Source organism: Dyadobacter sp. UC 10, assembly GCF_008369915.1.
Classification (GTDB): domain Bacteria; phylum Bacteroidota; class Bacteroidia; order Cytophagales; family Spirosomataceae; genus Dyadobacter.
In genome coordinates this window covers 3,123,872-3,181,542 of sequence record NZ_VSRN01000001.1, presented here as the reverse complement: position 1 = coordinate 3,181,542, position 57,671 = coordinate 3,123,872, and the positions used below count along the sequence as shown (strand labels likewise).

The window sequence follows — 57,671 nt, the reverse complement described above, 5'->3', positions numbered from 1 at the left end:
TGCCGATAAAGTTTTTTGCCAACCAAAACTCTGAAAAAGCCTTCATTTTCATTTCGACATAATACCCGTTGTCGTAAGGGACAATTGCTAATTCGGAGGCGGGATGAAAGGACCACCCTAGCTCGGTACTGTTTACCAGACTTCCGTCTTCCTTTGATTTATCTGCACCACGGTACTTTGAAATCCCCAACTCGAATGCATTGGCAGGTTTACCGCATGAATTACAGCCGGTCGCTGCCAGAAGTGCTTCAACTTCCGTTTCCAGGAAATACATGCGCACAGTTACAAAGTCGGCAGTACTGATATTGGCCGGTTTAACAGTAAAATTTCGGTTGAGGTAATATTGCAGATTAGCACTCCTTACCGCGCCGGAATGCAAATATGTCTGCACTGCCGTACTTCCCAGGTTCTGCCCGTTTGGGTTAACAGAGGCCACCAGCTTTCCGTTTTGCGTAAAATGGATCCAGTCGTTTCCTCCGTTCACAGTTTTTACAATGGGAGATGCCAGCGCGCCTTCGTCATAAATATTGCTGGCCTTATCGAAAATATGAATATCGTCCAGCGCAATCCCCTCGCGGTGTGTAAAACCGTCAGAGACCATCACAAACCTGATTTTAAGATCCTGAAATCCTGTGGGCAAAGGAATGGAAGCCACATGCCAGCGGATGTAGTCCTGGATACTCCATGCCCCTTTCGAGGAGTACGTTTTATTATACCAGTTAGTACCCTGCCCCGGGCTGCCCAATCTTGTCCAGGCACCCCCGTTTCCTGAATATTCGAGAGATACATAGTCGCATGGGTTCGGATCGCACACTTCGAAATCGAGGATCACGCTGAAACTCAGCATGGGTGAAGCAAGTCCCCCAACCTGGAAGCATGGCGAGTAGAGGTAAGATTCTTCTTTATCATTGTGGGTGCCCGACAGGTTTGTTTTCCAGATTTTACTGCCGCTCGCAGCCGAATTTACCACTGCCGACACCGGTGACCCGTACTGCCACGAGCTATTGATGCCCTTTGGACTCCAGTATCCGTCCCCGCCCTCAAAATTTTCCAGGTAAGGAAAAGTTGAAATCAATGGCGCATTGTAGAATGCCAGCAGGGTTGTGTCGTTCTCCCGGTAACTGTCTGTCTCAAATGCAGACCATACTTTCACCGTCTGGTTTCCCAAAGCGGATAAACCGGCTTTTTGAGAGAATGTGAAATCAATGGTTGTCCTTTTATCGATGGAGGGAATTACTTCTGAAACAATTTCTCCATTGTTCAGCTGGTAAAAAACCGGAACGTTCGTCAGTGCCCCGGCCGAACTGTTCCTTATTTTAACCGTAATATCTTCTGCATTGCCCAACCCGCAGCTTTCAGCTGCGGGAGCAACCATCGCAAGTACCTGAATGTCGTCGGTAACCGTGTAAATCTCGATATCATCGAAGGAATAGCCCGCGCCGCTGACATAATCAGCCGTTATTGATTTCCCCCACTGCCCAAACCGTACCTGAAAACTCGAAGAGAGATTTTTCCCGTTCGCCGCGAGCAGATTGCTGACTTCGATACCGGGCGAAGTTTTGTATCCGTTCTGCGCCAGATTTTGGTTAGCAAACAGATCGTAAGCTTCAATCCAGGGATCAGTATCGTTTCCACGAACCCATACCTTGTTGTTAGTATTCGTTTTCTGACCGTGATTCTTATAACTGAAATTCAACCTCACATCGTGAACGTCGATATCATAGGAGGAAAGGTTGAAAGTCCCTTCAAGGAAATTTGTATTTCCGCCTGTATAGTAACGGTTGGCATCCAGCGTCAACGCCCGCTGACCTGAACGGGCAAACCCGGAATTGACAAAAGTCCTGATCCGTCCTGCGTCTGTATCAGCCGAAAAATCATACCTGCCATCTCCTGCCAGACCAGTCTGATTGGTGACTACGGTCTGAACGGGGAGGTTCTCCATATTGTCCAGAAAGGGAAGGCTGAGCGGTTCATTCGGCAGTTGCCGGAAGGTTTTGACCAAGGTATCGTTGGCTGATACATGATCGGAAACGCTGTGGATGTAAACTTTGAAAGTATAATCTGCGGCGCCGGCCAGGTCTGCACCTACTGAAAACGTGTGGTCGTAGGTTTTCCCTTTTTCTATAAATGGTGTGATCGTTTCCAGCGGAATTTGCGTTCCGTTCAGTTCATAACCTACCTCAAAAGGTGCATTGGAATCCGTGTCATCCAGATTTTTAATTCTGATTTTAACAAAAACCGGATTATTCAATTGCGAAGAAGTATGCTGCCTGCCTGAGCCGGTGGGCGTGAGAATAGATTCTATTTTCAGATCATGATCAGAGATTGCGCCGCTGCAGGTACCCGAGTCGGGCTTGCGTGAAATAGCGACTGCGCGCCTTCCTGCATGTCCGTTCATCCGCGCGCGAACCGTCACAACATGTGTGGAGTCTTTGCGCATTCCGCTGAATGTATAGCTGGTGGAAGCGGTGAAACCGGCAGAAACCATTTCGCTCCCTTTCAATATCATCACCTCATAATCTGTCGCACCCGGCACGGCCGTCCACCCCAATGCGATATAACCCTCACATTGAAGATTGGCGAGGGTGAGCGTCGGAATACCGAGGATCGTAAATGCCTCACTGGTGCTTTGCACACCTGTGCTATTCTGGGTCACCCTGACTTTGGCCTGATCAGTCCGCACGCCAGCAGGGATTGTCCACAAAAACTGCCGGGTAGCTGCTGCCAGATTGTTCCCGATCGTAGTCCAGGCACCGCCGTTATTCACGCTGTATTCCACCGTGAAAGTGCTTGCAGTATTCCCAAATGCATCCCAGTGAATGTAAATGGCATCACCGTCCTTTAAACTTTCGTTACCAATGGGGTAGGTTAAGGTAAGTGAGTTCGGGATGATATCGTATACCACAACATACTCCTGTCGCGGGTTTTGTGCGACCGAAGTTCCCTTCACGGAGATCGTGTAAGCGCCTTCGGTTGGGTCGCTCATCGTGACCTGTTCAATATTATTGGTATTGTCGACTCCTGTCGTAGCCACGTTATTCACCCCGGCCGGAGTCGGATCTAACAGCCTTGGTAAAGTGGTTTTTCCTCCTTTGACTACCTTGAGATCGAGATTATGTACAAGGTTTTGCTCAGAGAGCACTGCCGCCGCCGGGTCGTTCCAGTATAACATGACTTTCAATTGCGCGGTATTGGAAGGGACTTCAATTGTAAAATCTTTGGTTGCATTATGTTCCAGCGAATCATTTACAAAACTTTCCGATTCGAGCATCTTTAACGACCGCAGCAGGTTCAACCACCCGAACCCATACTTATAGTCGGGACCCTCGTTCCCCTTGTCGACCGCCCCATTTGTTACCAGTGCTTTGAGCAGCGCATTTTTCGGATTTTGATTGTTATGAAGCTGCCGGTACCGCTCGGTCAATAAAGCAAGCCCACCGGCCACCGCTGGTGACGACATACTGCTTCCGTTTCCATTTCCATAGAGGTTAACGGGAATAGTCGACATTACCCCGCTACCCTGCGCTACGAGCTCCGGCTTGATACGTCCGTCCCGCACCGGTCCCCTGCTGGAACCGTTTGCGATAACGCCAACTTCAGAAGTGTTCCCGACGCTGATTACATTTTTCGAAGTCTGATATCCGCCCAACAAATTCCCGAAGCCGGCCGGCAGCGGGCCGCAGGTCTTTAACCCACTATTTCCGGCAGCAAATACGTGCTGCAGGTAAGGCAGGTCAAATGCCTGTCTGTCCAGTATATACGAATAGAGATCATAAATGCCGAAGGTCGCACAGGTATTGACGTCGCCGCCATAAGAATTGTTGGTGACGACCATTCCGAAATCCCTGACATACTGGGGAGAGAATGCGAGAATATTCGAGTAGCTCTGCACCACAATCGTAGCCTTGGGGGCATAGCCCGCAAAACGCTCGTTCATGAGCCCGGCGCCGGCCATAGTTCCCATCACATGCACCCCGTGAGCACCTGCTTCCATAGGGTTCCGGTTGATGATCCGGCTGTTGAAATCGATGTGCTGTAAAGGATTGGCTTCATCGCCTATACCAACAACTACCCCTTTGCCAGTCAGTCCGCGCCCAGCAGGCAATGTGGAAGCAAGTACATTCGCTCTGGAGTTTGTGAAAGTTTTGTTATTAAATCCCTTGTCGTCCTGCGGCTTGGGCTGTACATATTGTATAAAAGGAAGCCCGGCCAGATCTTTCAATTTGTCGGCAGCAACCTGCAATTCCAGGATCTGGTATGCGCTGAGCTGGTCGGAAACAATTTCAAATCCATTGGTTTTCAATTCGGCTTTGATCTCTTCTGGTGTAAACGACCTGGGATAGCTGATCCATACCTGAACGGTACCGGGGGTTTTGATCGCATAGGTGGGTATGTTACCGTGGACAAGCCCTGCGTGCATTTTTTGCTCAGGAGTCAGTTCAACGATCGCGCGTCCCTTTGTTCTTGCCAATGCGTTTTGGCTGCCTGAACCCGTAATTGTTGCTGTAAAAGCATTATTAGGAATGTATTCCAGCAGTTCAATGCCCTCTGCCCGCAGCCGGTCGCGCTCTTCCTGACCAGGTATTTCTTCGAATTGAATGATTACGAAAGACTTGTGGCCCACCAGTGCAGAAGAAGATCGCAGTGTTGCCCCCGGGCCGTTACCAATATTCTTCAGGGGCGTAAAGGCCCCGCTTCTTAACATCAGCCTATAATCCCTCTTTTGCTGTGAGAAGCATGGTGAGGAAAGTAAAAAAAGAAAAGCAATTGCGATGTAGAGTTGGGGCCATTTCATAAAATTTCAGATAAGAATATTAGGTAATTCTACCGTATTTGATAACATTTTACAAATTAATTCGGGCTAACTTTTTTAACCTAGTTGGTATTTACACAAACTGGTTCTACATTATTCGAACCAAACAGTGATTACGTCTACAACTTAGACGTGCAAACTGGCTTTTGGTCACATTAAAATTTTGCAATTGCCTCACCACTGGTCTAACTTAGCAGCTTCATAACAGCACCTGCCGGCAACAAAATGGATTTATACGGTTTAATCGGATACCCCCTTACTCACTCATTTTCAAAGAGATACTTTACTGATAAGTTCGTTCGCGAAAAAATCAAAGAGAGCAGCTATGAATTATTTGAAATGAAATCACTGGAAGATTTGCCGTCGCTGCTGGCAAAAAAAACCGACCTCAGGGGACTTAATGTTACTATTCCCTATAAGCAGGATGTGATCGCATACCTGGATGATCTGGACGACACTTCGGCTGAGCGGATTGGCGCTGTCAATACGATCAAGATTTATGCAGATGGCAGTACAAAAGGATTTAATACAGATTATTATGGTTTCAGACAGTCGCTCGTAGAATGGCTTGACAAGCGAGGTGAATCATGCAGTAATTTCAAAGCTTTGGTTTTGGGCAATGGCGGGGCTGCAAAGGCAGTAGTTGTAGCGTTGCGCGACCTGCATGTGGAGTTCCAGCTTGTATCCAGACAAAAAAGTACGGAATCGATTTTTTATCAGGAAGTGACTGAAGAAATGATGCGTGAACATTTGCTCATCATCAATACGACGCCGCTGGGCACTTTTCCCAATACCGAGGAATGCCCCGACCTGCCTTACCAGTGGGTAACTAAAAGACATTACCTCTATGACCTGGTTTATAATCCGGCCGAAACGCTGTTCTTGAAAAAAGGCGCCGAGCAGGGAGCTGCGGTTCAAAATGGTTTGAAAATGTTGCAGTTACAGGCGGAGAAAGCCTGGGAAATCTGGACCAACGAAGAAAACTTGTGGAGTGTTTAACCTTTTGAATAATAAGTCCAAAGGTCGTTTTCAACTTTTTCAGCATGTACATAAATGCCTTTGGGCGAAGGTGCAGGCGTGCCTTTCCCGATAGAAATCGCTCCCTGGCATCTCCTGATCTCATCCCAAAGTCCCGATTGCAGGAAAGCATTGATTACCGTTGTTCCCCCCTCGACAAAAACCGAGTGGATTTTGCGCTGCCAAAGCCCGTTCAGCATCTGTCGGATCTCATCGTCGCCGGAATTGATTTTAAGATAACTTACTGCATTGGCCTGAGCATATCGCTCAGGATCTGTGGGTAAAACAGTTTCTTCCAGGAAGTTGACGACAACAGACGGCTGTGAACCGTCAAACAGGTTCAGGTTTGCCGGAAGCTGTAAATAACGGTCAAGCACGATCCTGACCGGGTTATTACCTGCCCAATGCCTGACGTTCAATCTGGGGTTATCTGCCAGTGCGGTTTTATATCCCACCAGAATTGCATCCTCTTCAGTACGCCATTTATGAACACGCATATTGGAAAGCATACCGCTGATCGGCACCGGAGGGCCTTCTGAATGCCCTATAAACCCATCCGCAGTTTCTGCCCATTTGAGGATTATGTAAGGCCTTCGCTCAGTCATTGCTGTAAAAAAGCGTTTGTTAAGCGCTAGTCCTTCTTGCTCCAAAATGCCCGTTTCGACTTCAATAGCGGCTTCCCTTAATTTCCGGACTCCCCTTCCCGAGACCAGCGGATTGGGGTCTGAATTGCAGATCACTACTTTTTTCAATCTTTTGCTGATCAGGAGATCGGCGCAGGGAGGTGTCTTGCCGGTATGCGAGCAGGGTTCAAGTGTTACAAAAGCAGTAGCCTCCGGCAAAAGTGCGGCATTACCTTTTTGCTCCGCATCTTCAATAGCCCAAACCTCCGCATGCGGCCCGCCATATTGCCGGTGCCAGCCTTCGCCGATTATTGTGTCATTGTGTACAATAACGCAACCCACCATCGGGTTAGGGCTTACATTTCCCCTGCCGTGTTCTGCGAGCTGCAGTGCCCTGCGCATCCATTGAAAATCAGTCTCCATCCGGCAAAAATACAAACCTCTCTGAAAACACAGTTTTCGCGAGTTCCCATAATTTCTTAACTTTCCGACATTGCTATTAAAACCATTGGAAATGACTTCGGCACGCCAGCTATATTTATACATTGTAAAAAAAATAACGGTATATCCCGAAAAAGAGTCTCAGGCAATTACATTCATGTTGCTTGAACATTATATGCGGCTCCGCAACATCGACGTGCTGGTTGACCGCCCGATCCCGGACAATGCCGCCCAACCCGACTGGGACAACATCATTTCCCGCCTCAATAACAACGAGCCTGTCCAGCATATCATCGGTTCGACAGAGTTTTGCGGTCTGGAATTTCGGGTTTCTTCCTCTGTACTCATTCCGCGGCCTGAGACTGAGGAACTTGTCAGAATGGTGACCAGGGACTATGCTGAGCCTGATAAGGACATTGCCATTCTGGATATTGGCACGGGAAGCGGCTGCATTGCGATCGTTCTTGCGAGATTTCTGCCCCACGTTTCCGTTCATGCCTGGGACGTTTCTGACGAGGCACTTAAAGTTGCCCAGGAAAATGCACGCCAGCTGATCGCCGACGTCACTTTTGCAAAGCAGGATATGCTCAATATGACCCTGCCTTTACCCGGAAATATCCCTCAATTCGACTGTATCGTAAGTAATCCGCCTTATGTTACCTACTCTGAGCAGGAGCATATGCGCCCCAACGTGCTGCGATTCGAACCGCATGAAGCGCTATTTGTTGAAGACAGTGACCCGCTTCTTTTTTACAAAGCCATCGCCGATTTTGGCACACATTACCTGAAATCAAACGGAAAATGCTACGTGGAGATCAATGAGCATTTTGGCACCGAAACAAAAAAGGTATTTGAAGAAAGGAATTACCGCAATGTTGAAATCCTTCGTGATATCAATGGAAAAGACCGGTTTGTGAGAGCGATTTGGGGCTAATGCCTGCTAAAAACGACACTACTAAATGTACATAGAAAAAATAAAGGAAGTGCTCGATGAAATGGGCAAGGTAGTGGTGGGGCAGGATAAACTGCTGAACCGGCTGCTGATTGGCCTCTTCACCGGCGGTCATATATTACTTGAAGGTGTTCCGGGGCTCGCCAAAACCTTGACAATCAATGTAATGGCCAAGGTACTTCACCTCGAATTCAAACGCATTCAGTTTACGCCCGACCTGCTGCCTGCCGATTTGATCGGGACGATGATCTATAAACCGAAAATCGGTGATTACGAGGTAAAAAAGGGTCCTATCTTCTCAAACCTGATCCTGGCCGATGAAGTAAACCGTTCTCCGGCGAAAGTGCAGTCTGCGCTTCTCGAGGCAATGCAGGAAAAACAGGTGACGATCGGAGACGAAACTTATCTGCTCGACCGCCCATTTGTAGTGCTCGCCACCCAAAACCCGGTGGAACAGGAAGGTACCTATCCGCTGCCCGAGGCCCAGATCGACCGGTTTATGATGAAGGTATATGTGGATTACCTTGACAAAGCGAAAGAACTGGAAGTTATGCGGCGCATGTCGGATATCAACTATGATTACCAGATCAGGCCGATATTAAATAAAGAAGACATTTTTGCGATACGCGATAATGTGAATAAAGTGAACATCTCCGACACCCTCGAAAGGTATATTATCGAGCTCGTGTTCGCTACCCGCCGCCCGCTCGACTACGGTTTGCGCGAAGAGGCGCGTTACATTCAGTTCGGGGTATCTCCGCGCGCCACGATCTATCTTAACCGCGCGGCAAAAGCACTGGCCTATCTGGAAGGAAGGGACTATGTGTTGCCTGAAGACATCAAGGAGCTTGCCCCGGATATTATGAACCACCGGATCCTGCTCAATTATGAAGCCGAAGCTGACGGCGTGCGCACGATGACCATCATTGATTCGATCCTCAGAAAGGTTGCGATCGGCTGATCAGGGAACGGGATCATGCCCGTGCCCGCCCCAGGGGTGACACCTTGAAAATCGTTTCAACCCTAGCCAGGTGCCTTTAAAAGGCCCGTATTTCTGAATGGCTTCGATCATATATTGAGAACAAGTGGGCGTATACCGGCACGAATTCGGCAGGTACGGCGATAGTACACCCTGGTAGATCCGGACCAATCCTATGAGTAAAAATTTCATTTATCTTCTTGTCTCAAAATAGTATATTTGACAAATAACAACCCTTTCACATGATTTCGTACATTCTGTGGGACGCCAGTCCAGAAATATTTACCATTCCCGAATTTTTTGGCGTTGGGCCCTTTCCGGTACGTTGGTATGGTCTGCTTTTCGCACTTGGCTTTTTAGTTGGCCAACAGATCGTCATCCATATTTTTAAAAAAGAAGGCCGCTCCCTCGATGATATTGATGCATTGACACTTACCATGGTTTTGTCAATTGTAGTCGGTGCGCGAATCGGACATTTTATTTTTTACGAACCCGAAACACTATTCCGTAATCCGCTTGAAGTACTTATTCCGCCCTACTCCGGCTTGGCCAGCCACGGTGCAGCAATCGGCGTGCTCATTGGGTTATGGTTGTACGCACGGTCAAGGAGAGGCACCGGTCAGACATTTCTGTATGTGATCGACCGCATCATTATTACCGTCGCATTGGGTGGCGCATTTATTCGTTTCGGAAATCTCATGAATTCCGAAATCGTAGGCAAGCCGACAGACGTTCCCTGGGGTTTTGTATTCCTGAATAACACCGAATTCCGTCAGATACCCCGCCACCCTGCACAATTGTATGAATCAATATCGTGCTTCATTCTCGTCTTTGTGCTTTTCGCGATCTGGAACAGATACAAGGCCGCCACTCCGCGCGGCCTCATGGTAGGTGTTTTCCTTGTTTGGGTCTTTACCCTGCGTTTTTTATATGAGTTTTTGAAAGAAAACCAGGAAGCATTTGAAGCGAATTATGCGCTGAATATGGGACAGATATTAAGTATTCCGGCCGTGTTGCTCGGTATCTATTTTATCATTCAATCGAAAAAAATACCAATACCGGGAAATGCTGTACCGGTAACTCATAACCGCTGAATTCCTTTGTTTCTTTTATTTAAATTTGAAGGAAACAAAATTTCAAAAAGATGAAAACATCATCCATCCTGGGTTTTACTTTCGCCGCTGTATTGCTTCTTGCAAGTTGCGGTAATAAGGAAGAAAACACCTCAGAGCAGATCGAGGAGAGTGAAAATCCTGCCGATGCACTGCAGGCGCTGGCCGACAAAGCCAAAGAAATGGGCAAGCGGGAGGCTGTTGACCCTATTGATTTCCGGAAACTGAAAGAATTGATGCCGGAAAACCTGATCGGTCTGAAACGCACTGAAGCCACCGGCGAAAAATCCGGCGCGATGGGCTTTACCGTTTCCACGGCGCAGGCCAGGTACCAAGGAGATAACAATGCATCTCTTAAAATTGAAATCGTCGATACCGGCGGGATAGCTGGTGTATCTACGATGGCGCTGGCTACCTGGTCGATGGCTGAAATCGATAAGGAGACGACGGATGGCTACGAAAAAACCACGCAACTCGAAGGTTACAAAGCATTTGAGAAGTATAATAACGCCAGTAAATCAGGAGAGATCAATGTACTTGTCGCTGATCGCTATGTAGTAAACGTCGAGGGGGACAATGTATCGGTCGACCAGCTTAAAGAAGCTCTGAAAGATATTGATCTTACGGAATTGGCGGGATTGAAATAAGAAGTTAGGTCGTAAAAATGAAAACCAGAAGCTTTGCGGCTTCTGGTTTTTTATTGAATTCAGAAATATTTCGGCTCAGACCGTAGCGAAATCAACTTTATCCCGCAGGATCTGCTTTGCCTTCACGAGCTGGTTTTTGACGGTATTTTTAGATATCCTCAGAAATTCGGCGATTTCCTGATAAGATTTACCCTCTTCAATATTCAGTTTCAAAATCTGCTTCCTTTTGATCGAAAGCGAATCCACCGCTGCCTGGACAAGGTTAATCCTTCTTTCATTTTCTTCTTTTTCATCCTCTCCGGCTACCCTGATCATCTCCATATAGTTTTTCCGCAGCAACTCGCTTTTCTCAACTTTTTTGAAATAATCGAAAGCCATATTGCGCAGGCAGGTAAACAGGTAGGAGTTAAAATTGTAATCGGGCTTGATATGTGCGCGTTTCACCCATATTTTGATGAAAACGTCCTGAACCATATTCTCCGCCTCTTCCTCATCCTTTAAAAGCGATGTCGTGAAGCGCAGGGCGGGAGATTTGTAGTAGTTATAGAGTTCAGCAAAGGCGGCTTCATCGCCTTCGGTTACTTTTTGCAGGGTAATTTCATCAGGACAGGCCACGGTGGATCAGGTTTATCGTAGTAGAAAAAGGGTTCTCACTAAAAAATAATGTTGTTCAAAACAGCCCGGATACAGCCGATAATTTTGCCCGTTAATCTATCCGCGATGTTTTGTATTGAATGGTGCCTTGCAAATGTTTGATAAAACTACATCCTGATTTTAGATTTCAAATCGCAAAGTGCGTAAAAATATCTTCATTTTGCGCAAAGGATCGGGATTTAACAGTTTCATTATAAATGCTTAGCATTCGCTTCACGAGAAGGCATTTTTACTGTTTCAGGTTAAAAAATCTGTACTTCCTTTAGACGTAATTTCAGTAATCCGGTCACAAATTTTTCTTAACATTTTTTTAACACTGCGTATAAATGCGCGGGAAACGGATAGCCCGCCACCAGTTTCGGAGAGTATATTACCCCGAGAACACATCAAATATTCCTAAACTCACCAGCTCATATTTATGGACGAGAATAGCATCTCCATTATTCTAAAAAAAATTTCAACGGTCAAAATAGCCGTATATGGCGACTTCTGCCTGGACGCATACTGGGTAATGGACGAACGGGGTTCGGAAGTATCCATTGAGACGGGTTTGTGGACTGAAGCCGTTTCAACACATTATTACACACCGGGCGGGGCCGGGAACGTGGTTGCCAATCTGGCGGCACTCAATCCTGCCGGGATCAGGGTGATCGGTACGGTTGGAAATGATATGCAGGGCAGAGAACTGAGCGCACAATTAACGCAGCTCGGGGCAGATACCGCCGGACTTTTTGTTCAGGAAAAAGATTTTACCACCTATTGCTATCTCAAAAGGATCATAGACGGAAAAGAGCAGCCTCGCATTGATTTCGGGGTTTTTAACAAAAGAAGCGGCGAAACAGACGAGTTGCTATTGGGAGCACTTGAAAACGCGCTGGAAGAATGTGACGCATTGATCTTCAACCAGCAGGTTACAGGCAGCATAAATAACGAATCTTTCATTGCTGCGGCGAACCGGCTTTTTGCTAAATACAGCCACAAAATCGTGATGCTCGATTCACGCCATTTCAATGATCGTTTTGAAAATACATTCCTGAAAGCCAACGACCGGGAAATCGCCTCGCTGGCGGGAATGCACGTTACACCCGATGAAAGCATTACCATAAAAGATGTTATCAAATATGGTAATCAGGTTTTTAGTAAATCCCGGAAACCCGTTTTCGTAACCTGTGGTGAACGTGGGATCATCGCTTTTGATAAAAACAGGTATAGTGAAGTGCCGGGATTGCAGTTAAAAAACAAGCTCGATACCGTTGGTGCCGGCGACACCGCAATCAGCGCGATTACACTTTGCGTCGCAGCTGGTGTACCTCCCGCGCAAGCCGCTGAATTTGCCAACTTTGCAGCAGGGGTTACGGTTCAAAAACTGTTTACGACCGGTACTGCCAGCCCGGCAGAGATATTGGAGATCAGCAAGGAGCCCGATTACATTTTCAATGCAGAGCTGGCTGAAAATGAGCGCAATGCAGTTTACTTGCAGGATACCGAATTTGAATTGTGCTTCCCTTCCATTCTGGATCAGCTCGGCCATATCCGCTATGCGGTTTTCGACCACGACGGTACGATCAGCTCCCTCCGCCAGGGCTGGGAGGAAATTATGGAGCCGGTCATGATGAAATCTATTTTGGGGGACCGGTACGACAGCATTGACGCCGGGACATTTCACAAGGTACAGCTGGAAGTGAAGGAATTTATCCATAAAACAACCGGTATTCAGACGATTTATCAAATGGAGGGTTTGGTTAATCTGGTGCGCGATTTTGGCTTTGTACCGGAGGAAAAAATTCTGGATAAATTTCAATACAAAGAGTTATACAATGATGGATTGATGGAAATGGTCAGCAAAAGAATGGAAAGGCTGAGCAGCGGAGAACTCGGCCCAGACGATTATACAATGAAAGGAGCCGTAGCTTTCCTCCACGAACTCAGCGCAAGAGGCGTAAGAATGTACCTCGCCAGCGGAACGGATGTGGACGATGTTAAAAACGAAGCCGAAATGCTGGGTTATGCACATTTGTTTGACGGCGGGATTTACGGCGCATTGAAAGATTACACCAAGTTTTCGAAGAAGATGATCATTGAGAAGATCATTCAGGAAAACGGGCTTCGCGGGAATGAGCTGGCCGTGTTCGGCGACGGGCCTGATGAGATCAGGGAAGGCAGGCGGGCAGGCGGAATAGCAGTTGGAATAACGAGTAACGAAGTTCAGCGTTTTGGGCATAACCCGGCGAAACGGCCCCGGCTTGTCAAAGCTGGCGCTCAGCTGCTTATTCCTGACTTTTCTCAGTACAAAAAGCTGATCAGTCTGCTATTTCAAGAAAGTGCTAATTATGCGGAAGCATGACTTTTAATCCGGGTAAATGGTCTTTTGCGGCACTTTTAATCCTGATAATGTGGTCGTGCTCCCGCAAAGATGCGACTGACGACCAGGAAGGGTTTTATCAGGACGAGCCTTTCCGGCAGGAGTACCACGAACCTTCCATGATCGGAGAAAGTACCGAATCCAATGAAGTAAGGCGTATTTTTATTGATAAAAATGATAATGTATGGGCAGCTACTGCCGACGGTATTTACAAAAAAAGCACAGGACAAACGGACTGGAAAAAGGTAATAACCGGCGAAAATGATGGGCCGGCCTACGCTGTCTCGCAGGACAACGCAGGTACGATCTGGCTGGGAAACTGGAACGGATTGTATAGAATTGAAAATGATCTCCCGGTAAATGTGCCTGGGCCGCAAGGGCCAATTTCGGCGATCTGTACAAACGCAGGTACAGTCTATGCACTCGGACCAAAGGGTTTCTGGATCAACGGGGGGCAAGGTTTCAGACAAGATAAAAGCGATATCGCGAAATCTGTCCGGGACGTAATATCCGACGGAAATCGGGGACTTTGGATCGCGACCGACGTAGGTCTTTACCACTGGACAGAAAGTAAAACGCAGCATTATTATAAAACCGATGCATTAATAAGCGGTTATGCGAAAGGCCTCGCCTTTGATACCGGCCAGAAATTATGGGTTGGCGGCCTGGGCGGCATTACGGTCAGAAATGCAGCAGCGAAAGAAAAAGAGCTCCGCGTTAAAGACGGCATCCCTTCCGCTTACGTAACGGCCGTCAGGCGCGGTCCGGACAGTTCGATGTGGGCTGGCACGCAGCAAGGGGTGATAAGATTTCACCCCGATGGTACAAAATCATTGCTGTTTTCCAGAAGGTGGCTGCTCGACGACCAGGTCAATGACATTGCTTTTGACCAAAACGGAAATGCGTGGATCGCTACGCCGAAAGGAGTCAGCGTTATTCGAAAAAGAAAAATGACGCTGGCTGCGAAAAGTGATTTCTTTTACGAAGAGCTTATGAAAAGGCATATCCGGGCTCCGTGGATCGCAGGCCAGGCGCATTTGAAAATACCTGGCGACACGACTTCCTGGCAGCCGGAAGATGACGATAACGACGGGGAATATACCGGCAATTACCTCGCCATGGAAAGCTTCCGGCATGCCGCTACCAAAGATCCCGGGGCAAAGGCGAATGCAAAAAAGGCTTTCGGCTTTCTGAAACTATTGCAGGAAGTGACAGATACCGACGGTTTTTTCGCCAGAACGATCATTCCCTCAGACTGGAAGCAAATGCACGACGGCAACCGCGTTTTTACGGAAAAGGAAAAAGCCGATGAGCTGGTGAAAGAACCGAGGTTTAAGCCTGTCGAGGTCCGCTGGCATCTATCGAAAGATGGAAAATGGCTTTGGAAAGGCGATACCAGCAGCGACGAAATGTGCGGGCATATGTTCGGCTACTATTTTTATTACACGCTCGTGGCGGATGAAGCGGAAAAGAAAATCATAGCCGCGCATGTGGGAAAGCTGGTTGACCATTTGATGCGCAACAACCTGAACCTGATAGATATCGACGGGACACATACGCGCTGGTCGGTATGGTCGCCCGACAAGCTGAACCGTGACCCTGAGTGGCTGCCCGACCGGAACCAGAATTCAATGGAAATACTGGCGTTTATCAAGCTCGCGCATTTTATGACGGGTCAGGACAAATACCAGAAAGAATATCTCAGGCTGATTGAAAAGGAGCATTACCTGGATAATATGGCAGAGGTAACCAGCCAGAACCCGGCCTGGTTCATCTATTTCGATGTCATGTTACAGGCTTATCTCTACCCTATTTTTATCCATTGTGAGAAAGATCCCGAGAGGCTTAAATTTTACAAGGCGCATTTGGAAGAATGGTTTACGCACCGGAAAGACGACCACAATCCGCTGATCAATTTTATTTATGACTATTGTCTTCACAAAAAATCCGGGCTCAAAAACTCAGTCGATTTTCTGAAAGACACGCCCCTCGATCTGGTAGACTGGCCTATTGACCACCGTAAACGAGAAGATATCCGCATTGTCCGCAACCCGGTGCTTGAAGATGAGCAGGTGGACGTTTTACAACCTGCAAGTATAAGAATGACCGTTCGCTGGGATAAAAATCCCTGGACTGCGGCAGGCGGTAACCCGCAGGTCGAACGCGAGCCGGTATTCTGGCTCCTGCCTTACTGGATGGGCCGCTATCTGGGAATGATTTCTAAATAACGATTCAATGAAAAAAATTATCTTAACACTAGTCACCGCGCTGGCCTTCAGCGTATCCTTGTTGGCGCAGGAAAGTGCGGTAATCAAACAAATGCTTGTTTTCCCACACCAGGAAAAGCATGTGCACGGAAGCAGCATTGTCAATTTGCCAAATGGCGATTTTCTGGTAGCCTGGTTCGAGGGCAGTGGCGAGCGCACCGCCGACGACGTGCGGATCATGGGGGCGAGGCTGAAAAAGGGGGACAGCAAATGGAGCGACCCGTTTCTGATGGCCGACACTCCAAACATACCGGATTGCAACCCGGTATTATTTTTAAATGCAAAAGGAAAGCTGTTTCTGGTCTGGATAGCCGTGCAGGCCAATCTTTGGGAACAATCGATTTTACGATTTAAAACGTCCGATAGTTATTTAAATGCAGGCGCGCCGGTTTGGGAATGGCAGGATAACATTTTGCTGAAACCAGATAACCGCTTCGCCCAAGAAGTTGAGAAAAAACTGAAAAGCCTGCCAGAAAGCAAAATAGGCTGGGCCGGTTATGCACCGAAATATGATGAAATGATCGCAGAGGCCAGCAAAGATGCGCCCAAGCGGAGTATCGGCTGGATGACACGGATCAAGCCGCTGCTTCTGGAAAACGGAAAAATAATATTGCCGCTTTACTCCGACGGTTTTAATTTCTCTATCACAGCGATTTCCGATGATGACGGAGCTACCTGGCGCCCGGGATTACCGATCGTAGGACGCGGCCCGATCCAGCCCGCAATCGTGAAGAAAAAGAATGGTAACCTGGTCGCCTATATGCGCGACAGCGGTGACGAACCTACAAGGGTACACGTCAGCGAGTCTGCCGACAATGGAGAAAGCTGGAAAGCAACCGAAAAAACGGATATTCCAAATACCGCCAGCGTCGAGCTGTTTGTTTTGAAAGATGGTCGCTGGGCATTCCTGGGAAATGATATCGACGACGGACGCTATGAACTCTCACTGCGGATTTCTGACGACGAAGGCAAATCGTGGAGCCGGGGCTGGATTGAAAATGACCGGACAAAAGAAGGCGGGTACTCCTACCCTTCGCTCATACAAACCCCGGACGGAATGCTGCATATGACTTACTCGCACCATCCCAAAAAAGGGAAAAAATCTATTAAATATGTTGTCGTTGATCCGGCACGCCTACCTTAAATTCAATTATTTAATGCAACGATCTACCTTCACCTCGCACCTGGCTTTTGCCCTCACTTTAGTACTGGTCGCATTCCGGGGCAGCGCACAGTCAGTTTACCAGGACAAGCCGTTTTTACAGGATTACAGTATCAAATACTATGCAGATACTACCAGGAGTCATTTACTTCGGGTTGCTGCCGACCGTAATGGTAATATCGAAATTTTGGCACAAGAAGGGCTTCAACATATTCAGGACGGCCAATTCCTGCATCCTGGCGCCATAAAACCGAACAATAGCTATCGGTTTATGAAAGATAAAAAAATCAGCGGACTGCTGTCTTATGACAACCAGTTTGTATACCTGGCCGAATCGGTCGTACTGAGCAATGCCTGGGCGGGAACATTATTTTCCAAACATACAGTTGCAGGTCCGAAGGCTTTTGCCGGCGGAAGTGATTTTACCTTCCTGATTACCAATGGGCCATCGCTTCAATTGATCAAAGACTCGAAAGCCTTATGGACCGGCAAGCTTCCCGATGACAATGCAATCGAAGTTACTTTTCAGTCTTCAAAAAATGTATTCTGGATCCTGGGCAAAAAATCGTTGTATTCCTTTTCCGTGGCTGACAAGAAGTTAACCAGAGCATTGGAAGGCACCAATTTCACCTGTTTTGCGCTTGCTAATAAGGAAAGCAATGTGATCATCGGAACGAGCGACGGTTACCTGTCATTTGATATTAAAACCGGTAAACAAACCGGGACGCTCTCGAAAAAACTGCCTGTTACCAAAATCAATACAGTAAAAGAAATCAATGGCAAATTGTGGTTCGGATCAGAGGCAGGCGCATTTGCGCTTCGTGAGGACGGTAAATTTGACTACTATTTTGGTGAACGCTGGCTGCCCGGCAACATCGTGAGAGATATCGAACCTGGCCCTAAAAATTCTGTTTTAATCCTGACTACGAAAGGCCTTGGCCAGATTCATTTCAAAAAAATGACACTGGAAGAAAAGGCCAATTATTTTGAAGAACAGGTTAGAAAGCGACATATCCGTAATGGTTTCAATGCGACGCTGGCTGGAATGGAACACGGTAACCTGGCTACCGGACATATGGAAGATTCGGATAACGACGGACTTTGGACTTCCATGTATCTGGGCGGCGAGATATTCAGGTATGCAGTTACAAAAGATCCCGAAGCGCTGCAAAATTGCCGCGAGTCAATGGACGCGATGGAAAGATTGTACACCATTAATCCGGTTCCAGGATTTCCTGCAAGGTCATTTGAACGCTCAGGGCATATCAAGGAACTCCATGATCAGGAAAGATGGCAGCATTCACCTGAAAAAGAATGGGACTGGAAGTCGACGACCAGCAGTGATGAAGTAATCGGTCATATATTCGCATTCGGCGCGGCTGCGGAGCTGATCGACGATGCTGCGATAAAAAAACAGGCGATTATGCTGATCGACACCGTGATGTCACATATCGTTAAAAACAATATGTACCTGATTGATTTTGACGGAAAACCAACCATGTGGGGCAAATGGAATCCGGAATATGTGAATTCTTTTCCAACTAATGTAGGTGACAGGAAGCTGAATTCGTCCAACATTATTTCAATGCTGCAGACAGCTTACCATTTTACCAAAAAAGAAAAATACAAGGCAAAAGCATTTGAGCTGATGACCAAACACGGTTATCTGGAAAATATGATGCGCTCGATGAAGGAAATTGGTAAAGCGCCGGCCGATGCGGACGAGCATGCAAAACATATGTCAGACGGCTGGAACCATTCCGATGATGAAATGTACTTTGTGGGCTATTGGGGCTTATACAGATATGCTTTCAATGATTCTTTGAAGGCTAAATACAAGGAATCCATCATCGACCACTGGGAAGCCGAGCGGCCGGAGAAAGAAGGTGCATGGAATATTTTCACGGCTTTGACCGGTACAAAGGAATTTGACTTGAAGGAGGCAGTCTGGTACTTGCAGGAACACCCGCTCGATATGATCGACTGGGTGGTCAAGAACAGCCACCGTAAGGATATTGAAATCGTGGAGCCTAATTTCCGGAAACAAACTACGAAAGAAGTGCTGCCGCCAGACGAACGTCCGATCCAGCGTCATAACGCAAATATGTTCAGCTTGGATAGAAATGGAGGAAACGGTGCTTCTGAACACAGCGCAGGGGATATCTGGCTGCTGCCTTACTGGATGGGAAGATACCTGGGCGTGATCAGCGCACCTCAAAAGTGACACTGAATCATGATCCGATATTCAAAAGAAAAACAGCTCACATTTGATCTGAGTTACAACCACGACCTGGACAACAACGACAATTTTTCACCAGACGGCAAATGGCTGGTGTATGACACCCGGACAGACGAAGGCGGCATTCCGGAGTCTGCACGGATTGAAAAGGTACATATTGAAACAAGAGAGATCAAAACTGTTTTCGAAATACCTGATAATGCGAAGTGGGGACCTGGCGCGGGCGCGGTAAGTTATAGTCCGGTTGCCAATGAAGTTGTTTTTATTCATGGTTTAGTGGATTGCAGCCCAGAAAATCCTTATCAGCAATGGCGGCGAACCGGCGTGATTGTGCGGGAGGATGCCCCAGGAAAAGCCATTCTTATGGATGCCCGCGACGTTACTTTTCCTTTTACGCCGGGCGCACTGCGCGGCGGAACGCATCGCCACGAATGGAGCGGTGACGGTCAATGGATCGGGTTTACTTACAACGATGCTGTTTTGAAAGCATTGGAAGATTCCTCGGGTAAAAAGCGGAATTTGCGCACGATCGGAGTTTCAAAAAATATTGGTGCGGTGAAAGTCAGCGGAGGTGCCGATCAGGTTTCCGGTGAATGGTTCAGTGCGCTGGTAGTGCGTGTTGTTCCGCAGCCTGCTCCTGGCAGCGACGAGATCAATCATGCTGCAAATGACAGCTGGGTGGGGCAAAATGGCTACCAAACGGTGAACGGAAGCCGGCAAATGGCGCGGGCTTTTCTGGGCACTGTTGTTGACACATCAGGTAATGAGGTACCGGAAGTTTTCATTGTTGATATTCCTGAGGATATTACAAGGCCAGGAAGACTGGGCCCGCTGGAGGGGACGATTGACGATTTCCCGATGCCACCTGCAGGTGCAGCACAAAGACGGCTCACTTTCACGGCAAACACCTCTTACCCTGGTTGCAGCGGGATAGTAAGGTCTTCACCTGACGGTTCAATGCTTGCTTTTCTGGCCAAAGATACGGCCGGCATTACGCAAATTTTCATAGTCTCCCCTTTTGGCACCGGGCTGCAACAGATCACGGAACATGACTCTGATATTAAAGGTAACCTGCGCTGGCACCCGGGCGGCGGGCATATTGCTTACATCTGGAACGGAAGCATTGCTCTTACCGGGCTGGGAGTTGCACCCTTCGCTGAGCGGTTACAGCTACTTGCGCAACCACTCGAAACAGTGCCAGGAAATCTGGTCTGGTCAACTGATGGCGATGTTCTTGCTTACAACAGACGTGTTGCAGCGACAGACTCCCCGGCTACGCAGCAGATTTTTATTCTAGAAAAATGCCTTTAGAACTTACTTTTAAAAACCTTTCCGATATATAGCCTTTTCACAATCACCAACTTCTTCAAATTTGTAAGGGAAAAATTCAATAATCTGCGTCTGGTATAAACCTTCCAATGTGTTTTTATCACGTTGGATTATTTCGAAAATTAGAAATTACGATGATTCAGACAATGCGCTGGTTCGGGCCGAATGATCCGGTCTCTCTGATGGATATCCGGCAAGCAGGATGCAGCGGAGTAGTGACTGCACTTCACCAGATTCCCGTCGGGCAGGTTTGGCCGATTGAAGCAATCGAGGATAGAAAAAAGCTGGTAGAAACTGGAAATGACCAATATACTGAGCTAAAATGGCTCGTGGTGGAAAGCTTGCCGGTACATGAGGATATCAAAAAAGGTCTTCCGTCTCGTGAAGATTACATTCACAATTACAAAGAATCGCTGCGTAACCTGGCTACCTGCGGCATCAAAACGGTTTGCTACAACTTTATGCCGGTTTTGGACTGGTCGAGAACAATCCTTGATCACACCCTTCCCGAAGGCCAAAAGACACTTCGGTTTGTATGGGAGGATTTTGCTCTTTTTGACCTTTACATTTTGCAAAGGCCAGGTGCTTTTGCCGATTACGAAACCAGCGTGCAGGAAGCTGCCCTGTCGAAGATAAAAACAATGACCCCGGAGGAAATCGGGACACTCACGAATACGGTCCTGCTCGGTTTACCAGGTTCGGAAGAGGCATTTGAGCTGACTGAGTTTCAGGGCTTACTAAATAATTATGCTGAAATAGGTGATAAGGAGCTCAGGCAAAATCTTTATTATTTTGTATCACAAATCGCGCCGCTGGCACAGGATCTCGGCATTAATCTTTGCATTCACCCCGACGATCCGCCGCGCTCATTGCTGGGCCTGCCGCGGGTTGTGAGTACCGCAGCTGATCTCGAACAATTGCTGCAATCCTGCGATGTAAGGGCTAATGGAATTACTTTTTGTACCGGCTCGCTCGGGGTTCGGGCAGACAACGATCTGCCAGGAATGATCCGGCGTTTTGGCGACCGCATTCACTTTGTGCACTTGCGAACAACCAAACGTGACGCAGATAATCCACTGAATTTCCACGAGGCGCCGCATCTGGAAGGCGATGTGGATATGTATGAAGTGGTGAAGGCGTTGACGGAAGAAGAAATTCGTCGGAAAAGTGAAAAATATGCTGACAACCAGCTACCAATGAGACCAGACCACGGCTTCCAGATGCTTGATGACTTGCATAAAAAAACATATCCCGGCTACTCTGCGATCGGGCGATTGAAAGCGTTGGCGGAATTACGCGGACTTGAAATGAGTATTTTAAGGTCCTTCAATCAGTTTTAATAAAATAAAATACCGGCTTACTTATGCCACACGAAGCTCCATTGACACATCCAGTCCTCCAACCCTTTTCCCTGGAAGGAAAACTTGCATTAATTACCGGCGGCGGCAGCGGAATCGGATTTTATATTGCCAGGTGCCTCGTGCAGGCAGGCGCGAAAGTAGTGATCACAGGTAGAAGGGAGGCCGTTTTGCAGGAAGCCGTCGCAGCACTTGGAAATGGGAATGCCCACTACTTTGTAAATGATATCACCGATCTGAAATCCATTCCGGCACTGATTGAGAATATTGAAGCAAACGTCGGCGAGATCGATATCCTGATCAACAATGCAGGCATTAATATGAAAAAACACGCAGTTGAAGTGACCGACGAAGACTTTGACCGTATTATACAGACCAACCTGCATGCGGTATTCTCGGTGACGCGCGAATGCGGCAAGAGAATGATCGCGCGGAAAAGGGGATCTATTATTATGATCACCTCAATGGCGGCGCTGTACGGGATCGACCGGGTAGTGGCTTATACTGCCTCCAAATCGGCGATCGGCGGAATGGTAAAGGCTCTGACAACTGAATTTTCACCCTATAACGTGCGTGTTAATGCAATCGCGCCAGGATTTATCGAAACGCCGATGATGCTCACTGCCATGAACGGCGACCCATCGCGCCGCGACAAAGCGATGGACCGGACTCCGATGGGAACCTGGGGTAAACCCGACGATATTGGTTGGGCAGCTGTATTCCTCGCGTCGGAAGCGGCGAAATTCATCACAGGCGTTTCGCTGCCGGTTGATGGCGGGAATTCGATTGGATTTTAGATTAAAATAAATTTATAACTAAACTATACACTACTATGCAGAGCAAAATCAATGTTTTTAATCAGCAAAAAATCCGCAGCCACTGGGACGCGGAGCAGGAACAATGGTTCTTCGCGATTGTTGATGTTGTTGCGGTTTTATCAGAAAGCGTTAATCCACAGGTATATTGGAGAGTCCTAAAAAAAAGACTGGCCGCTGAGGGAAATGAAACCGTTACAAATTGTAACGGTTTGAAAATGCGAGCGTCAGATGGGAAAATGAGGATTACAGATGTAGCAAACACGGAACAAATGCTGCGTTTAATTCAATCAATACCTTCTCCAAAGGCTGAACCTTTTAAACTCTGGCTAGCAAAAATTGGAAGTGAAAGGATTGATGAAAATGAAAATCCGGAACTGACCATAGACCGGGCAATGAAAGCGTATTTACAAAAAGGATACAGCAAAGAGTGGATCAACCAGCGCCTTAAAAGCATTGAAGTCAGGAAAGAACTGACAGATGAATGGGAGAACCGTGGTGTGAAAGCAGGAAAGGAATTCGCGATTTTGACGGATATTATCACCAAAGCTTGGAGTGAAAAAACGGTTCGGGAATACAAAGAATTTAAAAACCTAAAAAAAGAAAATCTGAGGGACCATATGTCCAATCTTGAATTGGTCCTGAATATGTTAGCGGAAGCAACAACGAAAGAAATTTCCCAGGAGAGACTCCCCGCAACATTTGATGAAAGTAAGATTATCGCTAATGAAGGGGGCTTGATAGCCGGAAATACAAGAAAAGCAATTGAAGCAAAAACGGGAAAACAGATTGTGACTAAGTCCAGCTCCAAAGCGCTGTTAAAAACAGATAAGTCCAAAGAACTTCCTTAGTCAGCTATCGAACCTGGTAGTATAAGAACATAAATCTAAACCCATTGATAATGAAAAAATTAAATCGCCCAAAAACATTGCTGTTAACTGTATTGCTGATTTGCACATCAGTTTTCACATTGGATTCGTACGCGCAAAAAATTAAATGGAATAAGGTTAAAGTACTGGTTTACACCCGGAATGGGAAGGGTTATGTCCACGATAATATAGCAGCCTCGGTGGCGGCCATTCAGTCTTTGGGCAAGCAAAATGGATTTGTAGTGGATTCAACTTCTGACGCTTCTAAGTTTACGGATGATAATCTGAAACAGTACGACGTTCTTATTTTTTCCAATACAAATAACGACGTTTTCGACACTGACGATCAACGTGTTGCATTGATGCGCTACATTCAGGCTGGTGGTAATTTCCTGGGAATCCACTCGGCGTCAGGTACCGAGCGGAAGTGGCGGTGGTTTAAAGATATGCTCGGCGGAACGTTTTTCTGGCACGAGCCGGGGCAGAGCTTTTCGGTAAAGGTGCTTGATCCAAAAAATCCTTCGCTGGCACATTTACCTGCTACCTGGAACCGGGAGAAAGATGAGTTTTATTTTATTAAAGAGCTAGGCGTAAACCTGAATGTACTGGCTGTAAATGACCATACTACCATTCAAAAACCCGGAGGAAAAGCACTGGACACGTTTGGTACCGTTTTCCCCTCGGTGTGGTGGCACGAGTACGACGGCGGCCGTGCTTTCTATACTTCGATCGGCCACGAAAAAACCGATTACGAAAAAGATGATCTTAAAAAGCACATTCTCGGTGCAATAGAATGGGCGATAGGGCCGCAAAAGCCAAGAAATTACAGCAAAGCCTACGCAACCAGTCCACAGGACGAGGTGCGGCGCAAGCAATAGATCAAGACTTATCAATCCTTAATGTGAACGGAAATGAAAGACAATCAACCAGAAAATAACCAGAACAGGCGATCTTTTCTTAAAACGACTGCAAAAGGTACAGCGGGCATAATCGCGGCATCCATGTTTCCCACTATTGTCCCTTCAAGTGTTTTTGGTAAAAATGCGCCGAGCAATAAGATCAACATCGGGCAGATTGGCTTCGGAAGGATCGGATCTTCACACGATTTACCCGAAGTAATCAAAAATGAGGCTGCACACGTAATTGCTGTGGCCGATCTGGATAAAAACCGGCTCGCAAAAGGAAAGGTCTGGATTGAAAAAAAATACGCAGAACGGACAGGTAAGGAAAATTATCTGGAAGTCAAAACATATGACGACTACCACGAGATCCTGGCGAGAAAAGATATAGACGCGGTAATTATCAGTACGCCCGACCACTGGCACGCACAACCGGCTATGGAAGCTGCGGTGGCCGGAAAGCACATTTACATGCAAAAACCTACGTCACTCACGATCAAGGAAGGCCGGCAAATGGCAGATATGATCAAGAAAAAGGGCGTGATCTTTCAGCTGGGCAGTCAGCAGCGCTCGATTTCTCCCTGGCCGCAGTTTAAGCGGACCTGTGAACTGGTACGCAATGGTCGCATTGGCAAATTGAAAAAAGTGTATGTTGGCCTGCCGGGTGACCCTGCCGGCGGAAGCACCGCTCAAATGCCGGTACCTGCAAACCTGAACTACAATATGTGGCTCGGCTCGACGCCGGAAATTTTTTATACGCTGGATCGCGTGCACTCACAAACAGACATTAACGACCGTCCGGGCTGGCTGCGTCTGGAGCAGTTTGGCGCAGGTATGATCACCGGCTGGGGCTCTCACCATATTGACATTGCGCATTGGGGAATGGATACGGAGCTAACCGGGCCAATCGAAGTGGAAGGAAAAGCCACCTTTCCCGCACAGGGATCAGGTTTGTGGGATGTGCACGGCGACTTTTTGGTGAATGCAAAATATGCAAATGGCGTCGAAATGGAAATTGGCGGCACCAATCCGAATGGTGTGAAATTTGAGGGTACCGAAGGCTGGATCTTCGTTTCCCGCGGAAATGTGGGTGTAACTGCCTCTGATCCAGGCGCGGCTGCCGCAGCGAAAGAAAACAAGGCTTTCTATGCCAGCGATCAGAAGATATTAGGCTCGGTAATTCAGCAAAATGAAGTCCATTTATACGAAAGTCCGGAGCAGCACCAGAACTGGATCGAGAGCATTCAAAGCGGCAAGCAGACGATCAGCCACGCCGAAATAGCGCATCGATCGTGCTCAGCCTGCCTGATCGCGCATACTGCCATGAAGTTGCAGCGAAAATTAAAATGGGATCCGAAAAAAGAGCAATTTATCGGTGATAAGGAAGCGAATTCAATGCTTTCCCGGCCGCAGCGAGCTCCGTATGGGACGAATTATGTGAAAGGGTAAAATTGGAGAAACGGAGGAAAGTGAAGATGGAGGAAGAAGGGATTTTCATTTCAGAAAGTCCCTTCTTCGTTTTCTTTCAATAATTCCCTTTGTATTCTCTTGGCGTGTGCCCTATGTACTTTTTGAAATTTCGGTTGAAGTTCGAGAGCGAGTCGAAGCCGCTGTCATAGGCGATTTGGGCGATGGTCCATTTGTCTTCCAGCAGCAGCTTGCAGGAATGGCCGATGCGGATTTCGTTGACAAAATCGATGAATGTTTTGTTTGACCGTGCTTTGAAGTAGCGGCAAAAAGCGGCTTCGGTCATTCCTGCCAGCGACGCAACGTCGCCAAGCCTGATTTCCTGGAAAAAGTGCTGCAAAACATAGTCATGTACTTTCTGCATCCGCTCGGTTTCCGACACTTTATAGGTATTGACATATCCATAACTGGAAATAGGCGACCCGCCCGACTCGTGCGCGAGCGTGTCTAATAGTGTGAGGAGCCGGAGAATACTTTTAAACCCTTCGGTACTGATCATCGCCAGCAGTTCCGTGCGAATGTGCTCACGCAGTTCACCGCGGTATTCGATGCCGCGTTTTGAATCGATCAGTAATTGCCTCAATCCCAGCATTTCAGGTTTTTCCAGAAAATCTTTTCCCAAAAAATCTTCCTGAAAATAAAGCACAACTCCGTGCGTATTCAGGCCAGAATGCGTATCAAAATACGCCGGGTCACTCCGCCACAAATGGGGTACGTCAGGACCAAGAAAAACTGTATCCCCGGGACCAAACGTTTGGATCGAATCGCCAATCAACCGTTTGCCTGTTCCTTCCAATACGGTAAATAATTGATAGTGCGGATGAAAATGCCAGTTGGGATCAAAATGCGGTGCTTTCAGCTCCTGCACAGTTACTGTGTGAACCTGACTTTCAATGTTCTTGTGAATTGGCGCCTTCAATGTTCTGTCTGAATATTTACCCTGATATTTAAAAGTAAGCAAAATTAATATCAAAATCCGATTAGTTCAGCATTTACCTATTTGTAATCTTTTATTAACTGGCAAAAGAATATGAGGTTAAAAAGCGTTCATTTAAGACAAGGCTGGTTGCGCTTCAATGGCATACTTTTTATAGCATATGTGGAGCAATCTGAGATTTTTGCAACTATTTCACTTGTCACCATGTCCTCTTTTAACCATCTTGAAGAATCGTTATTTCTATGAAAAACTTCCTGGTTCTGGCCGTATTTGTACTGGCCATTTCTGTGCTGAGCAGTTGTGGAAAAACTACCACAATCAATACGAACGTTGAATTAACGGGTAAATGGCAGCTGGAAAGCATTGTGCAGGAGCGTGATACAATCAAAAAACCGGCTCCTGCCAAAGGAGCATTTGAGGTAAGCCTGAACTTTAAGGAAAAGGGTGAGTTGGAAGGCACTTCGTCAACTAATTACCTCACCGGATTTTACGAAACAGCCCAGCAAAATACAATCCAACTCGGCGGAGGGGGCACAGAGCGGGTCGAAACGAGCTGGGGTAATACTTTTGTGAATGCATTGCCGAATGTAAACGTCTACGATCTGAAACCGAACAGGCTTATTCTTTACTACGAAAATAACAATCAGCTCATTTTTGCCAGGGCTCAATAAGTAAGTCAACATACTCTATCAGCAACTTCGAAATTCGAAGTTGCTTTTTTTATGATCGCATTTTATCGGTAATTCCCTATTTTGTCGCCGGATATATCAATAACCGATCAATACTTGTCAAAACGCGGAATACGTTCAGTCGCGAATTGTTGTAAGATTGCGTTATCTACTACCGCAAAAATGGAATTTGATGAAATTTAGCATGAACCTTCTCCTTTGGGGGAATCAAATTGACGAGCGCCTCTTCCCTACCCTGGAACTGATTAAAGAAATTGGATTTGACGGTGTTGAAGTACCTATTTTCAATACCAATCCTGAACATTGGTTCAGCTTCCGCAAAAAGCTGGATTCACTTGGGCTGGCATGTGAAACCGATACCATTTGCGGACCTGATGAAAACCTGATCAGCGCCGACCCTGCGATGCGGCGGCACACGATCGATCACCTGAAAAGCGCGCTCGATTGTTCACTCGTACTCGGTGCCACCAAGTTAATGGGCCCTTACCACTCTGCACTGGGTGTTTTTACCGGCCAGCCGGCAACTGCCGACGAGTGGCAGTGGGGCATCGAAGGTATTCGCGAAGTAGCAGATTATGCCGAATCCCTGGATATCACGCTGGGATTGGAATACCTGAACCGTTTCGAAATGTACCTCACCAGCTGCGGCGACGAGTTGATCCGGTTTGTGAATGAAGTCAATCATCCGAATTGCACAATCATGTTTGATACTTTTCACGCCAACATTGAGGAGAAAAATATCGGCGACATGATCAGAAAAGCAGGTAACAAAATATCATTTATTCAACTATCGGAAAACGACCGTTCTACGCCCGGAAAAGGAAATGTGGATTGGGAAGGTGTTTTTAAGTCGATCAGTGACATTAACTACGATGGTTGGATCAGCATTGAAGCATTCAGTCCGAAGCTGCCTGTGGCCAATATATGGCGGAAGATGTTTGACTCGGAAGAGCAGTTAATGCGCGACGGGCTTTCATTTATTAAGGCGAATATATAGTTGGCCGCTGCGGGTGTTGTCGCCCGCAGTGCTACGGCCATGCCTGGTTGTTCCGAACAAGACATATACGATGTTGTTGGTGACAACACCAACAATGGCGGGAGACATATAACATTTTGTTGGTGACAACACAAACAATGGCCGTAATGACAACACCAACAATGGCGGAGTGGCAACACCAGCAACGGCGGAAACCAACATCGGCAGAAACGGTGTCAAGTAGCGTAACCAGCGGTTTACCGAATATTCCTTTAACCTGATTTTTTTGAAATAATAAAACAATTTTTAGTTTCAAACAGCTATTATTTTCAAAGTCACCACTTTATTATTTCGTATTAGTCTAAATAAGTATACTTTTATCGCCAGATTTTAGTCCGCTTATTTAACCCAATACGATGCGAATCCATTTTTTACTCCTTCTATTACTTCTCGGATTTGGTGCGCAGGCTCAGACGGGCAGCATCAAAGGTCAGATCCAAGCGACTACGGGCCAGCCTGCCGAGTCTGTCAATATCATTTTAAAAGGTACCGGGAAAGGGACGGTTACTTCTGTCGACGGCGCATTTGAATTCAATGCACTGGCAGACGGAAACTATCAATTAATCGGTACCGGAGTTGGTTTTAAAAGAATCGACCAGAATGTGAGTGTCAAATCCGGCGAAACGGTGACACTCGATCTCACGATTTCCGACGCGGCCGAAGAACTGCAAACGGTGGAAATTTTGGGTCGCCGGGAGACAACCTACAAAAACGACCTTTCATTTATAGCCAGCAAAACGGCCACGCCGATCAAGGAAGTGCCGCAGGCGATCAGTTACATTACCAAGGAAGTAATGCGCGACCAGGGTACTTTTTTAATGGGCGACGCGGTGAAGAATATGAGCGGTGTGAATCAGTTTACTTTTTATGACGATTTGACAATCAGGGGCTTCCGGATGAATGGAGGCAGTACAACCCAGCTGGTAAATGGTTTACGCACATTCTCCGGTTTCTGGAAACAGCCCCCTGTGAATTACCTGGAAAGAGTGGAGGTGATCAAAGGCGCGGCTTCTGCATTGTACGGAAATACTTCGCCGGGAGGTACGATTAACCGCGTGACCAAAAAGCCGCTCGACACGCCGCAAAAGTCACTTTCATTCACAACAGGCAGCTTTAATACGATGAGAATGCTGGCCGATTTTACCGGTCCAATGAATGAGAAGAAAACGTTGCTGTATCGCCTGAATGTAGGCTATAACAATGCGCAGAGCTTCCGGAACCTGCAATTCGACAAGAACATCATCGTCGCTCCGTCGGTATCTTTCCTGCCAACCAGCAAAACGCGGATCAACTTTGATATGGTTTACAGCCGGTCGAACAGCCGCCTCGACCGTGGGCAATCTGTAAAAGGAAACGACCTGTATTCAAGCTCGATCAAAACGTCACTGAATGCGGTGAATGATTATTTGAATGAAGAAACGTACTTGATCACGACTTCTCTCAATCACCAATTTACCCAAAATACTTCCTTCAACGTCGCCTACCTGCGCACCGGATATAACGAAGATCTGCTCGAACACCGCAGCAGCAATGTGAATGCGATTGACTCAGCGGGTGCTCCTATTGAGAATCTGGTAGCCAGACAGGTTTTTGTCCGCAAAACCAAATCGTTTATGGACAATGTATCGCTGTTTTTTAACCATAACTTCAATACCGGAATTGCTGAGCATAAGCTGGTCGCGGGGTATGATTACATCCAGTCTTCCACGCCGAAAGGATCGGGACAGCAGACTGCAAATGGGTATTTGCTCAAAGCTGGCGGCGCGGCAGCTTACAATGCAAAGCAGCCCGAGCGGTTTGTCTTTTATAATTATACCGAGAATGGCGTGACGCGCAGCATTCCAAAACCGAATATCTCGCATTATGATCTGACCCTGCAAAACAACAATCTGGAAGACCCAACAAAGTACACTTATAATGTAGTTGCCAATGCGGCTACTACGCCGGTAATGTACCAGTTGCACGGTTTGTATTTGCAGGAACAACTGAAAATCAACAGACTGCAAATTCTGCTAGGCTTGCGTTATGATACTTATATTGACAAGAAAAATTATACTAAAAACGACGAGACCAATGTGACCCAGCACGCATTTCTGCCGCGCATCGGGGCTGTGTATACGTTGACAAAAAACATCAATATTTACGGGACTTACACCAAAGGCTACAATCCGCAGGATGCAGTAGTTCAAAGCGACCGGCTTTCTGGCGGACCTTTTGATCCGATTCGTAGCAGTCTGGCTGAGGGTGGACTGAAAACCGAGTGGCTGGATGGTCGGTTGACGGCTAATGCTTCCTTCTACCAGATCATTCAAACCAATACATTGTACTCGGCCAATGCGCCTGAAAACCCGAATTTGCAGCAGCAGATTGGCGAAGAAAAAGCGAAAGGAGTTGAATTTGACGTGACTGGAAACATTTTGCCAAACTGGAATGTAATCGTCGCTTACAGTTATAACGATGCGAAAATTACGGACGCAGGTTCCCGCGCGGCGGACCAGGCGCTTGTGAACCTGCAAAAACCGAATGCACCTAAAAATCAGGGAAGTATCTGGACAAAATATACTTTTGTGAATGCAGGTCTGAATGGATTGGGACTTGGGCTAGGCAGCAACTATGTGTGCGAGCGGAATCTGTCGATCAACAATGCGCAAACCGTACCTGCTTATACACTTTTGAATGCGGCTGTTTATTACAAAATCGACAAGTTTCAGTTTCAGGTGAATCTGAACAATGTGACCAACAAAACGTATTGGGTTGGTGGCTACGACTACCTGCGGCTGTTCCCGGGCTCGCCGCGTAACTTCCTGGCTACCATATCGTACACTTTCTAATGTGACCGTTTTTATCTGATTTCGACTGTGAAAAAAGCTTTCAAGAAAATTGCTTCACAACTGCATTTATGGCTGGGGATTATCTCCGGCCTTGTGGTTTTTATAGTGGCCCTGACAGGCTGCATTCTGGTTTTTGAAGACGAGCTCGAGCCCGTTTTATACCCGGAATTTCACATTGTCGAAGCCAACGCCGGAGAGCGAATATTGCCTTTGGATCATCTGGAAAGCATTATCAAATACAAATTCCCTAAAAACGCGATCAATAGGATTACTATCGAACCAGAGCGTGACCGGACGATTGTTTTTAACCTGAAAGAAAAAGAAAACAAGGACGGAATCTCCGCCGCCATCGACCCGTACACAGGGTGCATTACAGGTGTGAGAAACGAGCATGAGGCTTTTTTTACGGTTGTGCTGCATTTGCATCGCTATTTATGTCTGGAAGAAACGGGCAAAGTGATTACCGGAATTTCGTGTGTGATGTTCCTGGTGATCATGATCACGGGCCTGATACTTTGGTGGCCAAACCGCAAAAACCGGAAGCAACGTTTCCGCATCAAATGGGACGCTAAATTTAAACGTCTCAACTGGGACCTGCACGCCGTTTTCGGTTTTTACGTCTTGCCTTTTGTATTCATTATTGCAGCTACCGGGCTGGTTTGGAGCTATAAATGGGTAAATAACCTCATTTACCTCACATTCGACGGCAAACCCCAGGTAATCCGCGAAGCCCCCGCGAATGTTTCAGTTTCAGGCATTCAGAATGGTTTATTAGAAAAAGCATTGACCGAAACCAATAACATCCTCCCGAATCCGGGCAGGATCCTTTTCACGATGCCAAAATCGGACAGTCTGTCTATCACAGTATCAAAGGCCGACGACCACGCAGCTGTGAGTAATATTGTCAGCTTCCTCTATTTCGACAAAAACAGCGGAAACCTCATCTCCAAAAGACTTTACGACAACGAAACCCGCGGCATGAAAGTCCGAAGACTGGTCTACCCAATCCACACCGGCAACATTTTCGGCTGGCCGACGAAGATTATCGCGTTTATCGTTGCGCTCATTGCGGCGAGCTTGCCGGTTACGGGGGTTGTTATTTGGTTGGGAAAGAAGGGAAAGGGTAAGAAGAAGTTGGGGAAGATGAAGGTGGCGGGGGATGTGGGGACATCAACTGTGAAGCGGCGGGTTGTTGTGTGAATCGGGAAAATATGGGTTCGGATTCCATATTTTTCCGGTTTTGGCTTGCCCAAATTCGAAGTGATACCGATAGTCCTTTAATAATCGCCTTTGGCTAATTGCTTCCAAGAGTGCCAAGTACGGCTGAGCTAAACCATTAACTTTTGCAGGAACAAATATCCGAATTGCTCGGATATTATTAAGTTATAACTTAACTTTATGTCCCGGTTTAGTATCAGAAGATCTTCAACAATTAGCAACACGCGAATTGCTCTTTACAAGCTTATAATTGACAGTCAATGCCCAATCGAAGAATTCGAAAGGCGGATTTTGAAAGAAGGAACATTCGAAAAAGATATTGGGAAGATCTATTCAATCATCAATGCCGCCTGCAATCTTTCAACGTTACCGAAAACTCTGTATCGCGTATTGAAGTTGACAAATATTCCATTTCGGATCTATGAAGCCAAAAGTGCAGGTTTGAGATACTATCTGATTAAAATTGAGAAGACTGGCAAGGTGATAATTCTGGCTGGTAAAAAAAGCAATCAGAAGACGGACTTAAAATACTTGGCGCGACTTGCTCAGGAGATTCACTTATACGGTTTCAACCAGTAAATATCAGTTCTATGGTTACGAGAAAAGATTTACTTAGCAGCCCTTCCTACTGGCTTACCAACATGCAGATAGAGGTATTCAATCTGCTGAATACTTATATGGAGGAAAATAATCTCACACAAAGGCAAGTAGCTGAAAAACTGAAAGTGTCGCCATCCTATATCTCACAGATTCTAAATGGGAATTTCAATTTCACAATTTCAAAGCTGGTCGAGTTGGCTTTATTAGTTGGAAAAGCGCCGGTTATTCAGTTTCAGTCGATTGAGGAGATAGCGCGAGTCGAAGAAAATGTTCAGCCAAAAGCGCAACGCTCTGGTAAAGCAAGTAGCATTTCTAATGCATCAAAGATAATTGTTAGATAATATTTATCCCTAAGCTCGTGTGGGATTTATCCACCAATTAGTATATTTGTTTATGCAAACATTTTCCTCTGTTGAGGAGACGTTTGAGTGGTGGCTTAAAAACATCTATCCAACGCTTCCGGCAGAAACAAAGGAAGGTAAATACCGAAATGCATGGCGCGACTTTACCTTTAAGAAAGGGATTTCTCAAAAGCGCATGAAAGAGGTACTATCTGATTTTGGAGACATTAATGAAAAGACCATCATCACCTATAAGTTGAAATAAAAAAATTTGCTTTATTTTTGTGGGAAAACCCCACCATTATTATACATAAAAATAGCCCGGAGAAAGCTCGAAACTTCACCTCCGGGCTGAGTTCAATCAATTGACAATCAAACTCCAAAACAAAACTATGAACACACTGGAAGAATCAAAATCCCAGGAAGCCACCGGTATGAAAACCGATTTTAACGGTCAGGAAAGTGCACTTTTGAAACAACATCAAATTGTAAAAGAGTTTTTCATGACCGATAGCGCCAGCGAAATGATCGAGTCACTGAATATAATGGTAGAGAATTTTCTATTCAGCGAAAACCTTGTGCGGGTAACTCCTGAAATGCGTGTTCACATTGTGAACCAGCTTCGGGTTACTACGCTGATTGCTAAATTGGATAGGAATAAAGTTGTTTGTAGTAGGTAAGTGATAACAACCTTGTCACACTGAGCGGACCGGGCCGTCGGGCGGTCGAAGTGTAGGCACAACGCCATTCGCAAGACGCATCGTGCACGGGCCTTCGACTGCGCTCAGGCTGACAAAGGGCGCTCAGGCTGACAAAAAGCTTAGCCTGCCAATAAACCGCGTTTGTCACACTGAGCGCAGTCGAAGTGCAGGCACAATGTGTCTTACATGTACTCCTCGACCGCCCGTTGGCCGAAGAACCTCAATAAACCTTCCCCAACAAATGCGGCCGCTCCTTTTCCAGTTTCAAAATCAACTCCCCAAACAACGTATTCACCCACGCAAACCACTTCCTCGTAAACTTCGCATCGTCGTCCTTATCGAATGATTCGTGCATGAAACCGGTGTTATTGTGCGTGTTTTTCAGGAGTTTGAGTTGTGCTTCGATCTCTTTTTCGTCGGTAGAAGTGATTGCGCGGGCGATGATGCCCATGGGCCAGATCTGGTTTACCAGCGTATGCGGACTACCCAGCCCCTCTCCCGCTTTTCCTTTGAAAAAATATGGATTAGAGTCGCTCAGGACGAATTTTCTGGTGTTAATGTAAATCGGATCTTTTACGGACATCGCGCCGAGATAGGGTATACTGATCAGTCCCGGAATACCCGCATCGTCCATTAATAGGTAGTTGCCAAATCCGTCCACTTCGAATGCGTAGATCTTGCCGAATTCAGGGTGAGGATATACAGCAAATTTCTTTAATGCAGTTTCCACTTCGGTTGCCAATGCTTTGAAATCAGCAGCCAGCTTTGCATTTGGGCCACCAAGTTTTTCCAAAATCTCCGCGATTCCTCTAAAAGAAACGACGGCAAAGAAATTGGAAGGGACAAAAAACGGATACATAGCCGCGTCGTCGGAAGGGCGGAATGTGCTCGCGATCAGCCCGTTGGGTTTGATCGGATTTCCGTAACCGTTTCCAGGAACGGTGTCGGTAGACCAGGCGGTTGTCCGGCCGAACTTATAGGGTCCTGGCCCGTCCTTGCGCTGTTGTTCTTTGCACGTTTTCAGGATCAAACCCGCCGCTTTTACCCAGTCCGCATCAAACGGCGTGGTATCGCCCGTGATTTTCCAGTAATTATAAGCCAGGCGAATGGTGTAGCAAAGCGAATCGAGCTCCCACTTGCGCTCGTGCAGCATGGGCTTCATTTCGGTATGATCTTTTGTCCACTCGCTTTCCTTTGGGCGGTCGTAAAATGCATTCGCGTAAGGGTCGATAATAATGCATTTGGTCTGACGATTAATCAACCCCGCGACCATATCTTTCAGCTTGTTATCTTCCTTCAAAAGAGCCAGATAAGGCCAAACCTGCGCGGTGCTGTCGCGGAGCCACATCGCGTCGATATCCCCGGTGATCACAAAAGTATCCGGCTTGCCGTTTTCCATTTTGAAATGCACCGTCGTATCGATCGTATTCGGGAAGCAATTTTCGAACATCCAGGCCAGCTCGGGGTCTTTGATCACTTTTTTCATGCGCGTGATCGTCGCTTCCACGGTCGAACTGGTAAAACTACGCTTGTCAGCCGCTATCCTTACTACCGGAAAATCGGCGGCATTTTTCGAAAAAGACCATTTCGGGAGGGAAGCGCCGGCCATTGCCAGGGCACCGGCTTTAATAAAGGTTCTCCGTTGCAACATTATACAGGTATAGGTTGGAGTTTTTAAAATATTTTAAAGAAGCAATTTAGGTAAAAAACCTTGACTTAGGCGCTCGTCAAAGTGGTCAGCGTTGGTCATTTATTGTCACTCATTGTTAGGGTTTCGAAAACCATGTGATGGTATTGGTGCCCCATGAAATCTCTTTCACCCACAATTTTAAAACCTAGTTTTTCATACAACCGTTTGGCTTCCGGGTTCACCTGATCAACGATAAGTCCAACGCGAGCGTAACCTGAGGAAGCTGCTTTTTCACAAAAAGCCTGGATCAGTTTTTTCCCAATTCCTCTACCCTGATGATCAGGACGCACATTGACGCAATCGATATAATACTCACCAGCCTCAGTCTCGTCGGAAGGATTGAAATCGGGCTGCGTTTCCCTGATCAGATCAAGAACGGGCTTCCTAAGCTGGTGTAGCAGCGCTCCGTCATATCCTGTTACGGAGCCAACAATGCCTGTTTCATCTTCAAAAACCAATGTATTATCGTAACCATACTGGTTATTTCCTGTTTCAAAAAAGTGATGAAAGAAGGGAATTGCATCTGCATGGTTGTTTGATCTTGCAAAAATCCCGGCAATATGCCCCATGGCCAAAATTAGTAAAGGGGCCACCGCGCCGGCGTCTTCTGGTGTAGCTGGTCGTATCATCCGACTAAGATATTCTGCCTCATTTACATTTAATAAACCCATTGAGCGAGCGGGAACCGAATCTCAGTTAATCTGATACTTTTACTTTCTCAAAACGTTCCCCTTCAATGCATTATGAAAAAAAGATCTTTCAAATTTCCCGTAATTATTGTGTTCTTGCTCATCGCAGCAGTGATTGGCTTTTTCACGGTCGTAAAAAATCACGAATGGCAGGAATACCCTCCTATCATCACAGGGCCGCTCGTTCGCGGCGATACGGCCGGAAAGAGCCTGATCTACTACATCACCGAAGAAAACCGGGCGAGGAGTATCTCCCGTGGAAAAAGATATTCCTCCTTTACGGAGTACTTTTCTGTTTACCAGCTCGCGGCCAGAGATGCAGCAAGCGGTAAGCTCTTCAAGTCGGTTAAAATCATATCTCCCGGGAAGAAAACAGAAATCAAAGGAATAAAGATACTCGGCCCGGTGGAAAATGGTCTGTGGCTCTGGAATCAAGGGCCGGAACTGTATCATCCGGAAACACTGGAGCCCATTTTATCTCTGGAAAAAATCAAAATAGCTAATCCAGAATATGTAGCTGTCCTGCCAACTGAGTCAGATTTTTTCAAAGTCTCAGGACTTCACAAGTCATTGATTTTCAAAAGTCTGGACGCCCGTTTTCTTCGCATTGATTCATTCACTGGCAAAATCAACGCGGCGGACGAGGCCCTGCTGGAACAAGTAATGTGGCGCAAGAATGCGGATGATGGCTTCCGTTACCTTCCCGTCACCGGCATTTACCTTTACTATAATCATATGGAAGGTAACCTGATCAACTCTTTCCTGACCAAGAATGGCATATGGCATAGCCTGCTTTCCAGGAAGGAAAAAAGCGCGCTATCGAAATGGTCGGTCCGGCCCGGCAGACCTGACACCGACGGGCAGAACTACTATTTCCAAGCGCCTTTCAAAATGGACGATCGCAATCAGCCGGAACTGAACCCATCCCGACTCAAACAAATGAACGATACCGGTTTCCTGCAAGGCGGCTTTATCAAAAGGGGTGTTCAGTCCGTCTGGGATGTGCCTGCGCCTAGTTCATCTCTGGTGATGAGTAAGAATATTTTGGGGCAAAATGGACAATGGATGCTGCATAGACTGGGGCGTGACGGAAATATCATTTGGTCGACCGCCACTGGATTAATCGAAATGGGCCAGCTGGCCGACGGCGGCGGGCATGTGATCCTGACCGGATTCCTGACTAACCAGGAGCCAACACGGACCCGGCCACAAGTAATTGTATGGATAGATGAAAAATCAGGTATGAGAAGTGAGTTCAGCGTATCTGAGCAATAGGCCGCTACTTTGTATCCATTTTTTGCTTAAATATTAATTTTTAACCAAATGATAGTCAAAATACAGTCAGTACTAATCAAAAGACGTAAAGTTTTTAGCATTATTTTGCTTTAAAATTGTATTGTCAATCACCTCCCTTTCATTATTTAAAATCACACACTTATCTGCCTCATTTCCAGATAAGTTTGCTATCATCGACTATTTTAAGTATTGATAAAAACTGAACAATTAACCAATTTTTGAACCAGTATGTCTCAGAAAATTAATGTTGCAATCGTCGGACTAGGTTTTGGAGCCGAGTTTATCCCCATTTATCAAAAACACCCCAATGCTAATATGTACGCGATCTGCCAGCGTACCGAATCTAAATTAAATGAAATCGGCGACCAGTACGGAATCGATGTTCGGTACACAAGCTACGACGAACTGCTGGCCGACCCGAACGTCGACGCAGTGCACATTAATTCCCCGATACCCAACCACGCAGAGCAGACTTTGAAAGCACTACGTGCCGGAAAACACGTAGCCTGCACGGTTCCGATGGCAACGAGCGTGGAAGATTGCATCGAGATCGTGAAAGCGACCAAAGAATCTGGCAAGAAATACATGATGATGGAAACGGTGGTTTACGCACGTGAATTTCTGTTTGTTAAAGAACTGTATGAAAAAGGCGAGCTCGGTAAAGTTCAATTTTTGAAAGCGAGCCACCAGCAGGATATGGAAGGCTGGCCTGACTACTGGCCGGGGCTGCCGCCGATGCATTATGCGACGCACTGCGTGGGTCCGGTGGCAGGTTTATTGAAACTGGAAGCAGAATATGTTTCGTGCTTCGGATCAGGAACGATCAGCGAAGATCTGGCCAAAATCCACAACTCCCCTTTTGCAGTGGAATCGGCGCACATTAAATTCAAAGACAGCGATTTATCGGCTTATGTATATCGTTCGTTGTTTGACGTGGCGCGCCAGTACCGCGAGAGTTTTGAGGTTTACGGTAGCAAAAAATCATTCGAATGGCCGCTGATCGAAGGCGAAGATCCGGTGATCCACACTGCGAAAAAGCCGGAGCACGAGATTGCTGAGAAAGTGAAAACGCCCGATTACGCGCATTACCTGCCGGAAGAAATCCAGCATTTCACAGGCAAAGGAGTCTATAATCTGGATGAAAACGCGCATTTGTCGTTTGTACAAGGCGGCGGCCACGGAGGCTCGCATCCACATTTGGCGCACGAGTTTATCAGTGCATTGATCGAAGACCGTGAACCTTTCCCGAATGCATGGCAGTCGGCGAACTGGACGAGCGTAGGGATCCTGGCGCATGAATCCGCATTACAAGGCGGCGCATTGATCCAGCTGCCTGATTTTAAAGAATTATCATAACAAACGAAAAGGTGCAGCGCACCGCAATATCGGTAATGAAAACCAAAGCCTTATCCTTTATCCTTGGTATCGTCCTGCTGGGCTGTGCCTCTCAGCCATCCTCACAGAACGCGTCGGTTAAATCCACGTCCTCGAAAGGCGAAGCTTCTTCCAAGGCGCGACGGCTGGAAATCCTGTTTCTGGGCGACAACGGGCACCACAAGCCCGCTGAGCGCGTACCGCAGATCATGGCGGCATTGGGACCGAAAGGTTTCAATTTTACCTATACCGACGATCTCAACGACCTGAATCCCGAGACGCTTAACAAGTATGACGCGCTCATGCTGTACGCAAACCACGATTCGATCGCGCCGCAGCAGGCGAAAGCTTTGCTGGATTATGTGGCGAGCGGTAAGGGTTTTATCCCTATTCACTGCGCGTCCTATTGTTTCCGCAACAACCCGGAAGTGGTGAAACTGATCGGCGGGCAGTTCTGGCGTCACACTTTTGACACCATTCAGCCTGTTTGGGCGCAGCCTGAGCATCCTGCGATTGCTGGCGTGAAGCCTTTTAAAACCATCGATGAAACTTACCTGCATAACCAATTGCAGCCTGATAATATCGTTCTGACGGAACGTACCATTCAAAAGGATCAGGAAAAAGACAAGCCGGGTGTTCAGAAAGAACCTTATACCTGGGTGAGAACGCACGGAAAAGGCCGCATTTTTTACACTGCTTACGGTCACGACGAGCGTACCTGGGCAGTTCAGGGTTTTCAGGATCTGATCGAAAAAGGTATCCTGTGGGCGGTGAATGACGATGCGAGAAAAGCACTGGCCGCATTGGCACCCAAACCATTTGAATACCGCGAAGCCAAATTGCCTAACTACGAGCAGCGTCCTGGTCCGCAAATGCAGCAATTGCCGCTTTCGCCGGAGGAATCTGTGAAACATATCCAAATCCCGGTTGATTTTACGCTCGATGTTTTCGCACACGAACCCGATGTCATGCACCCGATCGCGATGACGTGGGACGAGCGCGGCAGATTGTTTGTTTTAATTACAAAAGACTATCCGAACGAAAGAAAAGATACAGGCGGAAGCGACTATATCCTGATTTGCGAAGACACCAACAAAGATGGTAAAGCCGACAAATTCACGAAGTTTTCCGATGATTTGAGTATTCCAACAGGGTTAACTTTCGCAAATGGTGGCCTGGTCGTTTCGCAGGCACCTCACATGCTGTTTTTACAAGATACTGATGGGGACGACAAAGCGGATGTGAAGAAGATACTTTTCTCCGGTTTTGGAACAGGAGATACCCACGCGGGACCATCTAACCTGCATTACGGTTTTGATAACTGGGTTTACGGTTCGGTAGGCTATTCCGGATTTAAAGGGAAAGTTGGACAAAGTGATTCGTTGAATTTCGGACAGGCGCTTTTCCGCTTCAAACCCGATGGTTCTGATATGGAAATCGTGACCAAAACCTCTAATAATACCTGGGGATTGGGTTTCAATGAAAGTGGCGACCTCTTTGGCTCCACTGCCAACAATTCCCACGGCTGGTACTCGGCAATTCCAAACCGGTATTTTGGCAAAAGCAAAGTAGATAATGGCGGCCGGAGTACGGATACGCACAAGGATATGCAGCCAATTACCCCAAAAGTGCGCCAGGTTGACGTGTTTGGCGGATTTACAGCGGCGGCAGGACATAACTTTTACACCGCCCGCGCCTATCCCAAGAAGTATTGGAACAAAGTAGCCTTCGTTTCCGAACCTACCGGGCACATTTTGCACCAAAATTTCATGGTCCAAAAAGGTACCGATTTCGAGGATCAGCTTGGTTTTAATTTACTGGCAGGCGCAGATGAATGGGTATCTCCGGTTTTTGCAGAAGTGGGACCCGACGGAGCTGTCTGGGTAGCCGACTGGTACAGCTATATTATCCAGCACAATCCTACTCCGAAAGGTTCTGAAAACGGCGCTGGAAATGCTTACGAGACTGATTTACGTGATTTCACCCACGGTCGTTTATATAGAATTGCCTGGAAAAACGCACCAAAATATACGCCGATCACATTAAGCAAAGACCGTCCCGACGAGCTGGTGGCTACTCTGAAAAACACCAATATGCTATGGCGCCGTCACGCGCAGCGGCTTTTGGTTGAGCGTGGTAACAAGGATGTTGTTTCGAAACTGGTTGCGTTGGTTAAAGACAAATCGGTAGATGAAATCGGCCTGAATGTGGCTGCTATTCACGCGCTGTGGACTTTACATGGTTTAAATGCGATTGAAGATCCTCAGGTTCTGGCGGCTGTGAATGAAGCATTGAAGCACCCGGCTGCGGATGTGCGTAAAACGGCTGTTCAGGTTTTGCCTTCGACGCCTGCTACTGCCCAAACCCTGCTAGCGGTCGACGCTTTGCATGATAAAGACGCATTGGTCTCGATGAATTCGCTGCTGCGGTTTGCCGATATTCCTTTAACACCTGAAGTAGAAACTGCGGTTTTGACTCTGCTCGATACTTACGCACAAGCCGACGATCGCTGGATGCCCGATGCATTTGCAGCAGTACTAAACTCGCACGACGGCGCTTTACGCAAAAAATACCTCGCACAACGCGCTGGAAAGGCCGGTTCCGCTACTGCAACTGCTCAAAAAGCAGAAGCGGAAAAGCCGATAGACCATTCAACCATGAACCACGATAACCACGGTGCGAGCAAAGTGACGACACAGGGATCAGCTGAACTGGCGATTACCAATATTACCATTGAGCCCGCTAAGCCGTATGTTCGTGAATATGCCAAAGTAGTAATCGAAATTACAAATCAGGGAAGCGTAGCCGTGCCGAAAGAGCTGGTACCAGTTGTGAATGTCGGTGTAAGAAGCCGCTCGCTAAACAGTAACTACGTTAGCCGCCAGCTGACAAATGGTATCGCTCCGGGAGAAACCGTGAAACTGACCGAAGGAAATAATGGTCCGTGGCGCTCGGGTTTCGGCTTTACTTCTGATGAAGCAGGTAAGGTTACAGTCACAGCCACTGTGGACGTGGACAATGTGGTTCCTGAAAAAGACGAGAACAAGAACAACACCATGAGCAAATCGTTCGAGGTACGCAGGCTGGATCGGTTGTCGGACTTTGCTTTGGAACGCGCTACCCGCGGTTATACTTCTTATGCGAGCGGAAATGAAGTTTTGGATTTGTTAAAAACAGCCCAAACTCTTGATCCGCAGGGTCGCAATGCAGTTTTCAAAGGAGTACTGGGCTCCTGGAACCCAAAACGGAAGGAGACAGCAAATGACGAAGGCAAGAAATTGCTGGCTTCTCTTAAATCTGAGGTTACCGACGATCTGAGCAGCAAACTGACTCCGTTCCTGGAATCTTATGGAATTAAGGAAGAGACAACTAACGATCCGAATGTGCAGATCGTACAGATCAAAGCGATCCGCGAGGAGATGAAGTTTACATTGACCGAGTTCAAAGCAGTTGCCGGTAAAACGGTCGAGCTGGTATTCGAAAACCCGGATGCGATGCAGCATAATGTGGTGATCGGAAAACCAAAGTCCTTGGAAATCATAGGTACTGCGGCTGACAAAATGATCACGGCAAAGGATGGTGCAGAGAAAAACTATGTACCCAATATCCCGCAGGTCCTTGCAGCAACTCCGTTGGTTAACCCGGGCCAGACTTACCGTTTGAAATTCCAGGTGCCAAATGAAGTAGGTGATTATCCATTTGTTTGCACATTCCCTGGCCACTGGCGCTTAATGAAGGGAGTTATGAAAGTTGTTAAAGACGAAAAAAGTCTTTGATAACTGATTATTATAAGTCAAGAAATCCGTCATGCAAAGATCAAGCTGACGGATTTTTTGATTAAAAACACACAAAGAAGCGCATTCCCAAGCACCTATGAAGGTCGTTCAGTTCACCATACCGGTTTCAAAAGAAAGTACCATTGTGGTGCAGGAGAACATTTTGCCACATTACTATAACCACCTTCACCGGCATCGCGAGGTGCAGATCGAGTGGGTGGTGGAAGGATCGGGAATCCTGATTGCGGGCAATTATATGCAGCGTTTCGAGTCGGGTGAAGTGTATATTATCGGTGCCAATCAATCCCACATTTTCAAGAGCGACGAATCGTATTTTAATACAACCGAGCCGAAACAGGTACATTCCGTTTCGATCTTTTTTGACCCGATCCACCTTTCGCAAAACATATTAAGTCTGCCCGAAATGACGGGAATCCGCAAGTTTGTGAGCGGCTTGCACAATGGATTTCAACTCCCGGAAGGTGACAACGAAATGATCAAAAGCACGATCAGAGAGGTAATGCGACACAAAGAAAGTCAGCGCGTGGCGGCATTCATCTCCCTTTTGCATCACTTCTCGACAACAAAAGAATTAAAACCGCTCGCCACCAGCAACAGCGAACACCGGATTTCGGAAGTAGAAGGAATCAGAATGGACAGGATCTTTCAGTATCTGGTCGGCCACTACAAAAGCCACATTTCCCTGGCCGAGATTTCAGAAGTAGCTAACCTTACCCCGCAGGCATTCTGCCGGTATTTCAAAAAACACACAGACAAAACTTTCGTCAGCTTCCTCAACGAAGTCCGCATCAATGAAGCCTGCAAAATCATCGTTTCCGGCAAATTCGACGGCTTTTCAGACGTCAGTTACCAGACAGGTTTTGACAACGTAACGAATTTCAACAGGGTTTTCAAGAAGACGATCGGAGTGTCGCCGCGCGAGTATCAGCGGGGGTTTCTGGAGAAGTTGGGTTGAATATTTATCTCTTGTCAATCCGATCGTCAGGATTTCTCCGAAAATCCCATACCGATAAAATATGGATTTTGCTCTCTGAGAATTTGTACAAAATCCCGTAATGTTGAAAAGGAAAAATACGTATATCCTTACGATCTGTAACCCTACCAATTTTAGGAAAATGAGCAATCAAGCTTGCGCGATAATTCATTTCCCTGAGCAGCCACTGGGAGTAAGTAGTGCTCTGGTTTCTTTCTGCATAAAATTCAAGAATGGAACGTAATTCAATCGAGGCATTTCTAGCCCAGGTTATCGTTCTTTCAGCCATTCCTTCATTTCATTCATTAAATGATTGTGTTCAGCAGTTCTGCCCTCACGAAAATCAGCCTCTCCAAGGTCAATGGAAGCTTTCATTTGATCAGTAAGCCGATAAGGTACCTGACTGTCAGATACAAGATTGACAAGGATCAATTCAAGCTCAGAAAGCAAAGCTTCGTCATCAATCTGATTGATTTGGCTGACAATTCGTTCTTTAACTTCCATAGCGGATTTCCTTTATGATGTATTTAAAGATAAAGATTTAGATTCTGAAAGACAAAATATGATTACGATCCGGCCTATAATCATAGCTTATTTTTTTGTCAAAATACTAGCTGAGTCACAGCTTTTCAAACTATTTGCACCTAAATTGTCATTTCTCTAAATCTTTAAATCATTTTGAATAGTTACCCTATTCCCTGGAAAATCTGGATCGATACCGGAGGGACATTTACGGATTGTCTGGCGATTGCGCCGGATGGAAAAAAGAGCCGGATTAAGGTTTTGAGTTCAGGTTGTTTGAGGGGAAGGATCATGGGTAAGGCGGCTCCGTTTACGTATTATTTTGAAGTAAACTGGCATTTCGATACTAACCTCCTCGATGGCTATTCGTTTGAAATAGCTGGTATAACCAGTCAGTTAAAAGCTGTCAACTATGGCGACAATACCCTCACACTTGCCGATGACCTCCCTCTCGATAACCCTGCCGATTTCGAAATTACTACCGGAGAAGAAGCGCCGATCCTGGCTGCCAGACTTCTGACGCAAACTCCGATCCATAATGCATTGCCTCCTATTGAAATGCGGCTGGGTACTACGAAAGGAACCAACGCGCTGCTGGAAAGAAAGGGTGCAAAAACGTTGCTGCTAGTCACAAAAGGCTTTAAAGATCTGCTGTATATTGGAAATCAGCAGCGTCCGTCACTATTTCAACTGAATATCCCGGAGCCTAAATTGCTATATGCAGCAGTGCTGGAGATAACCGAAAGAATGGATGCTGACGGGAATATTTTACTTCAACCAAGTTTAGAAGACGACGAATTAGCGACTGATTACGAGTCAGTCGCTGTTTCTCTGTTGCATTCTTACAAAAACAATGCACATGAAATTGAAATTATCAACTCACTGAAAAAGTCGGGAGCAAAGTACATTTCAGCTTCTTCAAGCCTCTTTCCATTCTCACATTACCTCAGACGCACGCAAACTGCCGTCGTCAATGCGTACCTCGATCCGGTTCTCGACCGGTATTTGACCAGTATCAAAGCTTCGCTGCATAGCGGCAGTTTGAAAGTGATGACCAGCACAGGTAGCCTGGCAGAGGCGAACGGATTTCGTGCCAAAGACAGTTTACTGAGCGGCCCGGCGGGCGGAATGATCGCGGCGGCAAATCTGGCTAAGCGACTTGGTTTTCCCAAGGCAATTACCTTCGATATGGGCGGGACAAGTACGGACACTGCGCTCATCGACGGAGAGCCAGAGCTAAAATACGTGACAGAAATTGACGGGATCGAATTTCATAACCCGACGCTCGCCATTGAAACCGTAGCAGCAGGAGGCGGTTCAGTTTGCTGGTTTGACGGATTTTCTCTGCAAGTAGGGCCTGAAAGTGCGGGCGCTGCACCGGGACCAGCTTGTTACGGAGCGGGCGGGCCGCTTACGATTACAGATGTGAACCTGCTGCTAGGCAAGCTGGATATTTCCAAATTCGGCATTCCGATCAATCCGGACGCTGCAATTTTTGGATTGAAAAAATTGCAGGATTCCATTCAGGAAAAAACGGGCAACCGGCTTTCTTCACTCGAAATACTGACCGGACTGGAAAGCATCGCCAACGAAAAAATGGCCGACGCGATTCGCAAGATCTCGGTGGAAAAAGGGATTAATCCGGCAGATTTTGCTCTGATCACTTTCGGCGGCGCCGGTGGCTTGCACAGCTGTCAGCTAGCCGAGCTGCTGGGCATTTCGAGGGTTATTATCCCCTACGACGCAGGACTTTTCAGCGCAGTAGGAATGGGCGAGGCGCTGTTGAGTACTATTGAGGCGAAACAGATATTGCTACCCTGGCAAGAAGCCAAATCGCATATTGTCGCTATGCAACGAGAGTTGATCGCGGCGGGCGAAGATAAGTTGAGCATGCAGGGCGTGTATGCGACGGAAATAGCCTTTTTCAATTGCTACCTCCGGTTTTCAGGTCAGGAGAATGTGATTGAAATACCGTACCAGGGAGATGGAACCCTTCTTGCCTTTGAAGCGGCGTATCGTGCCCAGTTTGGTTACTATCCCGAAAATATGATCGTGGAACTGGAAAGTGTCAAGCTCAAAATCCAGGAAGCCGCGCAGCATTTTGACCCAACCAATATTAGAAAAGAAGGCGAAAGAGCGGCTGCCAGCAAAGAGTTGATACCCTATTTTGACCAAAAGAAAACCATTGAGATTTTTGAATGGGACTTACTCCATGTCGGCGACGCAATTGAAGGTCCTGCAATTTTGCTGAACAACACTTCTACCTCCTACATTCCGGCTGGCTGGCAGCTTGTGATACAGGAAAATAAGGAAGCAATTATTTTCAAAATAGAGGCAAAAACCATTGATAAAGAACAACATAGCGAAGAGGTAGCGCTGCAACTTTTCACAAATCGTTTCAAAGCAATTGCAGAGGAAATGGGTGTTCAGCTGCAACGGACTGCATTTTCGGTGAATGTCAGAGAGCGGCTCGATTTTTCCTGCGCGCTACTCGATGCAGAAGGCGAATTGCTGGTGAACGCCCAGCATATTCCCGTGCATTTGGGTAGTATGGGCATTTGCGGAAGGTTAGTGCTTGAAGCTATTTCAATTCATCCGGGCGACGTAGTAATTACCAATCACCCGCGTTACGGCGGCTCGCATTTACCCGATATCACATTGATTTCCGGTGTTTTTACAAATGAAAATGAATGCATCGGCTACGTAATCAACCGCGCGCACCACGCAGAAGTGGGCGGAAAAACGCCGGGTTCGATGCCGCCCGATGCGACTTGTCTGGCCGAAGAAGGCGTTGTGATTTTACCCCAATATCTGGTCAAGTCAGGTGAATATCAGTGGAATAGTATCCGAAAGTTATTTTGTGAAAATCCCTACCCTACCCGTTCGTTTCTGTCAAATGAAGCCGATATGATCGCCGCACTTTCGGCACTTCGAAAAGGTAGCGAGCAGTTTTTGAAATTGGTGGCTACGCACGGACTGACAGAAGTGAAAAAGTATATGCAAATGCTCAAAGAAACTGCGGCGCTGCAACTGCAAAGCGCCATGGAGCCGCTGCTTGAGCAGGAATTTGAAGCCATAGAATACCTCGACGACGGACATCAGATTCAGGTTCACATTTCCATTAAGCCCGGCAAGCAGCTTTTTGATTTTGCAGGCACTTCCAATGTCCATCCTAATAACCTGAATGCAAATATTTCTATTCTGTACAGCGCGATTCTGTACGTTTTGAGATTGCTGGTAGGAAAAGAAATTCCGTTAAATGATGGTTTAATGAGGGAAGTGGAGATCAAGCTGCCTGACAACAGCTTTTTGCATCCGCATTTTTCGGACGATCCATTTGAATGTCCGGCTGTGGTGGGTGGTAATACCGAGATAAGTCAGCGGCTAGTCGATACACTTTTGAAAGCTTTCAGACTCGCCGCGTGCAGTCAGGGGACGATGAATAATTTTCTTTTTGGGGATGAAAAGTTTGGCTATTATGAGACGATCGGCGGTGGTACCGGCGCTGGAAATGGTTTTCACGGTCGGTCGGCGGTGCACCAGCACATGACTAATACGCGCATTACCGATCCTGAGCAACTGGAACGAAAGTATCCTGTGCGTTTGCTTGAATTCGGCATTCGTCAAAATTCAGGCGGGAAAGGGCAATTCAATGGCGGCGACGGTATTGTTCGTAACATACAGTTTCTTGAACCTTTGCGGGTTACATTGCTCGGTCAACATAGAAAGCAGGCACCCTACGGACTTCATGGCGGTGCGGCCGGATTGTGCGGGAAGGATACGTTGGTTTCTGAGGGTGAAATTTCGGAACTGCAGGGTATATGCAGTCTGGAAGTTCAAAAAGGTGATATTCTGATCATTGAAACGCCTGGTGGTGGGGGTTGGGGTAATTCTTAGTGCCACGAATTCACGAATGTTGCACGAATGCATTCGTGGCAATCAAAAAATGAAAAACAGAAACAAACTTCTCGGCGCTGCATTTTTAATGGCCACCTCTGCCGTCGGGCCGGGCTTTCTGACGCAGACAACTGTTTTCACCCAGCAGCTCACAAGCAGTTTCGGCTTCGTAATCCTGATCTCGGTGATTATAGATCTTTGTGTTCAATACAACATCTGGCAAATCATCACCGTATCCGGGAAACGTGCACAAGATCTTGCCAATGAGCTTTTTCCCGGATTAGGCTATCTGCTTGCGCTGCTGATCGTAGTAGGCGGACTGGCATTCAATATTGGCAATGTCGCAGGGGCAGGTCTTGGGATTGAAGCGATGACGGGTATTCCAGTCGAAACGGGAACCACAGCCAGCGCCGCTATTGCAATCGGGATTTTTCTTTTCAAAGAAGCCGGGAAAGCAATGGATACTTTTGCCAAAATCCTGGGCTTTGTAATGATTATGCTCATCCTTTACGTAGCTTTTACATCTCACCCGCCGCTCGGAGATGCAGTAACCCATACTTTCATTCCAACCCAATTTGACTCAATCTCTACATTAACCCTCGTTGGCGGGACGGTAGGCGGCTACATTTCATTTGCCGGCGCGCACCGCCTGCTCGATGCCGGTTTGCGTGGTGAAAAGGATCTTCCGCTTGTCAATCGCAGTGCCTCGACGGGCATTCTGGTCACTGCCGTAATCCGGTATCTGCTGTTTTTGGCAACACTGGGTATTGTGATGGCGGGAGCGAATATTAATCCCGAAAACCCCACCGCCTCTGTCTTTGAAACCGCAGCTGGCAGCTTCGGGAGACAATTGTTCGGATTAATGATCTGGTGCGCGGCGATCACATCGGTAGTCGGCGCGGCTTACACATCGGTTTCCTTCGTGCGCTCATTTCACCCGGCATTTGAAAAACACCACACCTGGCTCACGATCATCTTTATTTTCATTTCGACGGTAATATTTCTTCTGGTAGGCAGGCCGGTGAAAGTGCTCATTTTCGTGGGTACGTTAAATGGGTTTGTTCTGCCGGTTGCACTGTCGATACTACTCGTTGCCAGTCGCAAAGCACGGTTGGTGGGTACTTATAAGCATTCTACTTTTCTTCAAATTGCCGGCTGGCTCGCTGTGATCGTGCTGCTGGCAATGGGTTTTAAACTTTTCTGATATGTTCCGCAGTTTCAGTTTTTTAGTTTTTATTCTCCTTTTCGCGACTTCTGTTTTTTCTCAAGATCCAAAATCGCTCGTTATCAAAATTGACGCACAAAAAACTGCCCAGCGCATTGATAATTTCGGAGCAGCCGGCGCCTGGTTTTCGGAAGGTATTGGTAAAAACTGGCCGGCAGAAAACCGGGAGCAAATGGCGGAATGGCTGTTTAGCAAGGAAATGGACAAAAACGGAAATCCCAAAGGGATAGGGTTATCAGCCTGGCGCTTCAATATCGGCGGTGGTACAGCCGAGCAAGGTGACAGCAGCGGGATCAGTGACTTCCGTAAACGAGTCGAAAGCTTCCTGAATCCCGACGGAACTTACGATTGGAGCAAACAATCAGGTTATTTATGGTTTACAAAAAAAGCAAAGGACTATGGTGTAGAAAACCTGATTGCCTTTTCGAATACCCCGCCGGTTCAGTTCACCAAAAATGGCCTCGGTTACAAAACTGAAAAGGATTATGTGACGAATCTGAAAGATGATAAATACGAAGCTTACGCTACATTTCTGGCGACGGTTTTGAAGCATTTTGATGAGGAAGGTTTGCATTTCGACTACATCAGTCCGGTTAATGAGCCGCAATGGGACTGGTCGCACCCCGTGGGCTCGCCCGCGAAACAGGAAGGAACTCCGTGGAAAAATGAGGATATCGGCAGGATCACAAGAGAGCTCAACAATGCATTGATTAAAAACAAACTGGACTCTAAAATTCTGATCACGGAAGCAGCTCAGCTCGATTATTTATATGGTAAAAACGGGCACGCGTCCCGGCAGATCCAGGCATTCTTTAATCCTTCAAACGCCACACAGCTGACGAATTTGAAGCATCTACCCAAACTCATCGGCGGCCATAGCTACTTCACCGACAAAGGCGACAGCGCCCGCATCGCGATCCGGCAACACGTAGCGGACACTGCCCGAAAGTACGATGTAACCTTCTGGCAAACCGAATATTCCATGCTCGCCGACGGGTACAACGAAGGCAAAAAAGGCAGAATCCCGGCAATCGACTGCGCATTGTTCCTCTCCAAAGTCATCCACGACGACCTGGTTTACGGCAACGCCGCCGCCTGGCAACTCTGGAACAGCTGGGAACCCGGCAGCGCAGATTTTGACACCAGATATTACGTCATCGCATTGAAACCCGCCAATAAAGAATACACCGACGGCGAGGTAACCAGCACCAAAAACCTCTGGGCACTGGGCCACTACAGCCGCTTCATCCGCCCCGGCATGCAGCGCATGGAAATTGGCAGAAACGACAATTTAACCCCAGTACAAATTGCGCAGGATGTAATGGTAACGGCATACAGTAATGAAAAGCAGGTTGTTTTAGTGGCGATCAATTACACCGGGAACCCACGCGATTTGAAGCTGGATTTGACCGGATTCAAGTTGAAAAAAGAGTTTGAAAGTTATACGACTACTGCGGAGAAGGGTGTGGATATGAGGTTTGGGAAGAGCAAGGATTGGAGTAAGGGTATAGCAGTGCCGGCGCGCGGGCTGGTGACGGTTGTTTTGGAGAAGAGGTAGCGAATTTACCGGCAAGTTTTTCATCACTACCGTTAGAGAATTTTGCAGGGAAAATAGCGTGAAGATGCTATGTCATCTTATAGCTTTGGCGAGAAGCGGGATGGACCCAATTCGTAATACTACTCCTGCCAACATAAATGCTCGAAAATCGTTACGAAGTAAAGGCATCTGCAAACTTTCAGAATTTTGAATTTGTAAGTGTTGGCTCAAAAGGACTTGTACCTAAGGCAGTTAACTATTCTCATCTAGAGAAAAATTTATTCAATCTTGGTTTTGGAGATTATAACGTTAAAACCGGGCAGTTGGATGATCTGGCTGTTTCAGATAACGGAGATATGGAAAAGGTGCTGGCGACGGTTGCTGGGACATTGTATATTTTTACTGATCACCACCCTAACACCTTTGTCACCATCGCTGGAAGCACTCGATCACGTACAAGGCTTTATCGAATAGGTATTAGTAATAACCTGACAATGATTCGCCGTGATTTCCTAATCTGGGGATACGCCGACAACACATGGAATTCCTTTGAAAAAGGGGTTGAGTATGAAGGCTTTTTAGTCAAAAGAAAATCGTAAATTTGATTACTATGAAAACAAAAGAGCTAAATACCGGCATAAAGCTTCCAAAAGGCTTTAAGATTTCGCCCGAACTGGATGGTAAGTATGATGGTCAGCCACTTTTCAAGGAAAAAGCTGCAAAGGCGAAAGAGATGATCAGAATAGCTGGGTTACCTGATTAAGCAAATACAAGTAACTTTCATTGACCATGTATAGGCAACAGAAGGATGCCGGTACGCCTTTTTGTGTTCATCAGCTTTACGAACTCCCAAAGTTTCCTCAACTGCTTATAAGAGTTCCCTTAATGTTATATTACAACTTGCCCTTTTCATTTTACTTCCCGTAAATTCTCCATTCCCCCAAATCCGCCAAATAAAATCCTTCAAATTGCTCCGATTGCCAAAGCTCAGCCTGATTTAAGTTAATATCGGTAAAAAAGCCGCTAATTTCTACCAAGTTTATCTTCGGGGTTAGGTCTAATTTTACATATAGACAATAGGAGCATATTCTTGTTTTAAAGTTTTAACAGTCCGTATTCTGCCCGAAAAGGCAGACAGGCCTACTATTGTCCTCATCATCCAAAAACCCTGTAAAATCTTGTAAATGAGCTTCTTTAACTTTCATAAAGGAAAGATCGGAACCTTGGTTGTGCTGTGTTTGCTAACGCAGGTCGGCCAGGCGCAATTGCCGGCTTACCAGCCAACCAAAGAGGAAATTTCGAATGCTTACAAGCATATGGAATTGATGGATTCTCTCACCAAAGGTTCTGTCCTGAAGGCAAGTATTCAACCTGGCTGGCAGGCAGATGGAAAGTCATTTTGGTACAAAAATATCCTTAAAGACAGCCTGACAGAGTACATATACGTTGATGCGGTAAAAGGGAAAAAGTCAAAGGCATTTGAAAATGAAAAAGTAGCAAAAGCATTGTCGCAGGCGGCGGATACTACATTTTCTGCGACGAAGCTAATGTTGCAGCAGCTGCGGTTCGATCGTGCGAAAAACGCCATTTACATTCAGGCAAAAAGCAAATGGTTCGCCTATGATACCAATTTGCATACTGCCAAAAAAGTAGAAATACCCGCTGTTGATGAGCCAAAAGAAATCGGCTGGACGAGACCATCGAGCCGGTGGCGGCCTTTTCGAGCGGACAGTATTTCGTTCGATAAAAAGCAAAAAGCGTTTGTCAGAAACGGCAACATTTACCTGAGTGAACCGAATGGAAAAAGCATCCGGCAGCTTACTTATGAAGGCAATCCGCTTCGACCGTTTGGTGAACTGAGCTGGTCACCTGACGGACAGTATATTGTTTGCTATCGCATTGATAAACAAGAAGAAAGGAAGGTAAGCTACATTCTTTCTTCTCTCCCGAATACGACAAGAGGCGAGGTAAAAACGCGGGGTTATGCACAGCCGGGCGATGAATTTACGAGCTATGAAATGTTTGTAATTAATGCTAAGACACGGGATCTCGTTAAGGTTAAGGCTGAGAAAATCGACTTTTTCAATGCGCCGGTGATCCGTTGGCGCGAAGGTGATCCGCAACATTTTACCTACGAAAAAGTTGACCGCGGCCACCAGCGTTTCAGGGTGATCGAAGTGAATGCTGCGAATGGTGATACCAAAAATATCATCGACGAACAGACTAAGACTTTCATTTATCAAAACCTGATTTACACGCATTACCTGCCCAAGCAGCATGAAATCATATGGTCTTCGGAGAAAGACGGCTGGCGGCATCTGTACCTGGTCGATGAAAAATCGGGCAAGATCAAAAACCAGATTACCAAAGGCGACTGGGTGGTTCGGGACATTGACAGCATTGATACCCAAAAGCGCGAAGTATGGTTCAGGGCTAATGGAATGAATGTGGAGGAAGACCCGTATCACATTCATTATTATCGCATTAAGTTCGACGGGACAGGCTTGGTGAAACTTACCAACCATGTAAAAGCAACGCATTCACTGGCATTTTCACCGGATCGCAGCTACTATATCGACACCTACTCCACCATGACCAGCCCGCCAATAATGGAACTGCGCAAAACCTCGAACGCGTCGCTGGTGATGAAGCTGGAAGAGTCGGACATTTCGCAATATCTCTCGTTTGGTTTTAAGCTGCCGGAGATTTTTACTGCAAAAGGTCGCGATGGAAAAACGGATATCTGGGGCATTGTATACCGCCCAAGCCAATTCGATCCGAACAAAAAATACCCGATCATCGAGAACATTTATGCCGGTCCGCAGGATTCATTTGTACCAAAAGCATTCAGGCATTACGGCGAGATGCAGAGTATGGCCGAGCTGGGATTTATCGTCGTTCAAATGGACGGAATGGGCACTGCTAATCGCTCAAAGGCATTTCACGATGTATGCTGGAAGAACCTCGCCGACGCCGGTTTCCCAGATCGCATTGCCTGGATGAAGTCTCTGGCAGCCAAATACCCCTACATTGATTCGACAAAAGTGGGTGTTTACGGCACCTCAGCGGGTGGACAGAATTCACTCGGCGCGCTGCTTTTCCACCCCGGATTTTACGACGCGGCAGTTTCGGCTTGCGGCTGTCACGATAACCGCGTGGACAAGCAGTGGTGGAATGAGCAATGGATGGGCTACCCCGTCGGTAAGCACTACGACGAACAATCCAATGTGACCAATGCAGCCAAATTACAGGGAGATCTGCTGCTGATCGTAGGCGAGGCCGACACCAATGTACCGCCGGAATCGACCTACCGCGTCGCCGACGCATTGATCAAGGCGAATAAAGATTTTGAATTACTGACAATTCCGGGAATGGGGCACAGCGACGGCGGCACTTACGGAAAACGCAAAAAACGCGACTTTTTTGTCAGCAAATTATTGGGCGTAAATCCGCCAGGCCGGAATAAGGTGACGGTAACGCAGTAAGAGCTTTCGATTACGCATAAACGTATATACCTGATAGTTATACCAGAAAATTCTTTCACCATCTAACACAAAAAACATGAATAGACTATTATCCAACCTGATCCAGGAAATACCGCGCCGGCTGCTTTGCAGTCTCGCACTGGTATGCCTATTATCTGGCCAGCTGCTGGCTGCCGAGCGCGAGATTTCGGGCAAGATCGTATCCGCCGAGGATAAAAACCCGCTGCCGGGTGTGACTATTATTGTGAAAGGAAATAATACCATTGGAACAGCCACTGACACCGAAGGAAAATTTAAACTGACCATTCCTGATCAGGCAACTTTGATTTTGAGCTACATTGGTTACGCAAGTCAGGAAGTGGTGGTAGGCAGCCAAAGCGAGCTGACCATTGAAATGGCGCCCGATCAGAAGCAGCTTTCGGAAGTGGTGGTAATCGGTTATGGAACGCAAAAAAAAGGCGATGTGACCAGCTCGGTTGCAAGTATTAAGAGAGAAGATTTTATTAAAGGGACAGTGCGCGACGCGGCGCAGCTCGTACAGGGAAAAGTGGCGGGATTCCGTATTACCACGCCCAGCGGCTCTCCTACTTCGAACACCCAGATCAATTTGAGAGGTATCAACTCGATCAACGGAAACTCCGACCCGCTCGTTCTGATCGATGGTATTCCCGGCGGGCTGAATACGGTTGCTCCTGAGGATATTGAGTCTGTTGACGTTTTGAAAGACGGATCGGCGGCGGCTATTTACGGAACGCGCGCTACCGGCGGGGTTATTTTGATCACTACCAGAAAGAACCGGAGTAACTCCCGTGCGACTGTTGAATATTCCAATTATGTAAATATCCAGACAATCGCGCGCAGACCGGAACTGCTGACTGGCGATGATTACCGGCGGAAAATCAGTGAAGGAATCGACTATACGGATTACGGCGGCAACACCGACTGGCTCGACGAGATCATGCAAAAGCCAGTAAGCCATAACCACAACCTGACTTTCCTCGGCGGAAACAGTACCACCAATTTTACAGGATCTGTGAACTATCGCAACTGGGAAGGTATCTTTTTGAGATCAGGACAAAACAGGTTCACCGGCCGTGCAGATCTGAACCACGCCATGTTCGACAATAAATTGAAAACCAATTTCCAGATCATTAACCGCATTACCCGCACCAATGGCGCGGTGACCCCGGCTAACGAAGATGCGGCTTACGGCTACATTTACCGCCAGGCGATTATCCGTAACCCGACTGATCGCGTCAAGACCGAAACGGGCGCGTGGCAGGAAAGAGACGGATATTTCTACGAAAACCCGGTTTCAAGGATCTACGAATCCAATTATGATGCTTCTTTCAAAGAAATGAGAATGAGCGGAAGCGTAGACTATGCACCTATTTCTGACCTGAATTTCAAGCTGTTAGTCTCAAATGTGCAGAACAGTAATCTCGAAGGCGGCTCGACAACATTCAACCACACCAATACGCGGATTAGCAACCAGAATGCGACTGCTTTCCGCAACACGTATGCGAACAATGAGAACCTCCTGGAATTTACAGGTAACTACGCCAAGTCGTTCGGAAAACACCGTTTTACATTGCTGGGCGGTTATAGCTGGCAGGATGCAACCTATGAAGCATTCGACGCGAGCAACTGGGATTTCCCGACTGATGCCTACGACTGGAACAACCTTGGCGCCGGCGGCGCATTGCAAAAAGGCCAGGCTGCAATGGGAAGTACCAAGAACAAATGGCAGCTGGCTGGTTTCTTTGGCCGGTTAACTTATAGTCTGGACGAAAAATACCTGTTTATGGCGAGTGTGCGCCGCGAGGGTTCTTCCCGGTTTGGGATCAACAATCAATGGGGTACATTCCCTGCTGCTTCTGTGGGCTGGCGGATCAGCAAAGAGCGGTTTATGGCCGGACTGACGGGCGTTTCCGAGATCAAGCTGCGTGCCGGTGTGGGTGTGACGGGCACGATCGCCAACTCGCCTTATCTGTCTCAGATCAGCTACAATTTCAGCCGCGACCAGGGTGCATTTATTGGTGGAAAATGGGTACCAGGCTTCGTGCCTGCGCGAAACTTCAATCCGAACCTGCGGTGGGAGAAAAAAGAAGAGGTGAATGCGGGGGTTGATTTTGGTTTTGCGAAGAACCGAATCAGCGGCTCAATTGATCTGTATAGCAGAAAAGTGAAAGACCTGCTTTACGATTTCCCCGTACCCGTACCGCCTTACCTCACCGGCTCGATGTTTATCAATGCAGGTACCATGAAGAATGAAGGTCTTGAAATCCTGCTGAACCTGGTTCCGATACAGAAAGCTGACTTGCAGTGGAATTCAGGATTTACATATTCTACCAACCGCAACAAGCTGGTAAGTCTTTCAAACGACCAGTTTCAGGCTTCCAATGACTTTTTTGATGCAGGGTACACCGGCGAGCCGATCCAGATCAGCACACACCGCGTAAAAGTCGGCGAGCCGATCGGACGGTTTTTTGTATGGAAAAGTGTGGGGGTAGATGAAAAAGGCGGCTGGCTAGTTGAGAACAAAGACGGCGAAGTAATCCCGGTTGCCGAAGCGAAGCCTGAAGACCGTCAATACTACGGAAATGGTATTCCAAAACACAATGTAGGCTGGAACAACTCGGTGCGATTCAAGAGCTTCGACCTGGCAGTAAACATGCGCGGAGCGTTCGGATATGATGTTCTGAATTTCCAGAGTATGTTTTACAACAACCCGAAAAACAAGGCATACAATATGCTGAATACCGCCTACGATCTGATTGACGGGAAGGTTTTGAACAATGATCTAGTATACGTTTCGCATTACATTG

General features: G+C 47.0%; 42 protein-coding genes (2 of these 42 running past the window's edge). 33 read left to right on the top strand and 9 right to left on the bottom strand.

What is annotated here, in order from left to right; translation table 11 throughout:
* Nucleotides 1-4,795: the 5' portion of a S8 family serine peptidase gene (locus tag FXO21_RS13090; protein ID WP_149640494.1), read on the bottom strand. 593 nt of this gene lie to the left of the window's left edge; only the first 4,795 of its 5,388 coding nucleotides appear in the window; its start codon is at nucleotides 4,793-4,795; its stop codon lies off the left edge, out of view.
* 243 nt (nucleotides 4,796-5,038) lie between these two features.
* Here FXO21_RS13090 and FXO21_RS13085 point away from each other — a divergent pair, with 243 nt between their 5' ends.
* Nucleotides 5,039-5,812, top strand: a complete 774-nt coding sequence (locus tag FXO21_RS13085) for a shikimate dehydrogenase family protein (RefSeq protein WP_149640493.1) — start codon at nucleotides 5,039-5,041, stop codon at nucleotides 5,810-5,812.
* On the opposite strand, the gene ribD is transcribed toward FXO21_RS13085, so the two are convergent.
* A complete protein-coding gene (gene ribD, locus FXO21_RS13080; RefSeq protein ID WP_149640492.1) occupies nucleotides 5,809-6,876 on the bottom strand; it encodes a bifunctional diaminohydroxyphosphoribosylaminopyrimidine deaminase/5-amino-6-(5-phosphoribosylamino)uracil reductase RibD in 1,068 nt (355 codons plus the stop codon). The two genes, FXO21_RS13085 and ribD, sit on opposite strands and share 4 nt — an antisense overlap.
* Before the next feature lie 91 nt (nucleotides 6,877-6,967).
* Here ribD and prmC point away from each other — a divergent pair, with 91 nt between their 5' ends.
* Together prmC and FXO21_RS13070 are read left to right on the top strand one after the other, a co-directional pair.
* Entirely contained in the window at nucleotides 6,968-7,828 is an 861-nt protein-coding gene (gene prmC / locus FXO21_RS13075) for a peptide chain release factor N(5)-glutamine methyltransferase (RefSeq protein WP_149640491.1), read from the top strand.
* 25 nt (nucleotides 7,829-7,853) lie between these two features.
* On the top strand, nucleotides 7,854-8,807 hold the full coding sequence (locus FXO21_RS13070) for an AAA family ATPase (protein WP_149640490.1): 954 nt from the start codon (nucleotides 7,854-7,856) through the stop codon (nucleotides 8,805-8,807).
* Here FXO21_RS13070 and yidD read toward each other — a convergent pair whose 3' ends face one another.
* Nucleotides 8,808-9,017, bottom strand: a complete 210-nt coding sequence (yidD, locus tag FXO21_RS13065) for a membrane protein insertion efficiency factor YidD (RefSeq protein ID WP_149640489.1) — start codon at nucleotides 9,015-9,017, stop codon at nucleotides 8,808-8,810.
* A 50-nt stretch (nucleotides 9,018-9,067) separates the two neighbouring features.
* On the opposite strand from yidD, the gene lgt reads away from it, so the two are divergent.
* Nucleotides 9,068-9,919 (top strand): prolipoprotein diacylglyceryl transferase, encoded by an 852-nt coding sequence (gene lgt / locus FXO21_RS13060; RefSeq protein WP_149640488.1) that lies wholly within the window; start codon nucleotides 9,068-9,070, stop codon nucleotides 9,917-9,919.
* A 50-nt stretch (nucleotides 9,920-9,969) separates the two neighbouring features.
* The gene (locus FXO21_RS13055) at nucleotides 9,970-10,584 is read left to right on the top strand and encodes a hypothetical protein (RefSeq protein WP_149640487.1); all 615 of its coding nucleotides are present in this window, start codon (nucleotides 9,970-9,972) and stop codon (nucleotides 10,582-10,584) included.
* 75 nt (nucleotides 10,585-10,659) lie between these two features.
* On the opposite strand, the gene FXO21_RS13050 is transcribed toward FXO21_RS13055, so the two are convergent.
* On the bottom strand, nucleotides 10,660-11,199 hold the full coding sequence (locus FXO21_RS13050; protein WP_149640486.1) for an RNA polymerase sigma factor: 540 nt from the start codon (nucleotides 11,197-11,199) through the stop codon (nucleotides 10,660-10,662).
* A 457-nt stretch (nucleotides 11,200-11,656) separates the two neighbouring features.
* On the opposite strand from FXO21_RS13050, the gene FXO21_RS13045 reads away from it, so the two are divergent.
* The 10 genes from FXO21_RS13045 to FXO21_RS13000 all read left to right on the top strand — a co-directional run bounded on the left by FXO21_RS13045 (nucleotide 11,657) and on the right by FXO21_RS13000 (nucleotide 25,987).
* A complete protein-coding gene (locus tag FXO21_RS13045) occupies nucleotides 11,657-13,582 on the top strand; it encodes a PfkB family carbohydrate kinase (RefSeq protein WP_149640485.1) in 1,926 nt (641 codons plus the stop codon).
* Entirely contained in the window at nucleotides 13,579-15,828 is a 2,250-nt protein-coding gene (locus tag FXO21_RS13040) for a ligand-binding sensor domain-containing protein (RefSeq protein WP_149640484.1), read from the top strand. The genes FXO21_RS13045 and FXO21_RS13040 overlap by 4 nt, the downstream gene beginning before the upstream one ends.
* 7 nt (nucleotides 15,829-15,835) lie before the next feature.
* Entirely contained in the window at nucleotides 15,836-17,011 is a 1,176-nt protein-coding gene (locus tag FXO21_RS13035) for a sialidase family protein (protein ID WP_149640483.1), read from the top strand.
* 13 nt (nucleotides 17,012-17,024) lie between these two features.
* On the top strand, nucleotides 17,025-19,253 hold the full coding sequence (locus tag FXO21_RS13030; protein WP_149640482.1) for a ligand-binding sensor domain-containing protein: 2,229 nt from the start codon (nucleotides 17,025-17,027) through the stop codon (nucleotides 19,251-19,253).
* Between the two features lie 9 nt (nucleotides 19,254-19,262).
* On the top strand, nucleotides 19,263-20,579 hold the full coding sequence (locus FXO21_RS13025) for a DUF3748 domain-containing protein (protein ID WP_149640481.1): 1,317 nt from the start codon (nucleotides 19,263-19,265) through the stop codon (nucleotides 20,577-20,579).
* Nucleotides 20,580-20,731: 152 nt separating this feature from the next.
* Complete coding sequence (uxuA, locus tag FXO21_RS13020; RefSeq protein WP_149640480.1) at nucleotides 20,732-21,937, top strand: mannonate dehydratase; 1,206 nt, start codon at nucleotides 20,732-20,734, stop codon at nucleotides 21,935-21,937.
* A 23-nt stretch (nucleotides 21,938-21,960) separates the two neighbouring features.
* Nucleotides 21,961-22,752, top strand: a complete 792-nt coding sequence (locus FXO21_RS13015) for an SDR family NAD(P)-dependent oxidoreductase (RefSeq protein ID WP_149640479.1) — start codon at nucleotides 21,961-21,963, stop codon at nucleotides 22,750-22,752.
* 35 nt (nucleotides 22,753-22,787) lie between these two features.
* Entirely contained in the window at nucleotides 22,788-23,621 is an 834-nt protein-coding gene (locus FXO21_RS13010) for a BRO-N domain-containing protein (protein WP_149640478.1), read from the top strand.
* A gap of 50 nt (nucleotides 23,622-23,671) precedes the next feature.
* Entirely contained in the window at nucleotides 23,672-24,517 is an 846-nt protein-coding gene (locus tag FXO21_RS13005) for a ThuA domain-containing protein (RefSeq protein ID WP_149640477.1), read from the top strand.
* 33 nt (nucleotides 24,518-24,550) lie between these two features.
* On the top strand, nucleotides 24,551-25,987 hold the full coding sequence (locus FXO21_RS13000; protein ID WP_149640476.1) for a Gfo/Idh/MocA family protein: 1,437 nt from the start codon (nucleotides 24,551-24,553) through the stop codon (nucleotides 25,985-25,987).
* 76 nt (nucleotides 25,988-26,063) lie between these two features.
* Here FXO21_RS13000 and FXO21_RS12995 read toward each other — a convergent pair whose 3' ends face one another.
* A complete protein-coding gene (locus FXO21_RS12995) occupies nucleotides 26,064-26,924 on the bottom strand; it encodes an AraC family transcriptional regulator (RefSeq protein ID WP_149643485.1) in 861 nt (286 codons plus the stop codon).
* Nucleotides 26,925-27,184: 260 nt separating this feature from the next.
* Between FXO21_RS12995 and FXO21_RS12990 the strand changes: the two genes are divergently transcribed.
* The 7 genes from FXO21_RS12990 (at nucleotide 27,185) to FXO21_RS12960 (ending at nucleotide 34,337) form a co-directional block, all read left to right on the top strand.
* Nucleotides 27,185-27,613, top strand: coding sequence for an META domain-containing protein (locus FXO21_RS12990; protein ID WP_149640475.1), 429 nt, complete (start codon nucleotides 27,185-27,187; stop codon nucleotides 27,611-27,613).
* Nucleotides 27,614-27,803: 190 nt separating this feature from the next.
* A complete protein-coding gene (locus tag FXO21_RS12985; protein ID WP_149640474.1) occupies nucleotides 27,804-28,628 on the top strand; it encodes a sugar phosphate isomerase/epimerase family protein in 825 nt (274 codons plus the stop codon).
* A 395-nt stretch (nucleotides 28,629-29,023) separates the two neighbouring features.
* Nucleotides 29,024-31,498, top strand: a complete 2,475-nt coding sequence (locus FXO21_RS12980; RefSeq protein ID WP_149640473.1) for a TonB-dependent receptor — start codon at nucleotides 29,024-29,026, stop codon at nucleotides 31,496-31,498.
* 27 nt (nucleotides 31,499-31,525) lie between these two features.
* Entirely contained in the window at nucleotides 31,526-32,698 is a 1,173-nt protein-coding gene (locus tag FXO21_RS12975) for a PepSY-associated TM helix domain-containing protein (protein ID WP_149640472.1), read from the top strand.
* Nucleotides 32,699-33,306: 608 nt separating this feature from the next.
* Nucleotides 33,307-33,657: a helix-turn-helix domain-containing protein gene (locus tag FXO21_RS12970; RefSeq protein WP_149640471.1), complete on the top strand. Its 351-nt coding sequence runs from the start codon at nucleotides 33,307-33,309 to the stop codon at nucleotides 33,655-33,657.
* Nucleotides 33,658-33,709: 52 nt separating this feature from the next.
* Nucleotides 33,710-33,922, top strand: coding sequence for a hypothetical protein (locus FXO21_RS12965; RefSeq protein WP_149640470.1), 213 nt, complete (start codon nucleotides 33,710-33,712; stop codon nucleotides 33,920-33,922).
* A 127-nt stretch (nucleotides 33,923-34,049) separates the two neighbouring features.
* Nucleotides 34,050-34,337, top strand: a complete 288-nt coding sequence (locus FXO21_RS12960) for a hypothetical protein (RefSeq protein ID WP_149640469.1) — start codon at nucleotides 34,050-34,052, stop codon at nucleotides 34,335-34,337.
* 241 nt (nucleotides 34,338-34,578) lie between these two features.
* Here the strand turns inward: FXO21_RS12960 and FXO21_RS12955 are convergent, their stop codons facing one another.
* Together FXO21_RS12955 and FXO21_RS12950 are read right to left on the bottom strand one after the other, a co-directional pair.
* Nucleotides 34,579-36,009, bottom strand: a complete 1,431-nt coding sequence (locus FXO21_RS12955; protein ID WP_149640468.1) for a glycoside hydrolase family 125 protein — start codon at nucleotides 36,007-36,009, stop codon at nucleotides 34,579-34,581.
* A gap of 95 nt (nucleotides 36,010-36,104) precedes the next feature.
* On the bottom strand, nucleotides 36,105-36,677 hold the full coding sequence (locus tag FXO21_RS12950) for a GNAT family N-acetyltransferase (RefSeq protein ID WP_192579213.1): 573 nt from the start codon (nucleotides 36,675-36,677) through the stop codon (nucleotides 36,105-36,107).
* Nucleotides 36,678-36,791: 114 nt separating this feature from the next.
* Here FXO21_RS12950 and FXO21_RS12945 point away from each other — a divergent pair, with 114 nt between their 5' ends.
* The 4 genes from FXO21_RS12945 to FXO21_RS12930 all read left to right on the top strand — a co-directional run bounded on the left by FXO21_RS12945 (nucleotide 36,792) and on the right by FXO21_RS12930 (nucleotide 44,159).
* The gene (locus tag FXO21_RS12945) at nucleotides 36,792-38,012 is read left to right on the top strand and encodes a PA2928 family protein (protein ID WP_149640466.1); all 1,221 of its coding nucleotides are present in this window, start codon (nucleotides 36,792-36,794) and stop codon (nucleotides 38,010-38,012) included.
* A 249-nt stretch (nucleotides 38,013-38,261) separates the two neighbouring features.
* A complete protein-coding gene (locus FXO21_RS12940) occupies nucleotides 38,262-39,389 on the top strand; it encodes a Gfo/Idh/MocA family protein (RefSeq protein WP_149640465.1) in 1,128 nt (375 codons plus the stop codon).
* A gap of 35 nt (nucleotides 39,390-39,424) precedes the next feature.
* Nucleotides 39,425-43,183 (top strand): PVC-type heme-binding CxxCH protein, encoded by a 3,759-nt coding sequence (locus FXO21_RS12935; RefSeq protein WP_149640464.1) that lies wholly within the window; start codon nucleotides 39,425-39,427, stop codon nucleotides 43,181-43,183.
* A 97-nt stretch (nucleotides 43,184-43,280) separates the two neighbouring features.
* Nucleotides 43,281-44,159: an AraC family transcriptional regulator gene (locus FXO21_RS12930; RefSeq protein ID WP_149640463.1), complete on the top strand. Its 879-nt coding sequence runs from the start codon at nucleotides 43,281-43,283 to the stop codon at nucleotides 44,157-44,159.
* A 4-nt stretch (nucleotides 44,160-44,163) separates the two neighbouring features.
* Here the strand turns inward: FXO21_RS12930 and FXO21_RS29210 are convergent, their stop codons facing one another.
* Both FXO21_RS29210 and FXO21_RS12920 read right to left on the bottom strand, forming a co-directional pair.
* Nucleotides 44,164-44,466: a type II toxin-antitoxin system RelE/ParE family toxin gene (locus FXO21_RS29210; protein ID WP_149640462.1), complete on the bottom strand. Its 303-nt coding sequence runs from the start codon at nucleotides 44,464-44,466 to the stop codon at nucleotides 44,164-44,166.
* Entirely contained in the window at nucleotides 44,448-44,681 is a 234-nt protein-coding gene (locus FXO21_RS12920; RefSeq protein WP_149640461.1) for a hypothetical protein, read from the bottom strand. Before FXO21_RS12920 ends, FXO21_RS29210 begins: the two co-directional genes overlap by 19 nt.
* Before the next feature lie 174 nt (nucleotides 44,682-44,855).
* Between FXO21_RS12920 and FXO21_RS12915 the strand changes: the two genes are divergently transcribed.
* The 7 genes from FXO21_RS12915 to FXO21_RS12890 form a co-directional block, all read left to right on the top strand.
* Nucleotides 44,856-48,596: a hydantoinase B/oxoprolinase family protein gene (locus FXO21_RS12915; protein WP_225865673.1), complete on the top strand. Its 3,741-nt coding sequence runs from the start codon at nucleotides 44,856-44,858 to the stop codon at nucleotides 48,594-48,596.
* Nucleotides 48,597-48,645: 49 nt separating this feature from the next.
* Complete coding sequence (locus FXO21_RS12910; protein WP_149640459.1) at nucleotides 48,646-49,800, top strand: NRAMP family divalent metal transporter; 1,155 nt, start codon at nucleotides 48,646-48,648, stop codon at nucleotides 49,798-49,800.
* 1 nt (nucleotide 49,801) lies between these two features.
* Nucleotides 49,802-51,379: a glycoside hydrolase gene (locus tag FXO21_RS12905; protein WP_149640458.1), complete on the top strand. Its 1,578-nt coding sequence runs from the start codon at nucleotides 49,802-49,804 to the stop codon at nucleotides 51,377-51,379.
* Nucleotides 51,380-51,516: 137 nt separating this feature from the next.
* Nucleotides 51,517-51,957: a DUF6934 family protein gene (locus FXO21_RS12900; RefSeq protein WP_149640457.1), complete on the top strand. Its 441-nt coding sequence runs from the start codon at nucleotides 51,517-51,519 to the stop codon at nucleotides 51,955-51,957.
* Nucleotides 51,958-51,968: 11 nt separating this feature from the next.
* Nucleotides 51,969-52,121 carry a hypothetical protein gene (locus tag FXO21_RS28755; RefSeq protein WP_192579212.1) on the top strand — a complete coding sequence of 51 codons (153 nt, stop codon included), beginning with the start codon at nucleotides 51,969-51,971 and terminating at the stop codon, nucleotides 52,119-52,121.
* Between the two features lie 421 nt (nucleotides 52,122-52,542).
* A complete protein-coding gene (locus FXO21_RS12895) occupies nucleotides 52,543-54,843 on the top strand; it encodes a S9 family peptidase (protein WP_149640456.1) in 2,301 nt (766 codons plus the stop codon).
* Nucleotides 54,844-54,919: 76 nt separating this feature from the next.
* A protein-coding gene (locus FXO21_RS12890) for a SusC/RagA family TonB-linked outer membrane protein (protein WP_149640455.1) crosses the window boundary here: on the top strand, nucleotides 54,920-57,671 show its 5' portion. It continues 242 nt past the right edge of the window; the window shows 2,752 of its 2,994 coding nt (coding positions 1-2,752); its start codon is at nucleotides 54,920-54,922; its stop codon lies beyond the right edge, outside the window.

Excerpts from the sequence above, each read along its gene's own strand:
- FXO21_RS13085 (WP_149640493.1), top strand. The coding sequence starts at position 5,039 with ATGGATTTATACGGTTTAATCGGATACCCCCTTACTCACTCATTTTCA.
- ribD (WP_149640492.1), bottom strand. The coding sequence starts at position 6,876 with ATGGAGACTGATTTTCAATGGATGCGCAGGGCACTGCAGCTCGCAGAA.
- prmC (WP_149640491.1), top strand. The coding sequence starts at position 6,968 with ATGACTTCGGCACGCCAGCTATATTTATACATTGTAAAAAAAATAACG.
- FXO21_RS13070 (WP_149640490.1), top strand. The coding sequence starts at position 7,854 with ATGTACATAGAAAAAATAAAGGAAGTGCTCGATGAAATGGGCAAGGTA.
- yidD (WP_149640489.1), bottom strand. The coding sequence starts at position 9,017 with ATGAAATTTTTACTCATAGGATTGGTCCGGATCTACCAGGGTGTACTA.
- lgt (WP_149640488.1), top strand. The coding sequence starts at position 9,068 with ATGATTTCGTACATTCTGTGGGACGCCAGTCCAGAAATATTTACCATT.
- FXO21_RS13055 (WP_149640487.1), top strand. The coding sequence starts at position 9,970 with ATGAAAACATCATCCATCCTGGGTTTTACTTTCGCCGCTGTATTGCTT.
- FXO21_RS13045 (WP_149640485.1), top strand. The coding sequence starts at position 11,657 with ATGGACGAGAATAGCATCTCCATTATTCTAAAAAAAATTTCAACGGTC.
- FXO21_RS13040 (WP_149640484.1), top strand. The coding sequence starts at position 13,579 with ATGACTTTTAATCCGGGTAAATGGTCTTTTGCGGCACTTTTAATCCTG.
- FXO21_RS13035 (WP_149640483.1), top strand. The coding sequence starts at position 15,836 with ATGAAAAAAATTATCTTAACACTAGTCACCGCGCTGGCCTTCAGCGTA.
- FXO21_RS13030 (WP_149640482.1), top strand. The coding sequence starts at position 17,025 with ATGCAACGATCTACCTTCACCTCGCACCTGGCTTTTGCCCTCACTTTA.
- FXO21_RS13025 (WP_149640481.1), top strand. The coding sequence starts at position 19,263 with ATGATCCGATATTCAAAAGAAAAACAGCTCACATTTGATCTGAGTTAC.
- uxuA (WP_149640480.1), top strand. The coding sequence starts at position 20,732 with ATGATTCAGACAATGCGCTGGTTCGGGCCGAATGATCCGGTCTCTCTG.
- FXO21_RS13015 (WP_149640479.1), top strand. The coding sequence starts at position 21,961 with ATGCCACACGAAGCTCCATTGACACATCCAGTCCTCCAACCCTTTTCC.
- FXO21_RS13010 (WP_149640478.1), top strand. The coding sequence starts at position 22,788 with ATGCAGAGCAAAATCAATGTTTTTAATCAGCAAAAAATCCGCAGCCAC.
- FXO21_RS13005 (WP_149640477.1), top strand. The coding sequence starts at position 23,672 with ATGAAAAAATTAAATCGCCCAAAAACATTGCTGTTAACTGTATTGCTG.
- FXO21_RS13000 (WP_149640476.1), top strand. The coding sequence starts at position 24,551 with ATGAAAGACAATCAACCAGAAAATAACCAGAACAGGCGATCTTTTCTT.
- FXO21_RS12990 (WP_149640475.1), top strand. The coding sequence starts at position 27,185 with ATGAAAAACTTCCTGGTTCTGGCCGTATTTGTACTGGCCATTTCTGTG.
- FXO21_RS12985 (WP_149640474.1), top strand. The coding sequence starts at position 27,804 with ATGAAATTTAGCATGAACCTTCTCCTTTGGGGGAATCAAATTGACGAG.
- FXO21_RS12980 (WP_149640473.1), top strand. The coding sequence starts at position 29,024 with ATGCGAATCCATTTTTTACTCCTTCTATTACTTCTCGGATTTGGTGCG.
- FXO21_RS12970 (WP_149640471.1), top strand. The coding sequence starts at position 33,307 with ATGGTTACGAGAAAAGATTTACTTAGCAGCCCTTCCTACTGGCTTACC.
- FXO21_RS12965 (WP_149640470.1), top strand. The coding sequence starts at position 33,710 with ATGCAAACATTTTCCTCTGTTGAGGAGACGTTTGAGTGGTGGCTTAAA.
- FXO21_RS12960 (WP_149640469.1), top strand. The coding sequence starts at position 34,050 with ATGAACACACTGGAAGAATCAAAATCCCAGGAAGCCACCGGTATGAAA.
- FXO21_RS12955 (WP_149640468.1), bottom strand. The coding sequence starts at position 36,009 with ATGTTGCAACGGAGAACCTTTATTAAAGCCGGTGCCCTGGCAATGGCC.
- FXO21_RS12950 (WP_192579213.1), bottom strand. The coding sequence starts at position 36,677 with ATGATACGACCAGCTACACCAGAAGACGCCGGCGCGGTGGCCCCTTTA.
- FXO21_RS12945 (WP_149640466.1), top strand. The coding sequence starts at position 36,792 with ATGAAAAAAAGATCTTTCAAATTTCCCGTAATTATTGTGTTCTTGCTC.
- FXO21_RS12940 (WP_149640465.1), top strand. The coding sequence starts at position 38,262 with ATGTCTCAGAAAATTAATGTTGCAATCGTCGGACTAGGTTTTGGAGCC.
- FXO21_RS12935 (WP_149640464.1), top strand. The coding sequence starts at position 39,425 with ATGAAAACCAAAGCCTTATCCTTTATCCTTGGTATCGTCCTGCTGGGC.
- FXO21_RS12930 (WP_149640463.1), top strand. The coding sequence starts at position 43,281 with ATGAAGGTCGTTCAGTTCACCATACCGGTTTCAAAAGAAAGTACCATT.
- FXO21_RS29210 (WP_149640462.1), bottom strand. The coding sequence starts at position 44,466 with ATGGCTGAAAGAACGATAACCTGGGCTAGAAATGCCTCGATTGAATTA.
- FXO21_RS12920 (WP_149640461.1), bottom strand. The coding sequence starts at position 44,681 with ATGGAAGTTAAAGAACGAATTGTCAGCCAAATCAATCAGATTGATGAC.
- FXO21_RS12910 (WP_149640459.1), top strand. The coding sequence starts at position 48,646 with ATGAAAAACAGAAACAAACTTCTCGGCGCTGCATTTTTAATGGCCACC.
- FXO21_RS12905 (WP_149640458.1), top strand. The coding sequence starts at position 49,802 with ATGTTCCGCAGTTTCAGTTTTTTAGTTTTTATTCTCCTTTTCGCGACT.
- FXO21_RS12900 (WP_149640457.1), top strand. The coding sequence starts at position 51,517 with ATGCTCGAAAATCGTTACGAAGTAAAGGCATCTGCAAACTTTCAGAAT.
- FXO21_RS28755 (WP_192579212.1), top strand. The coding sequence starts at position 51,969 with ATGAAAACAAAAGAGCTAAATACCGGCATAAAGCTTCCAAAAGGCTTT.
- FXO21_RS12895 (WP_149640456.1), top strand. The coding sequence starts at position 52,543 with ATGAGCTTCTTTAACTTTCATAAAGGAAAGATCGGAACCTTGGTTGTG.